Consider the following 57,671-nt stretch of genomic DNA (forward strand, 5'->3'; position numbering starts at 1 on the left):
TAATGTACAAGTTGCTGTAGAAGCATGTTTAGTTCGTCTGATCACAGATACGTTATAAAGTAGTTTGAGACTTTTTTTAAATCCGTCAATGCGTAAGTCCTATTATATAAGGCTCAATCGAATCTATTAATTTTCTTTAGAGAGACTGATTTAAAAAGTATGAAATAGAGGCAAAACTAACATAAATTCAATCCTGTTTGCCAGCTTAAAATTTAACGTCAGAAAATGAAGTCAATGTCGAGATGCAGGAAAATTCAACCTGTAAATCAGTCAAGCCAATCAAAGTTGAAGAAGAAATGTGGAATAATTGTACGATAAGGCAAGAGACACTCAATAAACTGATAAATATTGTTGGTTAGTCTTTACCCCTCGCTGTTTTTTTAAGACAATAGGCAGCAGTTTTGAAAGTCTTTTCATCATTTCCTATTTCTGAATATTTTGGACTCTGATTTATGACAACCCCGCTTAATGAACGTCGTATTGCAAACGCAATTCGTGTATTGGCAATGGATGCTGTGCAAAAAGCAAACTCAGGACATCCAGGTGCTCCAATGGGGATGGCAGATATCGCTGATGTGGTTTGGCGTGAATTCATGAACCATAACCCGACCAACCCGAATTGGGCAAACCGTGACCGTTTTGTATTATCAAATGGCCATGGCTCTATGCTTCAATATGCGCTTCTTCATTTAACGGGCTACGATCTTTCAATTGAAGATCTAAAAGCATTCCGTCAACTTCATTCTAAAACACCTGGTCACCCGGAATTGGGTTATGCGCCAGGGATTGAAACGACAACTGGTCCTTTAGGTCAAGGTATCGCGAATGCCGTGGGTTTTGCACTGGCTGAAAAAACTTTAGCTGCACAATTTAACAAAGATGACCTTCAGGTTGTAGATCACTTCACTTACTGCTTCCTGGGCGATGGCTGTTTAATGGAAGGTGTTTCTCACGAAGCATGTTCTTTGGCGGGTACATTGGGTCTAGGCAAGCTGATTGCTTACTACGATGACAATGGCATCTCGATTGATGGCGAAGTGGAAGGCTGGTTCTCTGACGATACAGAACAACGCTTCCTGGCATACGGCTGGCAAGTCATTAGAGTTGATGGTCACGATGCTGATGCTTTACGTGCTGCAACTTTAGCAGCCAAAGCTGAAACTGCCCGACCAACGATCATCATCTGTAAAACAGTAATTGGTTTGGGTTCACCAAATAAACAAGGTAAAGAAGACAGTCACGGTGCACCACTCGGTCATGACGAAATCGTCCTGACTCGTGAAGCTTTGGGCTGGACTGATGAAGCATTTGTGATTCCTGAAGATGTGTATGCAGCTTGGGATGCGAAAGCTAAAGGTGCAGAAGCAGAAGCAGCCTGGAACGAAACATTTGCTGCCTATGCTGCAAAATATCCAGCAGAAGCTGCTGAGCTTAAACGTCGTTTATCGGGTGAATTGCCGGCTGACTTCGCGGCAAAAGCGGATGCCTACATTGCAGAAGTGAATGCCAAAGCTGAAACAATTGCGACGCGTAAAGCTAGCCAAAATGCATTGCAAGCACTTGTTCCATTATTGCCAGAAGTTCTAGGTGGTTCTGCTGATCTTGCAGGTTCTAACCTGACCCTTTGGAAAGGTGCGCAAGGCGTGCAGGATAATCCTGCGGGTAACTATGTACACTACGGTGTACGTGAATTCGGTATGACTGCAATTGCCAACGGCGTGGCGCTACATGGCGGTTTTATCCCTTATGTCGCTACATTCCTGATGTTTATGGAGTATGCACGTAATGCAGTACGTATGTCTGCATTAATGAAACAGCGCGTGATTCATGTTTATACGCATGACTCAATTGGTCTGGGTGAAGATGGTCCAACGCATCAACCTGTTGAGCAGATCGCATCGCTTCGTACTACGCCAAACCTGAATACATGGCGTCCATGTGACACGGTTGAAGCAGCAATTTCCTGGAAATCTGCACTCATGCGTGCTGATGGTCCGACAGCATTAATCTTCTCTCGTCAGAACTTGCCATTCCAGACCCGTACTCAAGCACAAATCGAGAACGTGGCAAAAGGTGGTTATGTACTGGCTGAAGAAAAAGGCGAATTAAAAGCAATTATTATTGCAACTGGTTCAGAAGTATCTCTGGCAATGGACGCTTATGCACAGCTTGAAGGCGTGCGTGTGGTATCTATGCCATGTGCCGAAGAATTCATGAAGCAAGATGCAGCTTATCGTGAAGCGGTTCTTCCATCAAACATTCGTGCACGTGTTGCGGTTGAAGCTGCACATGTAGATTACTGGTGGAAATTTGTGGGTCTTGATGGTCGCGTCATCGGTATGACCACTTATGGCGAATCTGCACCTGCAAAAGATCTGTTCCAGTTCTTCGGTATTACTACTGAAGCAGTGGTAGCAGCTGTAAAAGAGATTACTGCATAATCAACTGATTAGGTGGTTTTTTTAAAAGGCGCTCCAGTTTTGGGGCGTCTTTTGTTTTTTTGCTTTTTAGCGTTGTTTTCATGTGGCAACCGTTAGAAAGTCCTCCCGTAGTCGAAATGAAAGAGTGAGATGAACATGAGCTTGTATGAACAAATTAACGATGAAATTACTTTAATGGATGCAGGCGAACTCAAGTGGATCGGACAGGAATTACCTCTTGATGCGATGGTTGCAGTTGATTTAATGCTGCAAGAATTAGCCGAAGAAAAGGTCATTAAAGTGCGTCGTAAAAATCATGAAAAGACGACTGGCCTAAAACAGGTTGATCGTATTCTGGTTGAAAAACTTTAAACATAAAGCGTGAAAAGTCCCTGATTGGGGCTTTTTTTTATACCGGATGATTTTCATCTGATGGGTTGCTTATGAACACGAGATGAGATAAAGCTAGGTTTAGGCCGCTATAATAATTCAGCGACCACTATCGAAACGACTTAAATGAAAGAAATAAGCCAAAGAAGCAGTTAAACATGAATATACAGCCCCAGATCCAGATCAAAGCTCTAGAGCAAATATCACAGCCGGAATGGCTATTTTTATGGCAAGACTATCAACGCTTTTATCAGGCGCAAATTTCGGATGAGGTGAGTGAAAATACCTGGGATAAATTAACCAATTATGAATTAGATTCAATGTACGGTTTTGCTGCAATGATGGATGGAAAGGTTGTGGGAATTGTACATGTCATTGAGCATAACAGTAGCTGGACAGTAAGACCATATGCCTATTTGCAGGATTTATTTGTCCATCCAGATTATCGTGGCCGGGGCGTGGCGCGCAAGTTGCTTGAGCATATCTATCAGGTAGCGCAGCAGCGTAATTGCGACCGGGTGTACTGGCTAACTCAGGAATCAAACCATCAGGCACAAGCGTTATATAACAAAGTCGCCAAGAAAACCGGATTCATCCAATACCGTATGGATTGACCATCAAAAGTTAAAAAAATAACTTACAAATTTATCGTTTCATAGCTGCAACAAAACGTTTTATCTTTAGGGCTGCAAACGTTGCCAGTTTCTATACACTTGATGACATCCAAAACGAGAGATAAAAACATGAATTTCAAAACATTAGCATTAGGCTTGGCGGTTGCGTCCGTGGCAACTGTTTCTATGGCTAAACCAGTGGCTTATACCATTGATCCAACCCATACAGCCACCGTATTTAGCTGGGATCATTTTGGTTTTTCTACACCATCAGGTAACTTCTCAAATATTCAGGGTACCATTAATGTTGATGAGCAAAAACCTGCGAACTCTTCTGTGAATGTGACAATTCCACTGTCGAGTATCAATACCAACGTGAAAGCTTTGGATGAGCATTTAGTGGCGGCAGACTGGTTTGATGCAGCGAAATACCCAAACATCACTTTTAAAAGTACCAAAGTTGAAACTCAGGACAAAAAGAAATTTAAAATTATTGGTGATTTGACCATTAAAGGCGTTACTAAGCCAGTTGTATTGGATGCCGTTTTGAACAAGAAAGGCCCACACCCAATGACCAAAGCAGAAACAGTCGGTTTTAATGCCACTACATCATTCAACCGTTCTGCATTTGGTATCGCAAACTATGTACCTAATGTAGGTGATAAAATTACCGTACAGATTACCACTGAAGCAAGCGTGCCAACAGCCAAAGCGAAATAAGCACGACTTGATTAAAAAAGCACCTAAATTCAGGTGCTTTTTTAATTGGGCCAACAAGTTTAATTCCGGTTAAAAATAAGTAAACAGCCAAAACTGATAAAAATTCCACCGGTGATCCCGTCAATCCATTTGGCAAATTTTTGATAATAGGTATTCATTTTGCGCATTGAAAAAATAACAGCAACAACTGCAAACCAGAGCAGGCTTTCTACAAATACCAAGAGTAACAGGGAGGATTGCTCTGATAAGCTTGCATTGGGACTGATGGCCAGAGAAAAGACACTGCTAAAGTAAATCAGGGCTTTAGGGTTGGCCATATTGGTCAAAAACCCCTGAAGCATTAATTTAAAATATGATGCTTGTGCTACCGGGATAGATTCATGTTTTGGTTCAATTAAGGATAGTGGTTTTTTTAAACTTGACTTTAACATCAGGTAGCCTAAATAAAGTAGATATATGCCACCCAAGATCATTAACACCTGCTGCAACCAGGCCACTTTCTGAAACAGGAAATGTAAACCACTGAGCGCACAGATTGACCAGAGCAGAATACTCAACGAAATCCCGAGAGCTGCAAAGAGCGCATGTTTTCTGGACTGCCGTATCGCACTTTGTGTTACAAAGAAAAAGTCTGGTCCCGGGCTGATCAGGGCGAAAAAATGAATAACAGCGATACCGAATAATGCGCTCATAAAATTTTTAATATCAAGAATTGGAGTCAAGTTTAAAATGCGCTGAATCAAGATGCCATATTTAATTGAGCCAGATATTGTTCCAAGACAGTTTTTGAAGTCATTTCCAGCAAAGGTGCAAATTGAAGATTGGCTGCGCGAAGTGTAGGTATAGCAATATTAGCCTGTCGTAATTCACCAGTATGGCCAATCAGCCATTTTTCCAGACTGTCACTGGCTATTTCGGGATGAAATTGCAGGGCCAGAATATGATTACCCACACGGAAAGCCTGATGCGGATAAAGTTTAGAGCTGGCCAGTAATTCAGCCTGTGCAGGTAAATCAAAAGTATCACCGTGCCAATGCAGGACTTGAATATCTTCCAGAGCTTGCAGCGGATTATTTTCAACAGAAGCAAGGTTGAGTTTAGACCAGCCGATTTCTTTGGTATGCCCGGAATAGACTTTGCCACCCAACGCAGCAGCAATTAATTGAGCCCCTAAACAGATACCTAAAGTCGGTAGATTTCTCTCTAAACGAACTTTAAGTAAGTTTATTTCCTCTTGCAGGAACGGGTAGTCTTGAGTTTCATAGACTGCAATAGGGCCTCCAAGAATGACTACTAAGCCAGGATGCTCAAAAGCTTTGTTAAGAACATCAATGCCGGCTTCAAAATAGCGGACGCGTAAGCCGAGCTGATAAAAAACATCTTCCCAAGCGCCTAAGTCTTCAAAAGCCAGATGTTGAATGGCATATATAGTATCGGGGAGGTGGGCTAAGTTCAGCATAGTTTTTTGATATCAAGAGAATGATTTAATTTAACGTGAATCAAAAGCAAAATAAAAGGCTTTATCTACCGATCCTGTGCAAAATAGAAAATAATGGGTATCGGTGTACTATCAGCAAGTAAGTAAAAATTTTCGTGTGATCGCTACATCAAGCATTTCATTTTTTCTTTTGTATAAGAAAGGGAGTAGAGTAAGGCTGCCGTACTGAATAAAAACAATAAGGTCATCAGGAACAAGGATATGCAAAATATACGTTTATATGTCGATAAAAATAGAATCAGCCCTTATGCTATGTCGGTCTATGTTGCCTTAAAAGAAAAGGGTTTAGATTTTCAGGAAATCGTGATTGATTTAGATCAGCAGCAACAGAAATCTGCGGCTTATCAAGCCATTTGTCCAAGTGCTAAAGTTCCGTGTTTAACGCTAGATCATTTTAGTCTGTTTGAATCATGGGCAATCACTGAATACTTGGAGGATGTCTTTTCAGCACCTAATTATCCAGCTTTATATCCTAAGGAAATTCAAGCCAGAGCCAAATGTCGCGCCCTACAAGCCTTGGTCAAAACCGATTTTATGCAAATCCGTCAGCAGATGCCTTCTGATTCGGTATTTCATCCAGCAAAAATATCTACACCTCTTACAGCTCCGATAACTGAAGAAATTCAGCGCTTGGTGAATGTGGCAGAACATATGCTGAAGGACATATGGTTGACTGAACACTGGTCAATTGCAGACTTCGATTTGGCCTTTATGTTGCATCGTTTGTTGAGCCATCAGGTGAATCTTCCTGTGAAAATAATAGGATATGTCGAGCGTAATTTTAAGCGTGTTTCGGTACAGGCGTGGCTGGCAGAACATGAAAAAGCCAAAACTTTAATTTAATGCCGACTGATAAAACAGTTCATAAAAAACCTACTTAAATAGATAAAATTCAAGCGTAATATGAATCAGAACAAGACTTGAATAATGCTGAGGATGCATGTCCTCGTTGAATAAGAAGGAAGGAGTAGCCGGTGGGGAATTCACATCATCATGAGCATAGTCATGTCAACGTGACTGCAGACAATGCCAGAAAATTATCGATAGCGCTGGGATTAACCACGACTTTTTTAATTGTGGAAGTAATTGCCGGTTTTCTGACCCAAAGTCTGGCTTTGCTCTCTGATGCTGCACATATGTTTACCGATGCTGCCGCACTGGCTATTGCACTGGTGGCTATCAAGATCGGACAAAAACCGGCAGACAATAAACGGACTTTTGGTTATCAACGTTTTGAAATTCTGGCTGCCCTGTTTAACGCCTTGATGCTGTTTGTGGTTGCGATTTATATCTTGTTTGAAGCTTATCAGCGTTTGAGTCATCCACCAGAAATTCAAAGCCTTGGCATGATGATTGTTGCTGTTTTGGGGCTGATCATTAACCTGATTTCCATGAAAATTCTGGTGTCCAGCAGTCAGGAAAGTCTCAATGTCAAAGGTGCATATCTGGAAGTGCTGAGTGATGCACTGGGATCTGTAGGCGTGATTATTGGAGCGCTAGTGATTTATTTCACCGGCTGGATGTGGATAGATACACTCATTGCAGTATTAATCGGATTTTGGGTATTGCCAAGAACCTGGATTTTACTGAAACAGAGCATCAATATTCTGCTTGAAGGTGTGCCGGAGGAAATTGATATTGAAAAATTACGTCACGATCTTTTGGCACTTGACGGGGTCCAGGATATTCATCAGCTTAAGGTCTGGGCGATTACGTCCAAAAAAGTCATGCTGACTGTGCATCTGGTTGCGCCGAATGTGGATTATCAGAAACTGCGTCATCAGGCCTTTGAGATGCTCCACCATGAGCATCATATTACTGAGATGACCTTGCAGATTGAAGCGGAAGATTGTCCGCCGGAACATCGGGGACAATCCTCACATCAGCACTCACATGCCGAAAGCCATCAGCATTGAAATTGAATAGTCTTAACAGCAGAAATATTTTTTATTTTTTTAAAAGTGAGCGAATCACATCCAGATAACTTGGCGGAGCATCGACATACTCACGCTCCCTTAACATCTGGTGCATTCTCGCCAGCTTTTGATGCGGAACAGAGGCCATTAAATGATGTTCAATATGATAGTTCACATGAATCGGGGCAACCAAAGCACGTGCCAACCAGCCTGCACGAGTAGTTCGGGTATTGCTAAGGGCAGAATGACTGGTTTCTAATCCGGCATGTTCAGCCATGGCGCGGATGCGGATGAACAAAGGAAATGGAGTGATATAGGCGAGAGGCCATAATAAATACAGTTTAGGATGGCCACTGACCCACAGTGCAGAAAAAATTGCTGCATTTGAGATGAGCATACCGGAACTATTCTTAAACAGATTCTTTGCTAACTCTAAATTGCTGCGATCACCACGCGGAATTGGCTTGGGGTCATTGGAAACACTCCATTCCAGTAATTCAAGATCCATTAATACTCGACCTGTAAGGAACTTAAGTCCAGATTGCCCATTCAGGTCACGAAAGAATTTCCTAAATAGTGAGCTTTGAGTAATGGGGAAATTTTTTACCAACCCCAAGTCAGGATCATCTGGCTGCGAGGTTTTAGCATGATGTTTCAGATGATAAGGACGATACTTGCTGACATCATTCCAGATCGGGCGTGCACAGAGCCAGTCGGTCAAATGAGTGTTCAACCATTTGGTTTTGAACAGGCTATGATGTGAGGCATCATGCATCAAAATAGCCATCGCAAGCTGGCGTCCCGCAAGAATGGCCAATGCCAGCGCGCACATCAGGACTTTCCCCCACGTAGGTAAATATTCCCAGCTATAGGCGACCGTGCCAAAGGTCATGACAATTACGGTCCATGTCGAACCTACTGCCCAGACACCGTGCAAGTCTGAGGTCGTGGTGAGTTCTTTAATTTCATCACGACTAAAAAGTTCTGTGACACTGACCTTGCTGTTCATTCTTCTGCCTATATTTAGTTCTTATTGCTATATTCAATATATTTGGATGAAATATTACAGTCAATTTATTTTTGTGTATAAAAAAGAAATAATTTAGAGCCCTTGGTCTTTAAAATAGTGTTGCCATAAAAGTTGTCCCTGTTTTTCTATTTTGCGGACTGCGAGCTCAAATTGTTGTCGAGCCTCGGTATCTATCCATTCTGCAGGAAGCAAAGGGTCAGCACGTAAACTAAATAGGGCAGACTTACCTAGATAAAAGGCACTTTTTGCAGCCTCTGCTAAAGTCAGATTTTGGTAATTCTCAAACCAGGCGTTGATATCATGCTGTACTACATGATAGGTCTGATGTAGCGCTTCGATATCCCATAAATCACGAACTTCAGTTTCACTTTCCAGCTGACTGACTTGGAAAAAACGTGCATCAGCATCTAATCCAAACCGGATTACAGCTGTTTTTAATGTGCTTAGACTCAGTGTTAAATTATCTGGACGAATAAAAACATTTTGTTCCAATTCCTGAAAACCATAATAATGCAGCGCTTTTTCCCTTCTAGATAATGACGTACGATCTACGCGCCCTAAAGTACCCGTATAGACCAGTACATATTTTCCATTCCATGTGGTCACAGTTTGTATATAGGGTTGTTTGTTTAAACTGATAAAAGAAGTATCGAACTTTTTTTCTAGCAACTGATACACACCGCGCTCTACAGATTGAATGACATTTTCCTGATTTAATCGGGCCACAGCGACGCGTATGCCATTCTCAGATATGCCTAATAATTCAGCAGCCGTTAATATCCGCCTAATAGAGAGGGCTGAGTCTTTCGAAGCGTAGAGAAGGTCTAAAACAAGATGACGTGCATTCAGTTTATAAGTCATGAAACGATATCGTAATTAAAAGAATTGAAAGTTTTGAAGTTTATTTACAATAGCACTTTGTTGTGAATTACCCAAAAAATGTCGGGGTGAAAGTAGCTAAGACGTGATTTTTAGAGATACTTTTTATCAATCAAAATTTTTAGAATTTAATAAAAAAACCCTTATCTTTCGATAAGGGTTTTTCGTATTCTGGAGCGGGAAAGGAGACTCGAACTCCCGACCCCAACCTTGGCAAGGTTATGCTCTACCAACTGAGCTATTCCCGCAATGAGGTGAATTATAGAGAATTCCACAGCAGTGTCAACTCTCTATAAATCTGTTTGATTAATTAATCAGCACGTCGCCAGACAGTACCTTGACGGGTATCCTCAAGAACAACACCTTGATCAAGTAAAGATTGACGAATCTCATCCGCACGGGCGAATTCTTTGGCTTTCTTGGCATCCTGACGCTGTTGAATCAAATCTTCAATTTGTTCAGGTGATAGTCCCAATGCTTCCTGACCAATGTCAGATTTGAGGAACTCATCTACATCTTGCTGTACCAGACCGAGAATATTGGTCAGGTGACGTAAAGTTGCATAATAAATCGCTGCTTGTTCCGCATTTTCTTCTTTTACAGCACGATTCAGTTCTTTATTGATTTCGAACAATACCGCAATCGCTTCAGGCGTATTGAAATCATCACGCATAGCGGCATTAAAACGTTCAACAAAAGCCTCATCCAGAGTTTCAACCAGATGATCACCATAAACCGCTTGATAGGTTTTAAACGAGTGATAGAAACGAGATAAGGTATTTTTTGCTTCTTTTAAGGCAACATCCGAGTAATTCACCGGGCTACGATAATGGGAAGAAACAATGAAATAACGTACCACTTCCGGATGGAATTTTTCAATCACGTCGCGAATGGTGAAGAAATTGCCTAAAGACTTCGACATTTTCTCGCCATCGACATTAATAAATCCGGCATGCATCCAGTAATTGACATACTGTTCGCCAGTAGAAGCTTCAGATTGTGCAATTTCATTTTCATGGTGCGGGAAGGTCAGATCAGCACCGCCGCCATGAATATCGAAATGATTACCCAGGCAGCAGGTCGACATTGCTGAACATTCGATGTGCCAGCCCGGACGGCCATTACCCCAAGGGGAAGCCCATGACGGTTCATTTTCCTTGGCATGTTTCCACAGTACAAAGTCAAATGGATGTTTCTTTTCGACTTCAACATCGACACGTTCAGACGCACCCGCTTGCATATCTTCCAGTTTACGGCCAGAAAGACGACCATATTTGGCAAACTTCTCGACCTCAAAGTAGACATCACCATTATTGGATGGATAAGCCGTACCATTGTCGACCAGGTTGCTGATCATATCCTGCATCTGATTGATGTAATCTGTTGCTTTAGGTGCTACATCAGGTGCAAGGCAACCCAGTTTGGCAAAATCTTCATTCATCGCATCAATAAAGCGACTGGTCAAATCCGAGATACTTTCACCATTTTCATTGGCACGTTTAATAATCTTGTCATCAATGTCGGTGATGTTGCGCACATATTTGACCTTCCAGCCTTGGCTGCGCAAGAAACGGATAATGTAGTCAAATGCAACCACTGTACGTGCGTGTCCTATATGACAATAATCATAGACCGTCATTCCACAGACATACAGGTCAATCTGACCTTCAACACGAGGTACGAATTCTACTTTTTTGCGTTGCTCTGAGTTATATAGAACAAATGGTTGCATAGCTGTTCAAAGGACTTCAAATAAAAGGATGATTCATCTTAACCTAAGCATAATTATTCATAAAGATAAAAGCGTAAAAAGCCTCAGTTATTTAGCCTAGTTAGGTAGTAACAATGATTGAGAAAGAAAAGATTTCTGGACTGAAATGACAATAATGAATTGGTCTTTTCAGGGGCAGTGTTTGCGAGGGGAATTAAGGAGTATTGGAATGAGGATGTTCTTTTATGAATATAATTCATTAAGACAAGCGTGAGGATATTCTGATAAAAAATAAAAACAAGCACAGTCTACAGTTTCAAAAATGGAGCAAATGTAGAGGTGGATATACCTGGCTTCGCAAGTCAAATACAATCGAAATATATTAAAAATACGTCGAATCTTATACATTTAGAAATCTTGCAATTGCATAGCTATGCTAAAATTGCGAAAATTATGCCCATCAAACCAGAGTTTTTCTCTGTCCTTAGCGTAGGTAAACAGGCTTTGAATCCACAAAAAACAGCGAATCAGCTAGATTTCCAAAAAGTCGCACTTGAAACACTGCGCATCGAAGAAAATGCGTTACAGATTTTAGCAACACAGATTGATGACCGTTTTAGCCGCGCATGTGAGATTATTCTGCAGTGTACCGGCCGTCTGGTGATTACCGGAATGGGCAAGTCGGGTCATATTGGCCGTAAAATGGCGGCGACCTTTGCTTCGACCGGAACGCCATCGTTCTTTATGCATCCTGGTGAAGCAGGTCATGGTGACTTAGGGATGCTGGTGTCAGGTGACGTGCTGATTGCAATTTCAAACTCGGGCAAGAGTGATGAGATCATGATGCTGATGCCCCTGATCAAGCATCTGCAAATTCCCCTGATTACCATCAGTGGTGATGACCAAGGTCCCATGCCACAAAATGCTGATGTAGCTTTGACGCTCGGTAATATTCAGGAAGCGTGTCCACTCGGTCTGGCGCCAACTTCAAGTACTACCGCCACACTGGCTTTGGGTGATGCTCTGGCAGTAGCTTTGCTGGATGCTCGCGGCTTTACTTCAGATGATTTTGCACGTTCACATCCTGCGGGTGCGTTGGGTAAGCGCCTGTTGTTGCATGTAAAACATCTGATGCGTACTGGAGCCGATTTGCCGAAAGTCTCGCCAGATACGCCGATGAACCAGGTTTTATACGAGATTTCAAATAAACGTCTAGGTTTGACCACAATTGTCGATCAAAATGACCTCCTGCTCGGTATTTTTACAGACGGGGACTTACGCCGCTTAATCGATAAACAGCAAGGCTTTGATGTCAATCTGGCAGTGCAAGACGTAATGATCAAGAATCCGTTGACTATTTCTCAGGAAGAACGTGCAGTGATCGCGCTGGAGCGTATGAATGAGCATAAAATTAATCAATTTGTAGTTGTTGATGATGCCAATAAAGTCATTGGCGTGATCAGTATGCATGACCTGATTCAGGCTGGGGTAAATTAATAGATGGCATCTTATGTATTGTTAGAGCAGGCACGTCATATCGCAGCAATGGTGCTTGATGTCGATGGTATTTTAAGTGACGGTTTTGTTACCTTGACTAATTCGGGTGACGAGATTAAATCCTTTGATATTCGTGATGGTCTGGGCATGAAACTGGTTCAGCAGGCGGGAATCAAGGTGATTATTATCACCGGTCGTCAAAGTCGTATTGTTGAAAAGCGTATGTCAGATCTGGGTGTTGATCTGGTCTATCAGGGCCGTGAAGATAAAGGCACAGCTCTTCGTGAAGCATGTGCACAGCTTAACATTGATCCTGAAGATTGCCTGTACATGGGTGATGACTGGCCTGATCTGTCTGCTTTTGCCATTGCGGGCATGAAAGTGACAGTGCCTAATGGTCATGTCGAAGTTCGCCGTCGGGCCGATCTGGTCACTCAAGCCTACGGTGGTCGCGGTGCGGTTCGTGAAATCTGCGACATGCTGTTAATGTCCAAAGGCATGTACCAAGAGTTACTTGAAAAATATATTCGTGCACCTTATTAATAAGTCCTATCTTTTGGATTAAGTACACCGCTTATGGATACTAAAGTTTTATACATTACGGCTGTGATTATTGCCGCAATAAGTGGTGGTTATTACTATTACAGCGGCAAAGGTAACAAGCTGCAGGCAGACTCTGCACGCAGCATGACCTATTCCGCTCAAAATATTAACTTAACCCAGACAGATGAATCAGGCCAGGTGTCGGTTCGTGCCCAAGTGGATCGACTTGAGCAGAATCTGCAGCTAGAAACCTCAAAGCTGGAAAATCTGCGAGCATCGACTTATGACAATGGTAAAATCGATGCCACTTTCTTTGCCAAAATGGCGCATGGTTATGATGACAATACAAAAGTTGTACTCTCTCAAGAAGTGCTCGCCACCAAAATCATGCAAAATGGGAAAATGCAGTTCCGTACTGAAGAACTGACCGCTTTTCCGAAAATACGCGAAATTGAAACAGACAAGACAGTGATTGTGGAATCTCCACAGGCTGAATTTGTCAGCCAGGGTCTTAAAGCCAATCTTAATGATGGTCAATACGAATTCTTTAATATTCGAGGAAAGTATGAACCAAACTCCTAAAGCCAAAATGATGCACACTTTCCTAAAGCGTATAACGCTAGCGACTGTGGTTGGACTCGGTTCAATCACTGCTTTTGCGCTGCCATCTGACCGTAATCAGCCAATTACCTTGCTGGCTGACCGCGCGACTTTTAATGAGCGGACGGGTGTGACGACTTATTCTGGTAATGTCATCATTGAACAGGGCACCATGAAGCTGCAAGCCAATTCGATTGTGGCTAATCTGAACAGTAAACGCCAGATCAGCCTCATTACGGCGACAGGCAGTCCGGCACAGTTTCAGCAAAAAGTAGATCCGGACAAAGGTCTGGCGAAAGGTCAGGCACAAAAAATTGTCTATAATGCCGAAACAGGCATTATTACCTTGTCCGGTAATGCTTTCCTGCAACAGGATGGTGCCAGTATTCGCGGTACAACTTTAAAGTACAGCATGAATAAAGGCGATATCGAAGCCACAGGAACTCCAAACAAGACTGGTTCTTCTTCAGGCCGTGTACAAATCGTGATTCCACCGTCTACTTCAAAATCCTTCCCGGGAGCGCGTGATTAATGGAGCAATCGCAGCAGGTTCAGACCTTAACCATTAAGCATCTGGCGAAAAATTATAATAAGCGCTGGGTCGTCAAAGATGTATCGTTCAGTATGCAAAGTGGCCAGATTGTGGGACTGCTGGGCCCAAACGGGGCTGGTAAAACCACCAGTTTTTATATGGTTGTTGGGCTGGTACGGATGGATAAGGGCGAAATTTATCTGGATGATCTGGATCTTTCCGACCTGGCCATGCATGAGCGGGCACGTAAAGGGATTGGCTATTTGCCGCAGGAAGCTTCAATCTTCCGGAAGCTGACGATTTCAGAAAATATCATGGCGATTCTGGAAACCCGTAAAGAGCTGACCAAGGCCCAACGTCAGCAACGTCTGGCAGAGCTACTGGCGGACTTTAAAATTACCCATATTAAAGATTCCTTGGGAATGAGTGTGTCCGGCGGTGAGCGACGTCGTGCCGAAATTGCACGTGCCTTGGCTGCTGATCCTAAATTTATGCTACTCGATGAGCCTTTTGCCGGTGTCGATCCGATTTCGGTTGGAGATATTAAGGATATTATTACCAACTTGAAAGATCGGGGTATTGGCGTGCTGATTACCGATCACAATGTCCGTGAAACACTGGCGATTTGTGAACATGCTTATATTGTCAGTGAAGGTGCAGTGATTGCTGAAGGTACACCGGAAGAAATTCTGGCGAATGAGACCGTGAGAAAAGTTTATCTGGGTGATGATTTCACTGTTTAAATGTCTCTTACTTTATAAAAAACCTGCATCAGATTTCAATTGTCAGATGCAGGTTTTTTAATTAGCGGCAAAGAACCATTGCATTCAATGTCCTTGCCGAAGAAGAAAAATGAGTAAAAAACAGGCAAGAATGCAAGTTTCCCGGATCTGATGATTTTTAAAGCCTTTCAAAACAATCGAGTAAAATCAAGACTCTCCTTGGAGAGGCTTTTTATTTGTCTGTACAAAGCGGGTATACTGCAACAGTAAGAGTTTAAAGCCTGAAGTTATGCCATTTACCATTGCCAGCCTAGTCAGTTTTGAGGAAGATATCAAAAAAAGCCGCTTTCAGGCCTTTGCTACCCCTGTTGAAAATGAGCAGGAGGTGAAAGATTTTCTGGAGGCTTATCGTGATCCAAGCACCACACATCAATGCTGGGCCTGGAAAATTGGTCATCAGGTACGCTTTAATGATGACGGTGAACCTTCAGGTACTGCAGGACGTCCGATACTGGCGACTATTGAGGGTAATGAACTGACCAATGTGCTGGTACTGGTCAATCGCTGGTATGGCGGAATCAAGCTGGGAACAGGAGGCTTGGTGCGAGCCTATGGGGGTTGCGCTGGACAATGCTTGCTATTAGCAGAAAAAATTGAACTGATTGAAAAGAAAAAGGTGCAATTTTCCTGTCAATTTAATGAGTGGGCCATATTCCAGTATGAATTGAATCAGCAGCAAATCGATTATCAGGAAGAATATACAGCCGAAGGTGTGCAGGTTAGCGCCTTATTTCAATTACATCAAATTCAACCCTTTGCCCTGAAAGTTCAGGATGTGACGCGTGGCCGGGAACAGTTAAAAATTATTGAAGAAGCGACAGATGACTGACGTAGATCCATTACTGAAATATCGTGAGCAGCATAAACATCGTCTGAACTATATGCCTTGGCTGTACTGGTCCTTAAAGCCCAAAAATCGCGGTTGGGCAGAAGCATGGCAAAAGGAATATCAGGCTTATCTGATGGAGATGGAAACCATCGAGATTGGTGAAAACTGTTTTATTTCACCACTGGCACATATCTTTGCCGAACCGGGGCGCAAAATCATCATCGGTGATAATACCTTTATTGCCGCAGATTGCACCTTGCATGGTCCACTGGACATTGGGAATGAAGTGGCGATTAATCATCACTGTATTCTGGATGGCGGTCGGGTAGGGATTAAACTGCATGATCAGGTACGTATCGCTGCTTATTGTCATCTTTATGCCTTTGATCACGGGATGGATCCCGAGCAGCCAATTTATCAGCAACCGGTGCGCTCACAAGGCATCGAGATCGGCCGGGATGTGTGGCTAGGTGCACACGTGGGTATCAAGGACGGAATTAAAATCGCAGATCAGGCTGTGGTGGGAATGAACAGTATGGTGACCAAGGATGTTGAAGCGCGTGCAATTGTCGCCGGAAATCCGGCTAGATTGATTCGTTATCGTGAATAAGTTTTTTGAAGTCAACGGTTTGAAATAAAAGTTGGAACGAGTAGAAAAATAGGTTTAGCGATCTATATTTATTCACATAAAAGTTAACATATTTCAATTCAAGCCTTACAGATTTTGCTGCACATTTTTGAATGCTTATGCTAAGTTAAAAATAACTAAGAAATTTTTATCATAACTAGAGAGGCTAAACATGAAACGTGTCATTGCCTGCATTGACTCATCCCCATGTATAAACGCGCTGGCAGACGCAGCTGCATGGATTGCCAAACAGACTGGCCGTGAACTGGTCTTGTTACAGGTTCTGGATTATTACCCTGCCAGTTATCATTTAGGGGAAATCAGTGGAGTGATTGGCTTTGAAAGTAACGCCATGTTACTGAAAGAGCTGGCTGAACTTGAACAAAAACAAAGTGAAATCGCGCTGGATTATAGCAATAATCTGCTGCAGCACATTTCTGAACGGATTCTGGCAGAACATGGTATTCACACCACACACATTCAGGAAAAGGGCGATTTTCTGGAACAAAGCTTCCAGATTCTGCAGCCTGATGATATTGCGGTGATAGGCTTGCTCGGCGAACGTTCAGCTGAAAAAAACAAACCAATTGGCACCAATGTCGAAAACTTTATTCGTGGGGCTAACTGTACCGTCATGACAGTCGGAGAACAGTTTAAGCCACCGACACGCTTTATTTTTGCCTATGAATATTCACCCACTTGCATCAAGATGATGAAACGGATTGCAGAAAGCGATTTGCTACGCTTATTGCAATGTCATCTGTTATATGTCGGTGATCATGCTGAAATTCTGAATGAACCTTTGCAATATTTAACTCAGGCTGGCTTAGAGGTGGTACCACAATATCGCTATGGTGATGTTGCAGAAAATATTTTGTCCTATCAGCAGGAACAGGGGATTCAACTGATTGTGCTTGGCGCATTCAGTCACAGTAAAATCCACCAGTTCTTCTTAGGAAGTATTGCAACCACAATTTTCCGTAATTCCAAAGTTCCTTTGCTGGTTGCCAAGTGAGAATTGCAAAAGATTGCCAGGTGCGGAGTCTAATCGTAAATTGTTACAGCTTGAGTTAAAAATGACCAGAGTTATCCTCATATATTGTGGATAACTCTGTGGTTAATTTTTATAAGTATATATTATTTATAAGAAATATCGTATTGGGTGATTTTTGCTCTTCTGCTTTTATTTAACAATCGCGAGTGCGAAACCATCATGTCCTTTGCTACCAACCGTCTGTAAAGCAGTACAGGACAATATACGTGGATGATTTTGCAGGGCTTTAAACATATCGCGAATGCCTTCAATACTTGGCTTTTTATTGTCCGGATTAATGATCTCGCCAGCACGAATCACATTGTCCAGAAAAATAAGCGTACCTGAATGCGACAGGTTTAAACTGAGTTCCAGATATTCCGGATAACTCTGTTTATCTGCATCAATGAAGATAAAATCAAAAGCTTCAGTGTCTTCAGGCAGGGCTTTAAGCACGTCTGCTGCACGGCCACATTTAAGTTCAACGGTCTGTTTGAGCTGGGCACGGTCAATATTTTCCTGACCCATTGCCGCATGGGTGTCACGTCCTTCAATGGTCAGGATATAACCGTCATCCGGCAAGGCACGCGCCAGCCACATGGTGCTATATGCTGCAAATGTGCCGAGTTCCAGTACACGTTTACACTGGTTCATCTGGATCAGCATCTGCAACAACATGCCTTGATTCGGTGCTACAGCCAGATGATCAGGAAAACCGTGCGCGGCAGTGTTTTCCAGAGTTTGATTCAGAATAGGGTCTTCAGGAATTAAATGTGAATCAATATAGTGATCAATGTCTGTCCACATTTGTTGCATAGTCTTGGCACCTTGATTGTGATGCCTGCATTTTAAACTTTTCGCGGCAGAGCGCAATTTATTGTTCTGTAGGTGGTGATTTTTTAAACTACACAAAACTCACGAGGGGTTTTGTGTAGCAGGTGTCATGACTTAGTAATTACACATTGAGGAATTCCGCCCCAAACTCGGCCCCCAGGTACGGTAACCTTGGGTATCGATATGGATCTGACCTGAAGCATACATGCCGAGTCCCATATTCAGACTTTGGCCATGCTGAGCCCAGAACTGACACAATTTGAACTTGGTATTTTCAATATAGGCATAGTCTTCTGCCTGCGGATATTCTGGTCCAATCCGGAAATCAATGGCAGAGTTATATAGATGACGTGAAGAATTGGCACCACCGGCACACTGGTTCAAAGGCAGATCGCGATAGACTGAAGTCACTTCAAAATCAGTCAACACATTGGCTGCAATCAGATATTTAAACACTTTTAAAGTCGGTATCTGATTGGCCCATAATTCCCGACTTGGGATCATGTATTGGGAACGGCCACACTTGGCCCAGTCACGTGCAGTACGCATCAACTCAAAACTTGGAATAATATTACCAACGCCATGACGTTCAAGAAAGACTTCATACTCACGTACGCGCGCCAGGTTATCCAGAGATGAAACCCACTGGGTATAAACATAAGGAATAGTTTTAGGGTAGGCTTTACGGTCAAACTGCACACGTTCTTGGGGAATATAAATCCGTTTTCCCGCGGGCTGTGCAGGGTGTTTTGTGGCAGTAGTACAGCCCACAAAAACAAGAGGGATTATACAAAGACTCAATAATCCCTTTGCAAAATTCATCATTTATACAATCAGATATTTATAAATAGCGCTATTTTAGACTAAATGTAAGGAGAAATTTGGAGAATATTGCAATGAAATGTGTGCAAAGCGTATAAAAAAGATCAGCATATGCTGATCTCTTAAATTTAAAATAATTACTTTTCAAGATATTGCAATTTATCTGGTTTGCCATTCCATTCTTCACGGTCGGCTGGTTGCTCACCAATTTGTGTAATGTTTGGCCACTTTTGCGACAGTTCAGCATTTAGTTCAATAAAGACTTCCTGACCTTCAGGTAATTCATCTTCAGAGAAAATTGCATTTGCCGGACATTCAGGTTCGCATAACGCACAGTCGATACACTCGTCCGGGTTAATTACGAGGAAGTTAGGACCTTCATAGAAACAGTCTACAGGGCAAACTTCTACACAGTCTTGATATTTACATTTAATACAATTTTCAGTGACAACGAAGGTCATGGCGACAGCTACCTAAACAATATGGTTCTAATTACGAATACTGTATTTTAGGCAAAAACAGGGGGAACTAACAATTCCTTTTATTGATATTTGTTATATATAGGGCTGTTAAATTTGAAAAAAGGGAGAATACCGATGAATTGTGTCTCTCATCGGTATTCTTAGCACATTCACCCCATGCCAGATGAGGTCTAGGGTCAAGAATTAACTTGGCTGTTTGAGCAGATCTTTGAGTGCATATAACTGCTGCAAAGCTTCACGCGGACTCAAGCTATCCACATCGATATCTTCAAGCAAGTCCAGTGCAGGCGACTCTTTCTCAATTTCGATGATATGTTCTACAGGCTCCATCATTTCAGGCATCGCAAACAGGTCATGCTGTGGACTCCGAGGTTTGACCTGATGCTGCTTTTCCAGAATCTTCAAGCGGTTTTGTGCTTCTTTAATCACTGTAGCCGGAATACCTGCCAGTTTGGCGACCTGCAAGCCATGACTCTGGCTGGCTGGTCCAGGCTGTACCTTATGCAGCAGAATCAGGTTACCATTCAACTCTTTGGCGGTGACATGGTAGTTATCAATTCCCGGTTCCTTGCCCAGTTCGGTCAGTTCGAAATAATGCGTTGCGAACAGACATAGACATTGAATGCGTTTGGTCAGATCCAGCACACAGGCCCAGGCCAGTGACAAACCATCATAGGTACTGGTTCCACGACCAACCTCATCCATCAGTACCAGAGACTGACTGGTAGCATGATGCAGGATTTGCGAAGTTTCGGTCATTTCCACCATAAAGGTGGATTTGCCTGTCGATAAATCATCGGCAGAACCAATCCGGGTGAAGACACGGTCAACCGGACCTAAAGTTGCAGCTTGCGCTGGAACATAGGCACCACAATAAGCCAGTAGTACGATTAATGCAGTTTGGCGCATAAATGTGGATTTACCCCCCATATTGGGACCGGTAATGATGGCCATCCGATGGGCAAAATCCAGTCGGGTATCGTTTGGGGTAAAGGCTGTTTTACTCAGGGACTCTACCACCGGATGTCGTCCGGCAGTGATACTTACACCAACTTCAGGACTGAATTTTGGACGCGACCAGTTGCGTAAACGTGCCTGATGGGCAAAATTCGCAATCAGATCAATCTGAGCAATGGCGCTGCTCATCATCTGTAGATTGCCAATATCCTGTCGTAACTCATCCAGCAGCATTTCAAACAGCATTTTTTCACGGGCCAAAGCACGTGATTCACTGGATAAGACTTTATCTTCAAAGGCTTTCAGTTCAGGCGTGATATAACGTTCTGCATTTTTCAGGGTTTGCCGGCGGATATAATGCTCGGGTGCTTGTGCAGCCTGCGCGCGGGTTAACTCAATATAATAGCCACTAACGCGGTTATAGCCGATTTTTAGGGTGGGAATGCCGCTCTGTTCACGTTCCTTGATTTCCAGATCAATCAGGAACTGACTGGCATGATCGCGAATCTGTCGCAATTCATCCAGTTCACTGTCAAAACCTTCTGCAATCACATTCCCGTCACGTAGCAGGACGGGTGGATTTTCGACAATGGCTGACATCAGGCGTTGATGCAGACCATGGAAGTCGCCTAGTTCTTCATTGAGCTGTACTAAAAGCTGGGACTGCTGCTGACTGACAATCGGTTGCAGGGCATGGCGTAAAAATGGAATTTGCGCACAGGCCTGACGCAGTTGCACCAGATCACGTGGACGGGCACTGCCAAGTGCAATACGGCTCAGCACACGTTCAATATCGCTAATCTCTTTAAGGACCAAACGTACAGGCACTTCATGGAAACCTTGAAGTAAGGCCTGGATAGCATCCAGGCGCTCATCCAGCAGGGCAGTATCGCGTAAAGGTTGCATCAGGGTGCGACTAAGCAGGCGTCCACCCATAGCAGTCTGGCAATCATTGATCAGTTGGAATAGCGAAGTACCATGTTCAAATAAAGGTTCAATCAGCTCCAGATTGCGGCGTGTCACTGGATCCAGCGCAATAAAATCTGAACTCTGTTCTAGCTGAATCGTGCGGATATGCGGTAATGCCGTTTTCTGGGTTTCTTTGGCATAATGTATTAAAGCTGCAGCGGCTGCTTTGGCCAAAGGTAAATGATCAATCCCGAAACCTGAAAGCGTGCTGACGGCAAACTGGTCGCATAAGGTTTTTTGCGCATTGTTCAGGTTGAAGTCGACATCGGGACGTTTGGTGACCGAGATATCCAGTTGTTGTTTGAGTTGTTCGGTCAATGTCGGATCAGCGATATTTTCATCCAGCAGAATTTCGCTTGGCATCAAACGCGCCAGTTCAATCATGAGCTGATTAATATCATAATCTTGCTGCTGGACTTTAAATAAGCCAGCGCTGAGATCGAGAAGTGCAATACCAATCTGATTCTGCTGAATACATAAAGCCACCAGATTCGAGCTCTGATGTGCACTGAGCATGGCATCATCAGTCAGAGTGCCAGGCGTAATAATCCGAACTACACCACGCTCAACCGGTCCTTTGCCAGTAACCTCGCCGATCTGCTCGCAGATCACCACGGTTTCGCCTTTTTTGACCAGACGTGCCAGATAGCCCTCGGCTGCATGATAAGGCACACCCGCCATAGGAATCGGCTGACCATTGGCTTTACCGCGATGGGTCAGGGTGATGCCTAAAATCTTGGCTGCCTTGTGTGCATCTTCAAAGAACAGTTCATAAAAATCACCCATACGATAGAACATCAATGAGTGCGGATGCTGCATTTTTACTGACATGTATTGCTGCATCATGGGCGTTAAGGTAGAAAGATCAGCCATAATTTCTGAACTGGTCATTAAAAATAAATCCTTTCAACAAGAGATAAATGCAAATACTGTGCAATAGGCTATGCAGGAAAATTTAAAGCAGATTTTCAGTCAGACCCGTCTCATATGGTGGAGTGCAAGAGACCGAAAATGTGAAATGAATCTGCTGATTCAATTCAGCTTCAAGTTATATTGTAGCAAGTCTATCAAATTTAATTTTTAGAAAGAAAGGAAATTCTAAGGGAATGTTGCAGTTAGCGCCCCCGATCTGTCGCGATGAGTTTTTATATATCCCATCTGTATTTTTTTAAAAAATTAACCACCGGATGCGAACATGCGGTGGTTAAGATAAATCAAGAGGATAATTTATTCTGGATCATAAAGACCGAGGTCTGAGAGATGTAATCTGAGAATCCGGCGCAATTCCAGCACGGCTTCAGGCGTTTCCTGAATCGAGTGGCCGCCCTTAATGACCTTGTTGGATACAGCACCATTTAGATAAGCACTCTCATATGAAACAATATCATCGCTCATGAGCTTGGTATCTTGCGTATCTACGGTATTGCCGATAATAGAATGAAATTTGATATTTTTAGAAGGCTGAATATCCTCAGTTAATGCAGTAAATTTTGAATTTTCACTGAGATCGCTCGGACCATTTTGAATCAGGTCATGCCCCAGTTCTTTAACAAACTCCTTTAACCCGATCTCACCTTGCAGGGTATCGGCAAAGGCACCCAAAAATGCACCCGGTATCCGGATAATTTTACGGGCCAGTTTGGTATGCCAGCGATCGGCATATTCCGTTCCACGATGTGGGGTTGCCAGGAAAATGGCCCGGTTAAAGTTCGGAATAGGCTGCATTTGCAGGCGGGCTTTAAATAACGGATTATCCTTAAACTGTGCAATGCGGGTATTTTGTACCAGCTTAAATGCATCTTGGGTAATATCGGCCTGACTGACCATTAAACGGGCAATCACACCTCCCATGCTATGTCCGACCAGTACCGCATCTTTTTTGGCTGGAGCATTGTTCGCGACCTGGGCAAAGCTTTGCTGAACCAGTGCATTAATTTGAAAACGGCTTTCCAGAATCGGCATATTGGTTGAATAAAATACCTGCCAGACCTGGAAATTTTCCCTTAATACCGGATCACCCATAATATCATTGGTCAGACGAATCCAGGCTTCAGGACTGCTGGCCAGGCCATGAATCAATACCAGCACTTTCTTGTTCGGATTATACGGTTCCAGCATGTACAGGTGTGGCATGCTCAGACTGTCTTCGCGATTAATCAGGGTCAGATAGGCTAAACGCCCCAGATTGTTTTCGGCTAGCCATAAACCGTAGGGCGCTGAAAAGTTGGCAGCCAGCGCATATTCTTTTGAAGCAACCTTTATCTTTTCATGTTTATAAGGATCATGTAGTTTCAGGTAAAATTCCGAGGTAGATAAAATCTGTTCAGTCGAATTTGCTGATTTGGGTACCGCAGTGATAGTCGTGGCCAGATATCGCGCTGAATGAATATTGGGATTTATGCCATTAGGGTATTTGTGCTTGAGCGGATCGGCAATATATTTTTTATCCTGCTCAGACTGCTGTTCTTCTGGTAAAACCACTAAAAATTCTGAACCAAAACCATCACGACGGGTAATGGAACGCAAGCCTGAAAAGTTCATGTTATAGGTAGACATGAGCTGTTCAATAGTCTGGTTTTTCAGCTGCGGAAAATTTTCCAGATCAAGGGTGTAGATACTGTCGCCGACTTGAATTCTTTGGCCGGAACGTTTGGTTTCATAACGTTCAGCATAGCGCTGAATCAGATGGGCAATTGCCAGGTTATAAAAATCACGGATCTGGACCTGGCGGTTATCAAAAATACGGTCTTGTGGTGCGCGCTCAGTTTTGAACAGATAGGCATAGCTATAACGAATGCTTTTATCCAGCATGGTTAGCTGCTGATCCAGACATTTCTGGATATTCTGTTTTTGCAGCTGCTGTTTTTCCTGTGACCGGGTTTTGCTCAGAACACTGGTATTACACTCGGCTGACTTGGCATTTTGCAAGGCATTCGCCAGATATAGTTCACTTGCTGTAGAAAGTAATTGTTCATCTAAAATCTGAGGAATATCTTTAAGGTCATTCACACATTCTTCAGGCTGTTCAACACAGATCTGTGCTTCACGTCCAGTCATGGACAATACATTCAGGCTGGCTTCGCTGAGCTTGTCACGGGTCAATATACTGTCACGTTCATTGTTGAGTGTGACATTAACGGCCTGTTCCTTAACACTGACCACCTGACAGCCGCTGAGTACGCTGGTGATGAGTAAAGTGCAAAGTATTAATCTTTTATTAATTTTCTGAGGCATAAAAACTTTTCACTAAATCAGGCTGTAAAGCGGAGTAATGTTTTGTATTTTACTAATTTTTTCTCATAAAAATAGACCGCCGTAGCAGTCTATTTGTAATCAGAAAACAGAAGTGTTGATTAAGGTGTAGCAGGGGCTGGTGTTGAACCAGGATTTGCCGGCGCTGCTGTGGAGGTCTGCATGACTTGCCATACATTCCAGCGGCCATTATTTTCAATTTCCTGAATCAAACGGTCGGCCACTTCAGCTTCTTGTGGATATTTGGTTTTATAGTTGCTTAAGGTCTGAATGGCATTTTTCTTATGCTCTAAGGCAATATAGTTATTGGTTGCAGAAAGATAGGCTTCCTGAACGCCTGCTTTCATGGCTTTATCCAGATATGGAATCGCTTCACGTTGACCGCCACCTTCAGACAGGCCAAATCCGAACCAGAAGTTGACTTCAGGATCATCTGGATTCACTCGCAGAATGCGTTGTGCGTAGGTCAGGGACTTGGTTGTATAAATTGAACCCAGATCCAGATTGCGTCCCATCACGCTGGCTTTAAAAGCACGCAACAAAACATCAAAAGAAGCATTTGGACGGGCAGCTAGAGTATCCAGCTGCTGGCTGACGTCACGCAGTTTGGCTTCAAAACCACGGCGTTCCTGACGATCACTGAAACGCGGTGGATAATGGCGTGCCTTGCCTTCGACCATTTGCAGGAAATCATCGATTTCAGTGATATCGATTTCATTGTCATTTGCCAGCGCAGCATAACGCATAGTCCGGGTATTGCTGTCCACCGTCGGAATAATCAGTTTATTGACATCTAGCGTCAACTGCTTGGATGGATCATTCGGGTCTGTCACCACCATCTTGGTTACAGGCTGGGCTGCAGCTTTTTGCAAATGCACTTCAAAGAGAGGCGGTTCATTATAATTAAAAGGATTTAACGCATAAAATGGAGGAGTAATAGCCGGTTCAACAAAAACAAATTCTTCCGATTGTTTTGATGCAGACTGTTTTTGGGGCATAGTTGAACACGCCGCAATGCTGAGTGTTAAGCAAGCAAGTGCCAAGGGCTTAAAGGTCATAATATTCGTCCATTCTGTTATTTTTTAAAAACAGCCAAGTACATAAATAGCATGACAGTCAGTCTATGAAAACTATAACGGTCATGCAAGTAAACCTGTGTTACAGAACTAAAGCTAGATTCAGGCTTTGGATTGGCTGGTCTGCGCTTCACATTCACGACGCGCTTCTTCCAGAATCTCCAACTCTTTTTTGCTCAAAGGCTGGTTATCTTGCTGCTGCTTGTTAAAGGTCGGATCTAACAAAGAAAGGCGATTGCACAAGTTGTTCATGCGCTTTTCATTTTGTTGAATACGATCCAGCAAAATTCGCATACCTTCCAGAATTGGGTCAGATTGGTCTTCAGTGGCTGCATAAGGCTGGAAACCAATACTTTCTGCATAGTCGCGGCGACGCGCTTCAGCATCATCTTTGGGTTTGTCTTTGATAATCAAACGTGCCGGGTTGCCTACAGCGGTAGCATTTTCAGGTACGGCTTTGGTAACTACTGCATTAGAACCAACCTTGGCATTTTTACCCACAGTAAATGGTCCGAGAATCTTGGCACCGGCACCGACCACCACGCCATCTTCTAAAGTCGGATGACGTTTGCCTTTATTCCAGGTGGTTCCACCCAAAGTCACGCCATGATACAGGGTGACGTCGTTGCCAATCTCTGCAGTTTCTCCAATCACGACACCCATGCCGTGATCAATAAAGAAACGACGGCCAATTTTTGCACCCGGGTGGATTTCAATACCCGTAGCAAAACGGCTGAACGAAGACAATGCACGTGCAGTTCCTTTATAGTCTTTATTCCATAGCTCATGTGCCATGCGATGCATGATCAGTGCATGTATGCCTGGGTAAGTCGTTAAGACTTCTAAAGTATTGCGTGCTGCAGGATCGCGCGCAAAGACAGCTTGTATATCTTCTTTGAGCTGTTTCAGCATTAGATTTGATCCTCGTCCTGTGATGATGTTTTTGAAGATTTTTTCCAGGTGCCGTTGTTCAAGGCCTGAACACGGCTGAAAATACCACGAAGTAAATGATATTCCATACGATCTAATTGTATACGTCCAAAGAGACGACGCAAGCGTAAAGGCAATAATCTTGGATTTTTTGGGTCCATAAATTCAATTTCTGCCAGCATTTTTTCCAGATGTGGATAAAACTGCTCCATCTCTTTATGGGTTACCAGCGGTTCATCCCATTCCATTTCAATGCCATCAATGACCTGCATGGTAGCTTTGGGATCACGCGGATGTTCCACCTGATCCAGTGCAGCCATGCGCAGTTCATAGCAGATCACCTGTATTGCCTGCGCAACATTCAATACGCCGTAGTCGGTATTCACCGGAATAGTGAGATGATAATTGGCCATCGCCAGCTCTTCATTGGTCAAACCACGGTCTTCACGGCCAAACAGAATTGCTATTTCCTGGTGCTCTTGAACCACAGCTGAAAGTGCTTTTTCAGCAGCAGGACGAACATCCAGAAGTGGCCAGGGAATCGTACGGCTACGTGCGCTGGTACCGAAAACGATCTGGCAATCATTGATCGCTTCTTCGAGTGTGTCGACAATTTCAATCTGTTCAATCAGATCAGTCGCACCCGCAGCCAGCGCATCAATATCCGGATGTGGATAGGTTTTTGGAGCGACCAGTACCAGTTTGCATAGGCCCATGGTTTTCATGGCACGTAAGGCACTGCCGATATTGGCAGGCAGGGTAGTATTAACCATGACAATACGCACATGGGAGAGATGTGCTGAAACAGCAGCATTGTCAATTTGACTCATGAGGATTCCAATTTTAAGGTTTTTTAAAGATCAGGATTTATGAATATTGGGGGTGAGACTCAGCTTCATATTGTGCCAGAGCATCGTCCATACTCATGCCAGTTGGTGGCGCAGGAACATTTATCGGCTTGGCCTGTTCATAAGACACGGCTTTGGCAGCTTTGGACTTGACCTGATATTCAATGTGCAATGCTTCTTTACCAAAATAGTCACGCAATTTGGCTAAGAGTTCATCCAGTGGCGCGACCTTCCAGCTTAACCCCAGATGCAGTTCAGTGCTTGCATAGTCATAATCCAGATATAAAATCACGGGAATATGAGCGCTCATATCCACATTGGTATAAGGCATCAGAATGTGTTGCAGGTCGCGGCTAAGCGTTTTGCTGTAATGTGCCACCTGCAGGGTAATCTTGATACTATTGGCACGTTTCTGGCGGATTTCGTTCAGGCTAAAAGCTTTGGTCAGACGTCCCATCGGACGGTCAAAGCCTTCACGCTCATAGATTTCACCTTCGATCACCACGACTTTATCGAGCTGGATAACTTCTTTAAAGCGGTTAAAGCGTTCGTGATTGGCTGAAATCTCAATCCGTGCCGTACCATCATCCAGGGTCATCATCATGCGGTTCGGGAAGTTGGCAATATCCACCACTAGTCCTGCAAACACGGTGGTGACACCACGACGGGTAGGTGTCAGTTCATTGATCTGACACGGGACAAAGGCTTTCAGCTCATTACGGTAAACGTCAATCGGGTGACCAGTCAGATACAGGCCCAAAGTATCTTTTTCACCTTTAAGACGAACTTCATCTGCCCACGGTTTAACTGGTTTGGAAGGTTTGCGCTGAACTTCCTCAACCTCACCAAACAGGTCCATGATACCAGTTTCACGGTTCTGGCGAGCCTGATCTGCAGCTTGAACTGCTTCAGGGAGCTGTGCCATTAGGTCTGCACGCTCGATACCCAAGCAATCCAAAGCACCGGCGCGAATCAAGGCTTCTAAAGTCCGTTTATTGATTTTTTTCAGGTCAATACGGTGACAGAAGTCAAACAGGTCTTTATATGGACCATCTTTTTGACGTGATTCAATCACTGACTGCATGGCCGCTTCACCGACGCCTTTAATCGCTCCTAGACCATAGACAATGGTTTTCTCATCGGGAGCATGGAACTGATAGATCGACATATTGACGGATGGTGGTAATACTTCCAGATTATTCTTGCGGCAGTCATCAATCAGGAATACCACGTTATCGGTATTCTGCATTTCCGAAGACATCACCGCTGCCAGGAACTCAGCGGGATAATGCGCTTTCAGCCATGCCGTCTGGTAAGCAACAAGTGCATAAGCTGCCGCATGCGATTTGTTAAAACCATAGCCGGCGAATTTTTCCATATAGTCGAAGATATGGTTAGCAGTAGCTTCATCAATATCTTTTTTCGCAGCACCTTCAATGAAGATCTTACGCTGCTTGACCATTTCCTCAGGCTTTTTCTTACCCATGGCACGACGCAGCAAGTCCGCGCCACCGAGGGTATAGCCGGCACAAAACTGTGCAGCCTGCATGACCTGTTCCTGATAGACCATAATCCCGTAAGTCGGCTCTAATACGCCTTCTAGCAGGGGATGCAGATATTCAAAATCACCGCCGTGCATACGGTGAATAAAGTCAGGAATCAGATCCATTGGACCCGGACGGTATAATGATACGAAAGCAATAATCTCTTCAAATTTACTTGGGCGTGCTTCTTTCAGCATCTTTTTCATGCCCACGGATTCAAACTGGAAGACCGCCGTAGTATTGGCTTCAGCAAAGACCAGATAAGCATCTTTGTCATCTAGCGGGATATAGGCAATATCCAGCGGTTTATCGCTCTGGATGCGTTTATTGATATTTTTAACCGCGTCTTCAATTACGGTCAGATTACGCAGACCCAGGAAGTCGAACTTCACCAAACCGGCAGCTTCGACATCGTCCTTATCGAACTGGGCAACACGTGCAGTACCATCGGCATCACACATTACGGCTGAGTAGTCAGTCAGTTTGGTTGGTGCAATTACTACACCACCGGCATGTTTACCGGTATTCCGGGTAATACCTTCAAGCTTCAGCGCCATTTCCCAGATTTCAGAAGCATCTTCATAATCCGGGTTGGATGGATTGGTAACCACATCTTTCAGTTGCGGTTCTGCTTCTAAGGATTCTTCCAGGCTTAAGCCCAAAGGCTTGGTCGGAATCATTTTGGAAATACGGTCGGCCAGACCGTAGGATTTACCCAGGACACGTGCAACGTCTCGAATCGCACCTTTCGCCGCCATGGTACCGAAGGTGGCAATCTGGGAAACTGCATCTCGGCCATAAGTACGGGCGACATAATCAATCACGCGGTCACGACCGGCGATACAGAAATCGACGTCGAAGTCGGGCATAGAAACACGTTCCGGGTTTAGGAAACGTTCGAATAGCAAGTCATAACGGAGTGGATCAAGGTCCGTAATTTTTAAACTATAAGCTACAAGAGAACCGGCACCTGAACCACGGCCAGGACCCACTGGTACACCATTACCCTTGGACCATTGAATGAAGTCCATTACAATCAGGAAGTAACCCGGGAATCCCATGTCCAGAATAATCTTGATTTCAAAGGCCAGACGTTCATCATAAGGTTGACGGATTTCCGGCCAGTCCTCACCACGTTGTTCAGGTGGATACAGAAAGTCTAGGCGTTCTTCCAGACCGACTTCACACAAATGGGTGAAATAACTGCCAATGGTATGACCTTCCGGAATCGGATAGTCTGGCAGGTCATTAAAGCCCAGTCGTAGGGCAACATTACAACGTCTTGCAATATGGAAGGTATTTTCAATTGCGGTTGGAATATCCGAGAAAAGCTCTACCATTTCTGTTGAGCTTTTAAAATATTGTTCAGGGCTATAGGTTTTAGGACGGCGATTGTCACCCAGCACATAACCATCTGCAATACAGACACGTGCTTCGTGCGCTTCATAATCTTCGCGTGCAATAAAGTGCACATCATTATGTGCGACTACACCGATATTATATTTTTTGGCGAGTTTGACCGCTTCTTCAATGAAAAGGTCTTCATTAGGACGACTTGTACGAGTAAGCGCTAAATATACGCGATTACCAAATTTTTCTACCCATTCCTGGAGTAAAGGTTCAGCTTTATCGGGGTTTGAGGTAATCAGCATTTTGCCGACATCAGATTGCATACCCAGCAATACAATCATGTCATCGTGTTGGTTTAATATCCAATCTTTCTGTACGCAAGGAATATCAAGCTGCTGGCCGCTAATATAACCTTCAGAGACCAGTTCAGTCAGGTTGCGCCAGCCTTTGTTGGTCATGGAAAGCAGGGTGACACGATGTTCGGCATCATTCAGGCGGATTTCAGAACCCAGAATCGGTTTAATGCCTTTATCCAGGCATTTTTTATAGAATTTGACTGCGGCATGCAGATTAGACAAATCGGTTAGCGCGAGTGCTGGCATCTCGTCATTAGCAGCAGCTTTGACCAGGTCTGGTATCCGTACGATGGATTCTGTAATCGAAAATTCTGTATGAATACCAAGATGAACAAAGTGCATAAATAAGTCCCTGCAAAAACCACTCGATAGTTTAGCACGGGATTTATTGTTTCAGTCTGAAATTGAGGGGAAATGGCTAACTTTTAGGTCGAGTTTAAATTTGATTTTTTAAGCTGATTATTTATTTAGTTGTTAGTAGATATTTTCTTTTACTTTTGACGGGTCAAAAGTAACAAAACCCCTTTATTGATCTGATGGTATATCTCTGTACCACAGATCAACAGGCGACTTCCTGTCGCTGTGGCACGTATCAAATGTGTATTCGAGTTTTTCTTTAAAATATAGAAACGAAGTGGGTAGCTATTCTGAAAACAATAAAACCCTCAAAAAGAGGGCTTTATTTACTCAGAGAATTAACTTAACGAAGTCGGGATAACCAGTCACCCACACTCTGTACAATCTGCACCAGGATCAATAATACAATGACAGTCATGATCACCACTGAGGTATCAAAACGCTGATAACCATAGGAGATTGCCAAGTCACCAATACCGCCAGCACCCACAGCACCTGCCATCGCCGTAGCTCCAATCAGGCTAATGGTGGCAGTGGTCAGGTTTAGAATCAGTGAACTATGCGCTTCCGGTAGAATAAATCTAAAAATAATCTGCATCGGTGTTGCACCCATGGCTTGTGCAGATTCGATAATACCTTCGTTGACTTCAAGCAGAGAGTTTTCTACCAGACGGCCAATATAAGGGCCGACATAAATAGTGAGTGGCACAATTGCAGCCCATGTGCCAATAGACGTTCCAACCAGAAATTTCGTCAATGGAATGACTGCAATCAGCAAAATAATGAACGGAAGGGAGCGCAGCGCATTCACAATCGGATTTAGACCATGATAAATCACACGGTTTGGTAGAATTCCATTCGGACGAGTAACTAACAGAGTAATCGCCTGAATAAAACCCCAGATACAGCCAAACAGCATCGCAAAGAACACCATGTGGAAGGTTTCTTGCAGTGCGGTCACGAACTGGTCCATCGACAGCGAGCTTTTCCAGAAAGGTGCAGTAATCGTGGTCAGCCACTGTACAATTAACTCTCTCATTCCTGTACTCCTGCCTGATCTACCTGTACGCCGTGATCTCTGAGATATTGCAATGCAGCATTAATTTCTGTGGAATTACCCAGAAGCTGAATAAACATCTGACCAATTACAGTGCCATTAATTTCAGTCATATTGGCAAACAGGATATTCAAACTGATATCAAACTGTTTGATGACGCCTTGAATCACGGTTTCCTGGGCTGAGCTGCCCAAGAACTTTAAACAGTAAATACTGTGATGATTCTGGTTTTCCAGATTATTGAGAATATTTACGGGCAGGTTTTGCTGGAGCACCGTCTGGATAAAGTTTTTCGTGGTTGGATGCTGCGGCTGACTGAAGATCTGCAGGGTAGAGCCTGTTTCAATCACGTCACCTTTTTCCATAACTGCGACATAATCACACACAGTTTCAATTACATCCATTTCATGGGTGACCATGACAATCGTAATGCCTTGTTCCTGACTAATGCGCTTGAGTAGTTGCAGTACAGACTTGGTGGTTTGCGGATCGAGTGCTGAGGTTGCTTCATCACATAATAGGATCTTTGGATGATTCGCTAAAGCACGGGCAATCCCGACACGCTGCTTCTGACCGCCAGACAGTTCATCTGGAAAAGCATTGCGTTTATGTTTCAGGTCAATGAATTCCAGTAGTTCCTCAAGACGCTTTTCCCGTTCAGATTTTTTCCACCCGAGCAGCTTCATTGGCATTTCAATATTGGCAGCAACCGTTTTGGTCTGCATCAGGTTAAAGTGCTGGAAAATCATGCCGATCTGGGTACGTTCCTGACGCAATGATTTGGCATCCAAAGCAGTAAAATCTGTACCATTAATCATCACCCGGCCTGAAGTTGGTCGTTCCAGCAGGTTAATCAGGCGAATCAGGGTGCTTTTACCGGCACCACTGTAGCCAATAATGCCAAAGATACTGCCAGTCGGAATCTGCAGGTTGACCCGGTTCAGGGCATGTAAGGTCTGGCCCTTCAGCTCATACTGTTTGGAGATGTCTTTAAATTCAATCATAGTGTCAAATACTGCATCACGTATAAAAAAACAGGCAAGTTATCCTTGCCTGTTTTGAGTATTGATTATTGTATTACTTCGCTTCGGTCAAATAAGTTACCGGTTTGTTTACCGCAACTTTTGTACCGCCAAAGTGTTCATCAACATAGGCTTTCACAGCAGGAGTATGATACAACTGGCCAACTTTTTGAAGTACAGGATCATTTTGACGATCGGCTGCAACGGCTAAAACGTTCACGTTCATTTTGGTGCTTTGATCAATGGCTTCATAGTAAATCGCATCTTTCAGTACGTTCAGACCACCTTCCATTGCCAGGGTATTACCCAGAACAATCGCATCGACTTCGTCTTTTACACGTACTGCTGTTGCCATTTGAATTGGCTTGATGACGATCTGTTTCGCGTTTTCAGTAATATCAGCAGGCGTACCTTTAACCAGATCAAAGTTTGGTTTAAGTTTTACCAGACCTGCAGACTGTAAGAGTAACAGTGCGCGTGATTCATTTGCGCCGTCATTAGGAATGGCAATTGTAGCGCCAGTTTTAAAGTCTTCTACTTTTTTCACTTTACTTGAGTAAATCCCCATTGGCTCAAGATAGGTTGTAGAGAGGGGCGCGATCTTTTGTGTATTGGCATCGTTATAAGCCACCAGATAGGCATAAGACTGGAATGCGTTGACATCAATTTCTTTATTGGCGACAGCATTGTTCATTGCAACATAGTCAGTGAAGTTTTTCACATCCAGCTTGATGCCAGCTTGCTTGGTTTCAGGGAGGGTCGCGATATAACGCCATACGTCAGCGTCTGAACCAGTCGATGCCATGGTCACGGTTTGCAGTTCACCTGAGTCTTTGTTTTGTGCTGCATCCGTTGCAGGGGCTTCTTGTTTTCCGCATGCAGTTAAAGTCAATACAGATGCACTGAGTAAAACGCCAAGTAGCTTTTTCATAAGGATGTCCTAACTTTCATATTGCCTAAAGTATATGCAGTGCAATGTGATAATAAAGTGGAGATTTATTAATCACTGTATGAATGATGAGGCACGACGAAGTTGTTATTATTCGTAGCATCAGCATTTGCATCACTTGTAAATTCAGTGCAAGTTATGGTCTTTAAAGCTTGAACTATTGAGGAGAGAAAATAGAAAACCAAGCTTAAAGTCTGCATTGACTTGTCCTGAGCATGTCAGCATCTTAGCAATAAATATTTATGCAATATAGTGCATAAAGTTAGGCTGCTTATATGGAATTTGGGATAGTAATTTGAGTGTTTTATAAAAATATCAATAAATACAATATATTATTAAATTTTAATTTGTTATCTACTTGATATATGTATAAAAAACCGCCTTTATAATATTTTATCTAATATAAATCACATATTTGGATATAAATAGTAAATAAAAGGTGAATGTGTGATTTTAAACATGAATAATACAATAATTGCGATGTCTTACTCATGTTTACCATAATTTTAGTTTGCCGCTAAAAATTGGAAGGGTTGAGTCACTTGGAAATTTGCGTTGGCTTTACCTGAGTAAGTCGTGGACTGATCAGGCCCTAAGCTTAACTTTTTGCTTTGACCATCATTAAAGTTAATCTCTTTGAGATCGACCCAAAAGACATTGGGTGACACGGCAGATTCAAAGAAATATAAACTGCGTTTATGGTCGACCACAGTACGCCAACGAGTTGATGAAATATTTGGTTCTTCTGCGGTATTTAAGCCAAAAGGTACAGAAGCATTACGAATAACACTAAAAACACTGGCCAGTGCATGTTTGCCATCGGCTTTTTTAGGGATTGCATTGATATAAAATGAAGCACGTGCAAAACGGTCTGCCGCTCGATTGGTCCCTGGGAGCATCACCGTTCCGCCAATTTGTTTCCAATATTGGTTTAATGCCAGTTGTTGATCAAAGGTCGGAGAGTTGGTCATCACTTGGTACTGGCGACTGTGATGAATGACTTGTTTGCCTTTAATGTACTCAATAATGGCACTGTCTCCAGTGGCATCTGAAATAGACAAATGAAGTGTCGCTAAGCGATTTTCGCCGGGAACTTGATCAGTAACTACTGTAAAAGGTTCTTTTTCTAAAAATCTAACCGCTTCTTCAACTGTGGCAAAGTTATCTAAAACATATTGTGCCCAAAGTGAAATACTTAAAGTAGCTTGATTCTTCTTCGTTGACTTTGGATATTCAGATTCGACTAACCATAATAAATTGGCAGATAACCCTTTTTCATTGACACCATCTGTTGTGGCAATGTCATAGCCTGTAGTCACAACGCTGCCATATTTGGCTGTCCACTTAATAGAACGAGGTCCTGCAAGACCGTTGCGTTTGACATTATTGGGCAGTATCCAAATATTTGATGCGACATCGACTTTCCAGTCCATTGAACGTGCTGTCATGATCTGTTGTTCATCACCTAAATACACAACGCGGGTACATGCCATAGCAACCTCGGACATTAGGAATAAACTAGTGAGAAAGAAAGTTTTTTTCATCATATTTTTCATATAGCTGCCTTGTATTTATTGTTGCTAAGATAGTATATCGACTTCATACAACGCTGTTCAGTGTGAGTATTGTTGCAGTAGTACAGCTAAACGTTTATTGATGTCTTAGGGTTTAACAAAATGGAATATGCAAATAATCTGAGCGCATTTTTTCATACAGTACATGTTTAGACAATGGATGATCTTTTGGTACGAATGGATGCTCAAATTCACGAACCATTTCCATACCAATTTTTTGCATGACATGTTCTGAAGGTGTATTGATGCTTGCGGTAAATGAAATGACTTTCTCGAGTCGCAGGTTTCTAAAAGCATATTTCAGTACGGCTTTTGCACCTTCGGTGGCATAACCTTGTTGCCAATATTGTGGCAGTAAACGCCAACCAATTTTAGGGGCATCGGCTATTTCAAATTCAGGTGGATGTACGTGTAGTCCAATAAAGCCAATAAATTCGCCTGTGCTTTTGAGTTCTACGGCAAATAAGCCCCAACCGCGTTTTTTAATATCTGCTTTGATACGTTCTAGAAAGGCAGTGGCTTCTGTGGCATCGAGTTTTTTCAGGAAGTGGCGCATGACGTGATCGTCTGCACACATTTGTATAAATGGGGCTGTGTCGGAGTCTTGCCATTGGCGGAGGATAAGGCGAGGGGTTGATATATTGATCATATTTCTTTCAAAATTGTGGTTACACTATTTAAATAATTAATTTTAAATTTATTTAATTCAAATTATAACAAGTGTAATAGTGAAGACTAAAATCATAAAAGACTTAACCGTAGGTTATCTAGTTATTATTATTATCATGTCAATTATAACCTACTTTTTAATCTATCCATTAGCAATCGATAAGGGTGCAGCCATAGCAACGATGTTTGGTTGGTCAGCAGGTCTTTTTGCGCCATTATCTGCTTTTGTTTTACTAAACGCTTGGAAAGAGCAAAATAATTTTATGGTTAAACGGGATCTAATGATTGATGCATTGGAATATTTGGATGAGGCGACTAGAGCAATAGGACAAATATATTGGTTGATTTATATAAATGAAACTAAAAATTATTTTTATCCTTACAATGAAAAAAATATACCTTTAGACCTACATAAATTTATTATGGATGAACACACAATTTTTGTAAAAAATTTAGGTAAATTTCAAAAAGTTGCATTGAGGATTTTAGATAATGCCAAGTCCAAGGAGTTTGATGATCTATATGAAATCTTGAATAAACTACATGATGAAATTATCTATGCTTTAGATATGAAAAATAAAAAAATTAAAGTCGATATTCAGACCTATGATGATAAATTTCCATATTTATATGATTACTATCATGATCTTCTTAAAAAGAAAGAAAATTATGAAAAACTAGCTAAAGATTATCTTATTGCAAAATAAGAAAAACCCCGAACGAATCGGGGTTTTTCTTAATCAAAATTAAGATTAAGTATTTTCACGAGCAATGGCACGGTAACCAATATCTTTACGGTATTGAACACCGTCAAACGTCACTTTTTCGCAAAGTTCTAACGCTTTTGCTTGTGCTTCACCAATCGTATTACCGAGTGCTGTCACACAAAGCACACGACCGCCAGCAGTCACAATGTCACCATTCTCAAGTGCTTTCGTACCTGCATGGAAAACTTTCGCATCAGTCATTTCAGTGTCTAAGCCTGAAATTACATCACCATTGCTTGAAGTTTCTGGGTAGCCCTTAGACGCAAGTACGATACCTACAGTTTTGCGTTCATCCCATTCAGCTTCAGCAGGAAGTTTACCTTCGATACCCGCTTGAACCAAATCAACCAAAGATGATTTAAGACGCATCATGATCGGTTGGGTTTCAGGGTCGCCAAAACGACAGTTAAACTCGATCACTTTCGGTTGACCTTTGTCGTCAATCATCAAGCCAGCATATAAGAAACCAGTATAAACGTGACCGTCTTTTTTCATACCTTCAACGGTAGGACGCATCACTTCATTCATGGTTTTTTCAAAGACTTCAGCTGTTACGACAGGCGCAGGTGAGTAAGCACCCATACCACCAGTGTTAGGACCTTGGTCGCCTTCAAAAATACGCTTATGGTCTTGCGAAGTCGCCATTGGCAAGATGTTGTCGCCATCGATCATACAAATGAAAGATGCTTCTTCACCTGCAAGGAATTCTTCGATCACAACACGAGAACCTGCATCACCAAACTTGTTGCCTGCAAGCATGTCATCAATGGCATCGAATGCTTCTTGATTGGTCATTGCAACGATTACACCTTTACCCGCAGCAAGACCATCAGCCTTGATCACAATTGGCGCACCATTTTTCTCAACAAATGCTTTCGCTGCGTCTACTTCAGTAAATACGTCATAGAAAGCTGTTGGAATGTTGTGGCGTTTAAGGAAGTGCTTGGCAAAAGCCTTAGAGCCTTCAAGCTGTGCAGCAAACTGCGTTGGACCCCAAATTTTTACATCCGCTTCACGGCAAGCATCAACCACACCATTTACGAGTGGTGCTTCAGGGCCGACAATAATCAGTTCAACTGCATTGTTTTTGGCAAAATCAATAATCGCAGGGTTGTCGAGAATGTCTAAAGCGACATTTTCACATTTATTTTCAGTTGCAGTACCTGCATTACCTGGCGCTACAAAAACTTTTGTAACTTGATCGTCTTGTGCGATTTTCCACGCCAATGCATGCTCACGACCGCCACTACCCAAAACTAAAATGTTCATCTTTAGAATAATCCTCGAAAATGAAATTCCCAAAGCCTAATTCGGCTTAAAAATCATTAACATCTTAACGCAAGATGCAAATCAATACAGACATAATAAACCCCCCTTATAGAAAGGAGGGCTTATTTTAAAATTTTACAACTTAGTGGCGGAAATGACGCATGCCAGTGAACACCATTGCAATACCAGCCTCGTCAGCTGCAGCAATTGTTTCTTCGTCACGCATAGAACCACCTGGTTGGATAATGCACTTGATACCTGCTTTTGCAGCGTTATCAATACCATCACGGAATGGGAAGAATGCATCAGATGCCATTACTGCACCTTCAACCACTAAGCCTGCATGCTCAGCTTTGATCGCAGCAATACGAGCAGAGTTAACACGGCTCATTTGACCTGCGCCCACACCAATCGTTTGGCGGTTTTTCGCATAAACAATCGCATTAGATTTCACGTATTTCGCCACTTTCCAAGCGAAGATCATGTCGTCAATTTCTTGCTCAGTTGGTGCGCGTTTTGTCACAACTTTAAGGTCATCTTTCGTGATCATACCCAAGTCTTGATCTTGAACTAACAAACCGCCGTTTACGCGCTTGTAGTCAAGTTGTGTAGCACGTTCATCAATCTTCGGAAGTTCACCACATACCAGGACACGAACGTTTTTCTTCGCGCCAGTGACTTCAAGAACGCCTTCAGCAATGCTTGGCGCAATGATCACTTCAACGAATTGACGGTCAACAATCGCTTGTGCAGTTTCAACGTCTAATTCACGGTTGAATGCAATGATGCCGCCGAATGCAGATTCTGGATCAGTTGCATAAGCAAGATCGTAAGCTGCTTTGATACCGTCTAGAGACACCGCAACGCCACATGGGTTAGCGTGCTTAACGATCACACAAGCAGGTTTCGCGAATGATTTAACACACTCAAGGGCAGCATCAGTGTCCGCAATGTTGTTATAAGATAATTCTTTACCTTGTAACTGTTTTGCAGTTGATACAGATGCTTCAGTTGCGGCTGGATCTACATAGAAAGCAGCAGATTGATGCGGGTTTTCACCGTAACGTAAATCTTGAGCTTTATTTAACTGTGTGTTGAAGGTACGCGGGAATTTATCCGCTTGACCTTCTTCTTTACCTACGCGAGCGCCTAAGTAAGATGCAATCATGCCGTCATATTGTGCAGTATGTTCAAATGCTTTCACTGCCAGGTCAAAACGGGTTGCATAAGATAAAGCACCTTCCGCTTTAAGCTCAGCGACAACTGTTGCATAGTCAGATGCATTTACCACGATACCTACAGAAGCATGGTTTTTCGCAGCTGCACGAACCATTGTTGGACCACCGATGTCGATGTTTTCAATCGCATCAGCAAGTGAACAGTTTGGTTTTGCTACCGTTGCAGCAAATGGATAGAGGTTAACAACAACAAGATCGATCGCATCGATATTGTGTTCAGCCATCACAGCTTCGTCTAGACCACGACGAGCCAGGATGCCACCATGAATTTTCGGATGTAGCGTTTTAACACGGCCGTCCATCATCTCTGGGAAACCAGTGTGCTCCGAAACTTCAACTACAGCGACATTATTGTCTTTCAACAATTTGTAGGTACCACCTGTAGATAAAATTTCTACCCCTAGAGCAGCAAGTTCTTGTGCAAATTCAACAATACCAGTCTTGTCAGACACAGAGATTAAAGCGCGTTTAATAGTCATGATCTTCGTCACAGTTTTCAAGGAACAGATTAAATCTAAATAGCTAATTTACAGTCAAAAAAAATGCCTGCGGAAGCCGCAAGCATTTTATCATTTATTCACTCATTAAACCGTGAGCTTTTAACTTTTTACGTAAAGTACCACGGTTGAGTCCGAGAATCTCGGCAGCACGTGTTTGGTTACCACGTGTATATTCTAGAACTACAGATAGAAGAGGTTTCTCCATTTCTGCCAGCACCATGTCGTATACCTGAGATGGTTGCTCGCCTTGTAGTTGCGCAAAATAATGGCGAACTGCGCGATCTACGTGGATACGTAAAGCAACATCAGATTGTGCAGTAAAAATAGGAGATTTGCTATTCATGCGAATTAATCCGAAAAACAAATATCACTTGGGTAAAGTGATATAAAAAGTGGTCTAGAAATTGAAATGAACTCCGCTTTAGATCCTAAAACCGGAGTTCTAAAACTTAATCATTGCATTGAGCCAATAGCTTGACACATCTCAACGTTTTGGTCGAAAAATAAGCGTAACAATAGTTAAAGTTTTGTTACAGACCAAAATCAAAACAAAAAAATCTGCACGATACGCAATAAATTTTATAGCGCATTAGGCAAGACTGTATTTGTTGTGAAAAAGTCGCGAGGAGTTGCAGCACATAGCTTTCGTGGCGCGTATCATACCATTGTCTAAGCAAAAGTGAGCAAGAAAACTGCATTTTTTTTAATTTTTTTTAACTTTTTAATACTTTCTCGGCAGATTAAGGGCGAATTATTTCCAAAGTATAACGATCAAAGCTTTTGCGATCGACTGGAAGCTGAAATTTGAATTTAAACGGGCTATTTTTCGGGATGCGTTTGATATTAACCAGACTTTCAACCAGATATTCTTCTGAAGATAAATTGTAAGTTGCAATAACTTCACCGCGGCGTTCCAGATTAATTCTTAAAATCGGTAAGGCCAGGCTACGGTCATGGAAATTGATCAGCTCACCGCTCAGTTCAGTTTGATTTTTAGCAGTGGCTTTAAGTTTGACTTTATTGGTCTGAATCAGCGTGTAGTATTCTTCCAGATTGGAACAATTAAACACGTCACATGTACTATTAAAAACCAGACTCATAACATGGCTGTTTTTAATATATTGCGGATTGAACCAGAAAAATTGAAACAGTAGCAGGCTAAACAGTAAAAGATTGATCAAGCTCCAACTTATATAGTACAGAGGCCCGTGCTTGGTTTGTTTGTTTGGCTGATCTTCCCAGATCATGCTTGGCAGTGCCGAAATCGGCTCGGTACTAAAATAATTCAGGTTATTTAAATAAGTTTGCAGATCAATATTAGAATGTTCAACTTTCTGATCAAAGATCTGTAGCAAACTATGACGATTATGCTGCTGTTCAGGATAGTAATCACCTGAGCTGTTTTCAATGTCAGTTTTGCCAGCTTCGTTCGAGTTTGGTTGAGATTGAGCAGTTGGGGTAGTGACCGAATTTCGGGCTTCGGTCACCAAATGCGATAAGGCATTAAAGGAAGTTGTACATTTTGGACAGCAAACCATACCCTGCGCAACGGTAAGTTGAGCAACTGTGACCTTGTAAATAGTGGAACAGGTAGGGCAATAGGTTCTTTTGTCACTCATGGATTATTTATAGGCTCATTCATTCTTATGGCGTTTACCCGAGATGCGGCACCAGTGCTCGTCTCGTTTTTCTACCTCTAATATATCAAAATAATTTGAGTAAATGCTAGTAACATCAGCCACTTGCTCTTCAATCACTCCTGCAAGTGCGAACTGCCCCTCAGATTTGATTAAAGTTGCGAACTCAGGAGCCAACATCATTAGCGGTGCTGCCAGAATATTGGCAACAAATACGTCAGCTTTGGTAGTACCGAGTTCTTCTCGAAATTCTTCTGGCAAGCCGACATAAAGTTTATCCAGAACGCCATTCAGCTCAGCATTTTGCTGGGTGGCCAGTACCGCTTGTGGGTCGATATCAGTGGCATATGCTTTTTTTGCACCTAATAGCAGTGCAGCTACCGCGAGAATACCTGAGCCACAACCGTAATCGATGACGATTTTATCTTTTACATCAATTTTGCCTAACCATTGTAAGCATAAAAAAGTTGACGCATGGTTACCTGTTCCGAAAGCCAGACCCGGATCAAGCTTGATGTTTACCGCATCCGCTTCAGGTGCCTCCATCCACTCTGGCACGATCCAGTATTTTTCAGCAATCTGAATGGGTTCATAAGCATCCATCCAGGTGCGTTCCCATGCCTGGTCTTCAATTAACTCATGATGGATCGGCGCATCTGGCAATTGTGTACGGATAAAAGTTTCCAGTGCAGCAACATCAATTTCTTCGCCGTCTTCCTGTGCATAAATACCGGTTACAATCACTTTATTCCAAAGTGGTGTTTCACCTGGAAGGGGTTCCAGCAAATCCTGGTTTTCAGCATCATCCAATGTTACACTCACTGCACCCAGGGAGCTGAGTAATGTCTCAGTAAAATCAACCTGAGCCTGTTCAACCGTAATATGAATTTGTAACCACTTCACAGAAATAACCTTTATACATTTTTTAAAAAAGCTATTGTAGCGGAAGTTCGGAATCAACGCTGCTATCTTCTTGCTCCTGACCTAAAATAAAAAAGGATGCCTGACGCATCCTTTTAAAGGTTCCAGACCTGCTTTAATCCAGTGTGGTAACTGGTTTTTGTGCAGGAAGTGGGGTAAGCCGATTTAACAAGCTGCCAAAAATTGCAGCGAAGATATACATAAAAATAGAATAAACTGCAGCCGGCATTGCCACAGCGGCACTGCCAATCACTGTCAGGGCAATCGTCATTGCAAGGGTGCTGTTATGGATACCAATTTCAAATGCACTGGCACGGGCTTGTGCACTGTTAATATTGAGCAGTCGCGGGATGAGATAACCAATTCCAAGGCTCAGTATGCAGAACAACGCAGTTGCCAAGCCAACCTGGGTCAGGTATTCACCAATATTGCTGCGCTCTTTGATGAGTGTGGCAATAATAATCAAGACCAAAAAGCCAATGGAAAATATGCGCAGTGGGCGATTCAGTTTTGCGGTCACGCCTGGGGCATAATGTCGAATCAGCATGCCAATTCCCACCGGAATCAGGATGATCGCAAAGACTTGCAGAATCTTGCCGAATTGCAGGCCAACCTGCTGACTATCCTGCAGGAAATGCATGATCGAAAAATTAATAATTAGAGGCAGGGTAATGGCTGCAATGACCGAATTGATAGCAGTCAGAGTAATATTAAGAGCTAAGTCACCTTTAAACAGGTAACTAAACAGGTTAGCGGTCGCACCTCCAGGAGAAGCTGCCAATAGCATGAGTCCAACCGAAAGCAGTGGCGGTAAAGCGAACAGCTTGCAGAGCAAAAATGCAATTCCTACCAGAACGACCAGTTGGCAGAAAAGAGCGATAAATACCGCTTTGGGATGACGCGTTACACGACTAAAGTCCCGAGGCGTCAGTTCAAGGCCAAGCCCCATCATGATGATTGCAAGTGCCAGCGGTAGTAATATAGTTATAAGGCCAGAATCCATCTGTATGCTCCTTGTCGATTTTTTTAATATTGTTGATTTTCTTTGGAAAAGAATACCGTGCTAATTAAACATTAATCAATAAGCTTATAAATCTGATAAACGAGTTTTTTTGTTGTAAACCACTTGTTGGCGGCTCAACAGCACACCGAAAATAGCTGCGAAACTATACATGAAAATCGTATAGATCCCTGCCGGAATGGCCATAGTGACATTATTCAGCACCGAAATCGCAATTGTCAGGGCAATCGCTGTATTATGAATGCCGATTTCAAAGGTACAGGCGCGCGCCATTTTCTCTGGAATGCCCATTAATAAAGGAATGCAATACCCTATAAACAGGCTGGAAAAACATAGAATTGCAGCTGCCGCCCCAATACTGGCAAAGTATTCCACCAAATTAAAACGTTCTCTGAAAATGGCGAAGATTACCAGTATCGCTAAAAAACTGATGGAGACTAGGCGCATGCGCTTGCTGACGGTAATGGATAAATTTGGAAATTTGTCTCGGAGTAGCATTCCGATAATTACCGGAATTAAGGTAATTAAAAAAACCAGAACAATCTTTTCGACTGGAAAAGCCACATTGGAATCATGACTCAAGAAATAATGTAAAGACAGGTTGATAATGAAAGGTAAAGTAAAAATAGAAATGAGGGTATTAATAGCTGTAAGGGTAATATTAAGTGCAACATCACCTTTATATAGATAGCTGAACAAGTTCGCTGTCGGACCACCCGGTGAGGCAGCCAGAATCATCAGGCCTACCGCAAGTAAAGGTGATAAATCCAGAATCAGACAAATAAAAAAAGTAAGGCTGGGTAATAGTATTAACTGCGCAAATAAAGTAATAAAAATAACTTTAGGATAGCGGCTTAATCGCAAAAAATCTTTGAGGGTTAGCTCTAGTCCTAGTCCCATCATCATGATTGCCAATGTAATTGGCAAAAAAATGCTAAAAAACCCCGAATCCATGTATTTGCCTTTTTATTATACATTTATAGATATATTTCGAGTTTAGCTTAGATGAATAAATAAGCAATAAAAACGAGCAAAATGCAGTCACTTTGCCCGTCATAACTTTTTCTTGTAATGCAGCCAGTTTATGGATAGGACTGCTTACATATTACATGCCGGGCTGTGTTTGAGAACCCTGTTGCATTGGTTGAGTATTGTTTTGTTGTTGCATACGCTGATTTTGCATTTGTGACTGATTCTGCATCATTTGTGATACAGGAGGGTGCGGTGGAGTAAAGCCTAAAGCACACTTACCGCTCATTTGTGTACCATTAATGGTCGCTGTGGCTGTGCCACTTGTGCTTGTACATGCAGTATAAAGTTCAGGCTCGTCACCTATGATAGAACTAGGATTACCGGCAGGGAAGAAACGTGGTTCACAGGTGCCATTAAAGAGAACCCCGCGTGTACTGTAACTGACCTGAGCACCTTGGGTTTTGCCTTTACAAACCTGTTGGTACTTTTGAGCATTATAACTGGTCGCAATTTTATCATTTGCGATAGCAGCAAATGGAGCAAGACATAAGCCACATAAAACAGTTGAGAGCAAAATATTCTTATTCATCTTCTATACCTTTGTTTGTAATGTCATCAATGTATAGATTAAAAAATATGCGAAATTAAACAATGTAAATCGAGTAAATTTCTTGGCTTATATGTTTAATTTATATAGTTACTCTGCAAAGTTAAATTACATTGCATTATTCAATTGCTATATAAAGGTTGTTATATCAAGATAAAATCGATTGAATTCGTCTACTTTAGAATGAAATTTGCTATAATGCCCAGCTATTCTTTTTATCTCTCAATTTACCACTATGCATTATCCTAAAGTATACGATGTTATTGTTATCGGTGGCGGTCACGCCGGTACGGAAGCGGCCTTAGCTGCGGCGCGTATGGGCCGACAGACTTTACTCTTAACTCACAACATTGAGACTTTAGGGCAGATGAGCTGTAACCCGGCCATCGGGGGTATTGGTAAATCGCATTTAGTACGTGAAATTGATGCCTTGGGCGGCGCTATGGCGCTGGCTGCCGATAAAGGCGGTATTCAATTCCGTATTTTAAATTCACGTAAAGGTGCAGCGGTTCGTGCCACTCGCGCGCAGGCTGACCGTGTGCGATATAAAGCCGCTATTCGCGAAACATTAGAAAACCAAGCGAACTTAGATATTTTCCAGCAAGCAGCAGATGACCTGATTCTTGAAGGCGATACTGTTAAAGGTGTTGTAACCCAAATGGGTATTCGCTTTGATGCGAAAACCGTTGTGCTCACCGCAGGGACCTTTTTGGGCGGCGTAATTCACGTGGGGTTGGAAAAATCCAGTGGTGGTCGTGCCGGTGATCCACCGTCTATTTCACTTGCCCATCGTTTACGTGAGCTGCAACTGCCGGTAGGTCGTTTAAAAACAGGTACACCACCACGGATTGATGCGCGTTCGGTTGATTTCTCTGTGATGACGCCACAGCCGGGTGATTTCCCGTCTCCGACCATGTCATTCATGGGGGATGCATCAATGCACCCTGAGCAGGTAAATTGCTATATTACGCATACCAATGAGCGCACGCATGAAATCATTCGTGGCGGTTTAGACCGTTCACCGATGTATACCGGGGTGATTGAAGGGGTGGGGCCACGTTACTGTCCGTCGATTGAAGATAAGATTCACCGTTTCGCCGATAAAGACTCGCATCAGGTTTTCCTAGAGCCTGAAGGTCTGGATACACACGAGCTTTATCCGAACGGTATTTCAACATCATTACCATTTGACGTTCAGTTTGAACTGGTACGTTCTATCCGTGGTATGGAGAATGCGCATATTCTTCGTCCGGGTTATGCGATTGAGTACGATTATTTCAACCCGCAAGCGTTGAAGTTCACGCTTGAAACCAAAGCGATCAATAACCTGTATTTTGCTGGCCAAATCAACGGTACCACCGGTTATGAAGAGGCAGGTGCGCAAGGTTTGCTGGCAGGCTTGAACGCTGCACGCCGTGCGTGGGATCAGGAGCAATGGACACCAAAACGTGATGAAGCGTACATGGGCGTTTTGGTCGATGACCTGATCACATTAGGTACTAAAGAACCGTACCGTATGTTTACCTCACGTGCGGAATACCGTTTAATGCTTCGTGAAGACAACGCAGACCAACGTTTAACACCAATCGGCCGTGAAATGGGTCTTGTGGATGACGAGCGTTGGGCTGCATACTGCGAGAAAATGGAAGCAGTAGAAAAAGAAACAGGTCGTTTGCAGCATCTGTGGGCGGCGCCAAACAATCCAATGGGTAAAAAATTCGTTGAGATGACCGGTGCAGACCTGTCTAAAGAATGTTCGGCAATTGATTTGTTGAAACGTCCTAATATTTCATTTGCTCAAATTGCAGAATTGACCAATTCTGAAGTCTCACCATTTGTCGGTGAGCAAATTGAAATTGCAGTGAAATATGCGGGTTATATTAACCGTCAGCATGAAGACGTTGCGCAAATGAAACGTCTTGAAGAAACCCGTATTCCTGCGGATTTTAACTATGACATCGTGTCGGGTCTGTCTCGTGAAATTACTCTGAAGCTGAAAGATGTTCGTCCTGAAACTTTGGCGCAAGCAAGCCGTATTCCAGGTGTAACACCAGCAGCAGTACAACTGGTGATGATCACGATTCGTAAGAATGCACAAGCGAAAAAATCTGCTTAAGATTTTAAAGTTAAAAAGCCCGCATCTCGCGGGTTTTTTATTGGCTGGTGGTTTTGTATAAGTTTTGGCTATCGTGAGATTAGAAATACCTACTATGAATTCAAGTTATTGAAAAATATATTCAATTGAAATTATTAAGATGTAATAAGTCTGGATACTTAATCTTTCAGGTCTAATTTTGACACTATTTATTGCCGATGAGAGTACTTAAACCCGACTATTGTCGTGCTATTTCTCAATCAGCATTAGGTTGAGAATAGGGCAACGGATCGCCAGGTGATGAAGCGATTTGTAGATTATTGATGGAGATCAATCATGGCACAGCCATACAGCGGAAAAACCCAAAAAATCTTAACCATATTCTTATGTTTTTGGGTCGCATTTTTTGAAGGTTTTGACCTTCAAGCTCCCGGGGTTGCAGCGAAAGGAATTGCAGCAAGCTTTGGTTTAGGTCAGGTTCAAATGGGTTATGTGTTTAGCCTAGGGGTCTTTGGAATGCTGTTCGGCGCATTCTTTGGTGGACGTATCGCAGATTATTTAGGGCAAAAGAAAGTCCTGATGCTCTCTGTGACTATTTTTGGTCTGTTTATGTCGCTGACTGCGATTGCGCCAAGCATCGAAGTTCTATATGCAGCGCGTTTCTTTACCGGTCTGGGTTTAGGTGCCGCAATGCCGACCATGATTTCAGTCGTCGGTGATGAGGCAACGGAAGCCAACCGTGGCAAGTTAAATAGTTTGATGTATTGTGGTTTGCCGGTAGGTGCGATCTTTGTTGCCGGTCTGGCCATGCTGCTTCCGGATATTCAATGGCAAACCTTATTCCTGATTGGGGGATTAACGCCTTTGGTATTAATTCCATTGATGGCGTTTATTCTTAAAGATAAGCCTAAAGTGAATGCGGAAGTGCCGGTTTCTGGCGAAGCTGTACCGGGAATGGCTGAAGTTTTGTTCAAGCAGCGACAGTATAGAAATACATTACCCCTTTGGGTTGGTTTCTTTTTTACCCTCATGATTAATTATATTTTGATCAGCTGGTTGCCTAATTTACTTATGGAACAAGGTTTGCAGAAGCAGCAGGCATTTTTGGTAATGTTAATGTTCCAGGTAGGGGCAGTGATTGGAACCTTGAGCCTAGGTTATTTACTGGACCGTTTAAAGCTTTGGCAAATGGCAGTCATTATTTATAGTGGTTTGTTTGTGGCGCTGGTATTACTTTTTACCACCACTTCTATTCCACTTTTGATTTTTGCGGGAATTATGGGAGGTATTTTCTCTACAGGTGGCCAATCTATTCTCTATGGGATCTCACCGATTTTTTATTCGGACTTGGGTAAGGTGACCGGTGTGGGGAGTGCAATCTCGCTAGGACGTTTAGGGGCGATGACCGGGCCGTTATTAACCGGAAAAATTCTGGCATTGGGTTTGGGAACTACAGGTATTCTTATGGCAAGTTTACCGGCAGTGGTGGTCTCGGCAGTCGCAGTCACAGCATTATCACGTTATAAGGCTGCGCATACCTAATTGGGCCTTGAGAGCAGAGCTATCAATATTAAAAAAGGGAGTCTGAAGATTCCCTTTTTTATCAACTGGATTTTTAATTGAGTAAAGACAAGCCATAAAATTTGCTAAAATAGACAAATAGCAAACAGATTGACTTTCATATGGCATATCAAATTATTCCGCTTTCGATTCAGGCCACCGATAATATTGCCTGCCCACATTGCCACCAAGACATCATTAACTGGCAGGAAGAGCAATATATCCAACCTTGTGAACATACCTTGTTTATTGCCATGGATATTGGCTTTGAATATATCACTGATGAATTCGAGCAAACCATGCAAAAAACAGTGGATGAATTGCATGCCAATGACGACGTGGTAAATATGTTTGAGGAAATTAGCCTAAGTACATATCCAAACTATTTAATATTAAAATCTGATTTGGGCGCAGCAGGCTATTCACGTTATATTGGTTTAACTGTCTAACTTTTTACTGGTCGTAATAAAAAAGCACCCGCGGGTGCTTTTTTATTTTCAGGCCTGGCTTTCGATTTCTTCTACTTCGTCATCATCAGCACTGTCCATGCCCAGTTCTTTAAGTTTGCGGGTCAAGGTGTTACGCCCCCAGCCCAGAAGTTCAGCAGCATGACGCTTACGGCCGCGTGTTTGTTGCAGGGCTGCATTAATTAGAGTGCGCTCAAACATGGGTGTCGCTGCATCCAGTAATTTCATCTCGCCATTTTTCAGCTTCTGGATTGCCCATTGACCTAGTAATTCATCCCAGTGATGCGGTGCAATCTGGTTCAGGTTTGGGATCGGAGCACCAGGATCCTGTTGCTGGATCGGAATCTGTTTCAGTTCAGGTGGCAGGTCTTCAGGATAAACTTCACGACCTGTAATCATTACGGTTAGCCAGCGACAGGTATTTTCCAGCTGACGAACATTACCTTGCCAAGGCAGCTTTTGCATGTATTCCTGAGTTTCAGGACGCAATATCTTGGGATTTACACCGAGTTCCTTCCCGGCACGTGCAAGGAAGTGCTGTGCCAGCATCGGAATATCTTCACTGCGATGTGCCAATTTGGGGATATGAATCCGGATCACATTCAGGCGGTGATACAAGTCCTCCCGGAAACGGCCATCATGGACCAGTTTTTCCAGATCCTGATGTGTCGCTGCCACGATACGCACATCGACCTTAACCGGAATATGACCGCCAACACGGTAGAACTCACCATCTGCGAGTACACGCAATAAACGTGTTTGGGTTTCAAATGGCATGTCACCAATTTCATCTAAGAACAATGTACCGCCGTTGGCCTGTTCAAAACGGCCTTGACGTTGGGTATTGGCACCGGTAAAAGCACCTTTCTCATGACCGAACAGTTCGGTTTCGATCAGGTCTTTTGGAATGGCTGCCATATTGAGCGCAATAAAAGGTTTTGAACTGCGTGGTGAATGACGATGCAGGGCATGCGCCACCAGCTCTTTACCTGTACCCGACTCACCATTAATCAATACGGTAATGTGCGATTGAGACAAACGGCCAATGGCTCGGAATACTTCCTGCATGGCAGGTGACTCACCAATAATCTCTGTAGATTGAATTGGCGGGGCAGTCTTTGCTGACTCTTGCTGCTGCAGCTTGGTAATATGTAAAATTGCACGATTTACCAGCGCCAGCGCTTCATCAATATCAAAAGGCTTAGGTAAATATTCAAATGCACCGGTTTGATAACTTGATACAGCAGATTCCAGGTCTGAATGTGCTGTCATAATAATGACAGGCAGGTCCGGATAACTGTGTTTAACCTTGCCCAGGAAGGTGAGTCCATCAATACCCGGCATGCGGATATCGGTCAGAATTACATCGGGTGCTTCAATACTCAATTGATCCAGAGCAGATTGTGCTTCTTCAAAACTGGTCACATCCAGACCTTCTTCTTTAAAGGTCTTTTCCAGTACCCAGCGCATGGCGCGATCATCATCAATCACCCATATTTTATTTCGCGACATGATTTGACTCCCAAGGTAAATATAAGCTAAAGACAGTTTTTCCAGCCACGGACTGACACTCGATCATGCCGTTGTGCTGATGAATAATATTTTGAGCAATACTGAGGCCCAGACCGGTTCCTTTGGCCCGACTGGTGACCAGTGGATAAAACACCGATTCGATAATATCTTCCGGAACTCCCGGGCCATTGTCTTCAATATCAATCCGTACCACAGAACGGTGAATCACCCCGTTAATGGTAAAGAGACGCTGAATCCGGGTTCTTAAAATCAGTTCCGGTTGATGTTGGATAAAGAATTCCTTGTTTTCGGTCATGGCCTGTACAGCATTGGCACAAATATTCAAAATGACTTGAATCAGTTGGTCTCGGTCTGCCAGAACTTCAGGTAATGACAGGTCGTAATCCCGGGTAATTTTGATTTTCTTTTTGGTCTGGTTGGCAATCAGGGAGCGTACCCGTTCCAGTGGTTCATGTATATTGACCAGTTCATAGCTCGGAAGCTGGCGTGAGCCGAGCATGGTGTCGGCCAGATTTCTAAGTCGATCCACTTCGCTAATGATAATGTCGGTAAATTCTTTATATTGTGGATCATTCAGGCTGCGTGCCAGTAATTGGGTCGCCCCGCGAATGCCACCGAGTGGATTCTTGATTTCATGCGCGACACCGCGAATCAGCTGGCGCGCCACCTGGTGTTGTTGTACCAGATTTTCCTCACGCGAGATTTTGAGCATGCGATCGCGAGGATTGAGTTCGATGAGTAACAGCGGATGATAAGGTTTGCCAAGGTTTAGCTGAGAAACAGTGTAATCGACATGAATGTCTTTGAAGTTGACCAGAATAGTGGCTTCACGACGCGTATAGGGCTGTCCCGTACTTAAGGTATTATTCAGGGCTTCTTCGGTATTAAACTCATCTGTGGGGTTTTGCAAAATATTCAGCACAGATGTGCCACTCGCCCGAAATAAGCTCACATCAAATAGGGCTTCGCAGGCAGAGTTCAGATAATAAATATTTAGATCGCGGTCTATCAATAAGATACATGTGGTCATATTGTCCACTAAAACACGATAGTCGATCGGAATAAGTTGATCCATTCGCGGGTTTGTTCCTGTATTAAAATGGCGCAATGGCATCTTCATAAAGCAATTTAATCAATTTTAAGTTCTGATTTGATGCAAGATGCACGCCAACTTTTATGAATAGAGTTTATTTTTTGCTGGAAAACGCAGAAATGTGGCAGAGCAACATGGTTCATCTTAGATATAACGGATTAATTTGAGGCTGTAAATCTAAAATGATTCATTTTGGTGCATTGTTGGGTATCTTGAATATTTTATGGCTATATTTTAGTGCGTGATGCAAAGAGTCGGGTTTTCAACTATTTTTATGATGCGAAAAGACATACAATACGCGCATTCTAGTAGAGCGAAAATTCATGAAGTCCCCCAAAGTCGGTTTTGTATCTTTAGGTTGTCCTAAGGCATTGGTAGATTCTGAACGTATTTTAACCCAGTTAAAGACTGAAGGTTATGACGTCGCTTCGGATTATGACGGTGCTGATTTAGTTGTAGTAAATACCTGTGGTTTCATTGAATCTGCAGTGCAAGAATCGCTAGATGCGATTGGTGAGGCGATGAGCGCGAATGGTCGCGTGATCGTAACAGGTTGTCTAGGTAAAGACGAAGACAAGATTCGCCAGATGCATCCGAATGTCCTGAAAGTGACAGGTGCAGCGGCATATAAAGAAGTTATGGATGCGGTTCATCAATACGTGCCTGAGCCGCCAAAACACAATCCATTTATTGATCTGGTTCCAGAGCAAGGCATCCGCCTGACCCCAAAACACTATGCTTATCTGAAAATATCTGAAGGCTGTAACCACCGTTGTACCTTCTGTATTATTCCAAGCATGCGTGGCGATTTAGTCTCACGTCCAGTCGGTTCTGTGCTTGAAGAAGCTGCAGCGCTGAAACGTGCCGGTGTAAAAGAAGTACTTGTCATCTCCCAGGATACTTCTGCTTATGGCCTGGACACGAAATACAAGCTGGATTTCTGGAATGGCCAGCCGGTTAAAACCAAATTCTATGATATGTGTGAAGCATTGGGGCAGTTGGGAATCTGGGTGCGTTTGCACTATGTTTACCCGTACCCGCATGTGGATGCTGTAATTGACCTGATGGCACAAGGCAAAATCCTGCCTTATCTGGATATCCCATTCCAGCATGCAAGTCCAAAAATTCTCAAACTGATGAAACGGCCTGCGCACAGTGAAAATACCCTGGAGCGTTTGAAAATCTGGCGTGAGAAATGTCCTGATCTGGTGCTCCGTTCAACATTTGTGGTTGGCTTTCCGGGGGAAACCGAAGAAGACTTCCAGATGTTACTGGACTGGCTGAAAGAAGCTCAGTTGGATCGTGTGGGATGTTTCACCTATTCGCCAGTTGAAGGTGCGACAGCAAATGATTTGCCAGATCACGTTCCTGAAGAAATTAAACAAGAACGCTATGAGCGTTTCATGCAGGTTCAGCAGGAAATCTCGGCAGCCAAACTCCAACAGCGTATCGGTCAGATCATGACTGTGCTGGTAGATGACCTGGAAGATGAATTCCCGGTAGCGGTTGCACGTTCGTATGCAGATGCACCTGAAATTGATGGTAATGTTTTTGTTGAAGATATCGATAAAAGTGTCATTAAGGCAGGGGATTTGCTTGAAGTTGAGATTACTGATGCAGATGAATACGATCTGTATGCAAAACTCATTTCAGTCAAGTCTGCTTAATATTTTGAATTAAAAAAATTTAAATTGAATACTTTGGAGTTTGATGATGTTGGATTCTAAAAAGCCACGCTTTGGTCGCATCCTGTTAAAGCTTTCTGGTGAAGCGCTGGCAGGCAATAAAGACATGGGAATCGATGCACAAGTGCTCGATCAGATGTCACTTTCTATTGCGCACCTTGTGGGTTTAGGCGTACAAGTAGGTATTGTTGTTGGTGGTGGTAACCTCTATCGCGGCAGTCAACTACAAAAAGATGGCCTGGTGGGTCGTGTAACTGGCGACCAGATGGGTATGCTGGCTACAGTCATGAACGGTTTGGCACTTCGCGACGCTTTGGTGCGCCGTAATATTAAAACCCGTTTAATGTCTGCTTTGCCAATTGGTGCTGTGGTTGAGTCTTACTCAAGCCGTGATGCAATCCGTCACCTGACTCAGGGTGAAGTATGTGTATTTGTGGCAGGTACAGGTAATCCGTTCTTTACGACAGACACTGCTGCCTGTTTACGCGGTATCGAAATAGAATCAGATTTGATCTTGAAAGCGACCAAGGTAGATGGCGTATATAACAAAGATCCAAGCAAGTACGAAGATGCAGTGAAATATGACACTTTGACTTTTGATCAGGTTCTGGACGAAAAGCTGGGTGTGATGGATTTAACAGCGATCTGCTTGTGTCGCGACCACAATGTACCACTACAAGTATTTGATATGAATAAATCTGGTGCATTGCTTTCCGTCGTTATGGGCGAAAAAGAAGGAACTCACGTTACCAATTAATGACGTGAGCACCAAAGCACTTTATACTACACGCTAATTTAGTAATAACCTCTTTTAAAGAATTAAGTAAGGAAGATCATATGATTAACGATCTTAAAAAAGACGCAGAAGAGCGTATGAACAAGTCACTTGAATCGTTGGAACACGGTTTTGCTAAAGTTCGTACCGGACGTGCGCATCCCTCGATTCTAAACGGTGTCATGGTTCCTTACTATGGCTCTGATGTGCCATTGAACCAGGTTGCAAACGTAGGTGTTGAAGATTCACGTACTTTGCTGGTTCAGCCATTTGAACGTTCAATGGTGGCGGCAATTGACAAGGCGATCCGTGAATCTGATCTGGGTCTGAACCCGATTACTGCGGACGCGATCCGTGTGCCAATGGCAGCTCTGACTGAAGAAACCCGTCGTGACATGCAGAAAGTTGCACGAAACGAGGCTGAAAATGCCAAAGTTGCCATCCGTAACATCCGTCGTGATGTATTAGGCGATATCAAAGCATTGTTGAAAGAAAAAGAAATTTCTGAAGATGATGAACGCCGTGCTTCTGACGACATTCAGAAAATTACAGACAAATTTGTTGCTGAAGTAGACAAACGCTTGGCTGCGAAAGAAGCTGAATTGATGAAGGTCTAATTCATCGATGACCGCTGCTGAAGAAAATTCCTGTCTTCCAAAACATGTTGCCATCATTATGGATGGCAACAATCGTTTTGCCAAAAAAAATCAGATGCAAAAAGGTGACGGGCACCGTGAAGGAAAAACGGTTCTGGATCCTATCGTCGAACATTGCAGAAAAAGAAATATCCAGGCTTTAACTGTCTTTGCATTTTCCAGTGAAAACTGGAACCGTCCCCAATATGAAGTAGACCTGCTCATGAAGCTGTTGGAAGACACCATTCATGAACAGTTGCCACGTATGGAAAAATTTAACATTTCCTTGCGATTTATTGGTGATCGGTCGCGTTTATCTCCTGAACTGCGGGCGCTGATGTTGCAAGCAGAACAAAGGACTGCTAATTTCGATAGTATGACGCTCACCATTGCAATCAGCTATGGTGGAATGTGGGACATGGCACAAGCTGCGAAGCAGATTGCTGCGGATGTTTTAACAAATAAATTAGATCTTGAAGCAATTGATACTGATATGTTTGGTCAATATGTCAGTCTGAGTGACTTGCCGCCTGTTGATCTGCTGATTCGTACTGGTGGAGATTTCCGCTTGTCCAATTTCCTGCTCTGGCAGGCAGCATATGCAGAGTTGTATTTTACTGAGACCTTATGGCCAGAATTTACCATAGAAGAGTTTGACGATGCACTTGCTGTGTTTGGTGGTCGCGAACGTCGTTTTGGTAAAACATCAGAGCAGATTCATCAAGAAAGACTTGAGAATTAATAAATGTTTGAGCGGATTATAACCGCATTGGTACTGGTAGCAGTTGTACTTAGTTGCATGTTTGCTACCGAATCACATTATCCAATGTTCGCATTGATGGTTGTGGCTGCCGGGGTGGCAGGCTATGAGTGGTTTAAACTCATGCCTCGAAAATTTAAACATGTCGTCAAGCCTGTTGCTTGGGGATATGGAGTGCTCACTGCAGCACTCTCCGCTTTGGCATTGTATTTTGCCGAGGTCGCCTTATTGTTATGGGTAGCTTCTATTGTTACCTGGTTACTGAGTATTTACTGGGTAAAAACCTACCCTGAATATGATGGCTGGTACAATAACAGTCTGCATGGCATCGGGGTGGTATTAATTTCCGCTGCGGTTACTGCAATTTTCTCGGTCTGGCAAAGTTCACCTTGGTGGCTGATGTACCTGTTTTTACTGGTATGGGGCGCAGACAGCGGTGCGTATTTTGTAGGTCGTAAATTCGGCAAGAAAAAACTGGCGCCAGATGTCAGTCCTAACAAGTCTATAGAAGGACTTTATGGCGGTATTGTTACTTCAATGCTGATCGTGACTGCAGTTGCTTTGCTTTATCTGGATATGACTTGGCCAGAACTGATTTTATTCCTTATTTTGTCAGTGGTTACAGTATTTAGTTCGGTGCTGGGAGACCTGTTTGAATCCATGATCAAACGTCGTGCCGGTATTAAGGATTCAGGTCGAATTTTGCCAGGGCATGGCGGAGTACTGGATCGTATTGATTCTTTACTTGCTGCAGCTCCAATCTTTGCAGCAGGTATGGCTGTTTTAAAACTTATTGGTGTAGATTTATAAATGTCACAAGCAGTTTGTATACTGGGTGCTACAGGTTCCATCGGTCAAAGTACTTTAAAAATCTTGCAGCGACATCCTGAAGCATACTCGGTTTTTGCTGTGACCGCGCAAAGTCGTATTAATGAGCTGGTCGAAATTTGCCGTCAATACCATCCTAAAGTGGTGGTGGTGCCAGCTGATAAAGTAGACGAACTCTCAAAACGACTCCAGCAACACCATTTATCCGATATTGAAATTCTGCATGATGAAGCCGGTTTAATTGCAGTGGCTGAACATACTGATGTCGATATTGTGATGGCAGCCATTGTTGGTGCAGCAGGCTTGTTACCAACCTTGGCTGCGGTGAAAGCAGGTAAGCGCGTACTGCTGGCCAATAAAGAAGCCTTGGTCATGTCGGGTGACATCATGATGCAGGCGGTGCGCGATCATGGTGCCTTATTGCTTCCTGTTGATTCTGAACACAATGCAATTTTTCAGTGTCTGCCCCAGCATTATTTTGAAGCAGAGCGTCACGGTAAACCAAAACTGGGTGTATCTCAGATTTTGCTGACCGCATCAGGTGGTCCATTTCTAAACCACAGCATGCAGCAACTTGAGGTAGTTACACCTGCCCAAGCCTGCAAGCATCCCAACTGGTCTATGGGTCAAAAAATTTC

53 protein-coding genes and 1 tRNA gene (1 of these 54 running past the window's edge) are annotated in these 57,671 nt (G+C 43.1%); 24 read left to right on the forward strand and 30 right to left on the reverse strand.

Annotation, left to right across the window (positions count from 1 at the left end; translation table 11 throughout):
* Positions 1-452 precede the first annotated feature (452 nt).
* The 4 genes from tkt (at position 453) to VXQ92_RS07945 (ending at position 4,144) form a co-directional block, all read left to right on the forward strand.
* Positions 453-2,441, forward strand: coding sequence for a transketolase (tkt, locus tag VXQ92_RS07930; RefSeq protein ID WP_416681045.1), 1,989 nt, complete (start codon positions 453-455; stop codon positions 2,439-2,441).
* Between the two features lie 135 nt (positions 2,442-2,576).
* Positions 2,577-2,792 (forward strand): hypothetical protein, encoded by a 216-nt coding sequence (locus VXQ92_RS07935; RefSeq protein WP_064095957.1) that lies wholly within the window; start codon positions 2,577-2,579, stop codon positions 2,790-2,792.
* 176 nt (positions 2,793-2,968) lie between these two features.
* Complete coding sequence (locus VXQ92_RS07940; protein ID WP_191730627.1) at positions 2,969-3,424, forward strand: GNAT family N-acetyltransferase; 456 nt, start codon at positions 2,969-2,971, stop codon at positions 3,422-3,424.
* 129 nt (positions 3,425-3,553) lie between these two features.
* On the forward strand, positions 3,554-4,144 hold the full coding sequence (locus tag VXQ92_RS07945) for a YceI family protein (RefSeq protein ID WP_416681046.1): 591 nt from the start codon (positions 3,554-3,556) through the stop codon (positions 4,142-4,144).
* A 59-nt stretch (positions 4,145-4,203) separates the two neighbouring features.
* Here the strand turns inward: VXQ92_RS07945 and VXQ92_RS07950 are convergent, their stop codons facing one another.
* Together VXQ92_RS07950 and VXQ92_RS07955 are read right to left on the reverse strand one after the other, a co-directional pair.
* Entirely contained in the window at positions 4,204-4,836 is a 633-nt protein-coding gene (locus VXQ92_RS07950) for a LysE family transporter (RefSeq protein WP_416681047.1), read from the reverse strand.
* Between the two features lie 47 nt (positions 4,837-4,883).
* Complete coding sequence (locus VXQ92_RS07955; protein ID WP_416681048.1) at positions 4,884-5,603, reverse strand: glutamine amidotransferase; 720 nt, start codon at positions 5,601-5,603, stop codon at positions 4,884-4,886.
* A 240-nt stretch (positions 5,604-5,843) separates the two neighbouring features.
* On the opposite strand from VXQ92_RS07955, the gene yfcF reads away from it, so the two are divergent.
* Together yfcF and VXQ92_RS07965 are read left to right on the forward strand one after the other, a co-directional pair.
* Positions 5,844-6,485, forward strand: coding sequence for a glutathione transferase (gene yfcF, locus VXQ92_RS07960; RefSeq protein ID WP_416681049.1), 642 nt, complete (start codon positions 5,844-5,846; stop codon positions 6,483-6,485).
* Positions 6,486-6,616: 131 nt separating this feature from the next.
* Positions 6,617-7,558, forward strand: coding sequence for a cation diffusion facilitator family transporter (locus VXQ92_RS07965; protein WP_416681050.1), 942 nt, complete (start codon positions 6,617-6,619; stop codon positions 7,556-7,558).
* Between the two features lie 31 nt (positions 7,559-7,589).
* Here the strand turns inward: VXQ92_RS07965 and VXQ92_RS07970 are convergent, their stop codons facing one another.
* The 4 genes from VXQ92_RS07970 to cysS all read right to left on the reverse strand — a co-directional run bounded on the left by VXQ92_RS07970 (position 7,590) and on the right by cysS (position 11,199).
* The gene (locus VXQ92_RS07970; RefSeq protein ID WP_416681051.1) at positions 7,590-8,567 is read right to left on the reverse strand and encodes a fatty acid desaturase family protein; all 978 of its coding nucleotides are present in this window, start codon (positions 8,565-8,567) and stop codon (positions 7,590-7,592) included.
* Between the two features lie 93 nt (positions 8,568-8,660).
* Positions 8,661-9,449, reverse strand: coding sequence for a hypothetical protein (locus tag VXQ92_RS07975; protein ID WP_416681052.1), 789 nt, complete (start codon positions 9,447-9,449; stop codon positions 8,661-8,663).
* A 190-nt stretch (positions 9,450-9,639) separates the two neighbouring features.
* A tRNA-Gly gene (locus VXQ92_RS07980) sits at positions 9,640-9,715 on the reverse strand.
* Positions 9,716-9,777: 62 nt separating this feature from the next.
* The gene (cysS, locus tag VXQ92_RS07985; protein WP_416681053.1) at positions 9,778-11,199 is read right to left on the reverse strand and encodes a cysteine--tRNA ligase; all 1,422 of its coding nucleotides are present in this window, start codon (positions 11,197-11,199) and stop codon (positions 9,778-9,780) included.
* Positions 11,200-11,631: 432 nt separating this feature from the next.
* Here cysS and VXQ92_RS07990 point away from each other — a divergent pair, with 432 nt between their 5' ends.
* The 8 genes from VXQ92_RS07990 to VXQ92_RS08025 all read left to right on the forward strand — a co-directional run bounded on the left by VXQ92_RS07990 (position 11,632) and on the right by VXQ92_RS08025 (position 17,604).
* Positions 11,632-12,675 (forward strand): KpsF/GutQ family sugar-phosphate isomerase, encoded by a 1,044-nt coding sequence (locus VXQ92_RS07990; RefSeq protein ID WP_225215729.1) that lies wholly within the window; start codon positions 11,632-11,634, stop codon positions 12,673-12,675.
* A gap of 3 nt (positions 12,676-12,678) precedes the next feature.
* Positions 12,679-13,218, forward strand: a complete 540-nt coding sequence (locus VXQ92_RS07995; RefSeq protein WP_064102017.1) for a KdsC family phosphatase — start codon at positions 12,679-12,681, stop codon at positions 13,216-13,218.
* A gap of 33 nt (positions 13,219-13,251) precedes the next feature.
* Positions 13,252-13,800 (forward strand): LPS export ABC transporter periplasmic protein LptC, encoded by a 549-nt coding sequence (lptC, locus tag VXQ92_RS08000; protein WP_416681054.1) that lies wholly within the window; start codon positions 13,252-13,254, stop codon positions 13,798-13,800.
* The gene (gene lptA / locus VXQ92_RS08005) at positions 13,784-14,350 is read left to right on the forward strand and encodes a lipopolysaccharide transport periplasmic protein LptA (RefSeq protein ID WP_064095968.1); all 567 of its coding nucleotides are present in this window, start codon (positions 13,784-13,786) and stop codon (positions 14,348-14,350) included. The genes lptC and lptA overlap by 17 nt, the downstream gene beginning before the upstream one ends.
* Complete coding sequence (lptB, locus tag VXQ92_RS08010; RefSeq protein WP_064095969.1) at positions 14,350-15,093, forward strand: LPS export ABC transporter ATP-binding protein; 744 nt, start codon at positions 14,350-14,352, stop codon at positions 15,091-15,093. The genes lptA and lptB overlap by 1 nt, the downstream gene beginning before the upstream one ends.
* Positions 15,094-15,361: 268 nt before the next feature.
* Positions 15,362-15,961, forward strand: coding sequence for an IMPACT family protein (locus tag VXQ92_RS08015; protein WP_064102019.1), 600 nt, complete (start codon positions 15,362-15,364; stop codon positions 15,959-15,961).
* Positions 15,954-16,571 carry an acyltransferase gene (locus VXQ92_RS08020; RefSeq protein WP_064095971.1) on the forward strand — a complete coding sequence of 206 codons (618 nt, stop codon included), beginning with the start codon at positions 15,954-15,956 and terminating at the stop codon, positions 16,569-16,571. The genes VXQ92_RS08015 and VXQ92_RS08020 overlap by 8 nt, the downstream gene beginning before the upstream one ends.
* A gap of 190 nt (positions 16,572-16,761) precedes the next feature.
* A complete protein-coding gene (locus tag VXQ92_RS08025) occupies positions 16,762-17,604 on the forward strand; it encodes a universal stress protein (protein WP_064095972.1) in 843 nt (280 codons plus the stop codon).
* A gap of 168 nt (positions 17,605-17,772) precedes the next feature.
* Here the strand turns inward: VXQ92_RS08025 and VXQ92_RS08030 are convergent, their stop codons facing one another.
* The 14 genes from VXQ92_RS08030 to VXQ92_RS08095 form a co-directional block, all read right to left on the reverse strand.
* Positions 17,773-18,438, reverse strand: a complete 666-nt coding sequence (locus VXQ92_RS08030) for an O-methyltransferase (protein ID WP_064095973.1) — start codon at positions 18,436-18,438, stop codon at positions 17,773-17,775.
* A 132-nt stretch (positions 18,439-18,570) separates the two neighbouring features.
* Positions 18,571-19,281 (reverse strand): D-Ala-D-Ala carboxypeptidase family metallohydrolase, encoded by a 711-nt coding sequence (locus VXQ92_RS08035; RefSeq protein ID WP_064095974.1) that lies wholly within the window; start codon positions 19,279-19,281, stop codon positions 18,571-18,573.
* A 134-nt stretch (positions 19,282-19,415) separates the two neighbouring features.
* Complete coding sequence (fdxA, locus tag VXQ92_RS08040; RefSeq protein ID WP_000144889.1) at positions 19,416-19,739, reverse strand: ferredoxin FdxA; 324 nt, start codon at positions 19,737-19,739, stop codon at positions 19,416-19,418.
* Positions 19,740-19,943: 204 nt separating this feature from the next.
* The gene (gene mutS, locus VXQ92_RS08045) at positions 19,944-22,577 is read right to left on the reverse strand and encodes a DNA mismatch repair protein MutS (protein ID WP_416681056.1); all 2,634 of its coding nucleotides are present in this window, start codon (positions 22,575-22,577) and stop codon (positions 19,944-19,946) included.
* 336 nt (positions 22,578-22,913) lie between these two features.
* Positions 22,914-24,920 carry an esterase/lipase family protein gene (locus VXQ92_RS08050; RefSeq protein ID WP_416681057.1) on the reverse strand — a complete coding sequence of 669 codons (2,007 nt, stop codon included), beginning with the start codon at positions 24,918-24,920 and terminating at the stop codon, positions 22,914-22,916.
* Between the two features lie 119 nt (positions 24,921-25,039).
* Positions 25,040-25,996 carry an ABUW_2363 family tetratricopeptide repeat lipoprotein gene (locus VXQ92_RS08055; protein ID WP_064102024.1) on the reverse strand — a complete coding sequence of 319 codons (957 nt, stop codon included), beginning with the start codon at positions 25,994-25,996 and terminating at the stop codon, positions 25,040-25,042.
* A 120-nt stretch (positions 25,997-26,116) separates the two neighbouring features.
* The gene (gene cysE, locus VXQ92_RS08060) at positions 26,117-26,950 is read right to left on the reverse strand and encodes a serine O-acetyltransferase (protein ID WP_416681105.1); all 834 of its coding nucleotides are present in this window, start codon (positions 26,948-26,950) and stop codon (positions 26,117-26,119) included.
* Positions 26,926-27,774 (reverse strand): RNA methyltransferase, encoded by an 849-nt coding sequence (locus tag VXQ92_RS08065; protein WP_144723939.1) that lies wholly within the window; start codon positions 27,772-27,774, stop codon positions 26,926-26,928. Before VXQ92_RS08065 ends, cysE begins: the two co-directional genes overlap by 25 nt.
* A gap of 37 nt (positions 27,775-27,811) precedes the next feature.
* A complete protein-coding gene (gene dnaE / locus VXQ92_RS08070) occupies positions 27,812-31,384 on the reverse strand; it encodes a DNA polymerase III subunit alpha (protein ID WP_416681058.1) in 3,573 nt (1,190 codons plus the stop codon).
* Positions 31,385-31,742: 358 nt separating this feature from the next.
* Positions 31,743-32,438, reverse strand: a complete 696-nt coding sequence (locus VXQ92_RS08075; protein WP_416681059.1) for a methionine ABC transporter permease — start codon at positions 32,436-32,438, stop codon at positions 31,743-31,745.
* The gene (locus VXQ92_RS08080) at positions 32,435-33,460 is read right to left on the reverse strand and encodes a methionine ABC transporter ATP-binding protein (protein WP_416681060.1); all 1,026 of its coding nucleotides are present in this window, start codon (positions 33,458-33,460) and stop codon (positions 32,435-32,437) included. Before VXQ92_RS08080 ends, VXQ92_RS08075 begins: the two co-directional genes overlap by 4 nt.
* A gap of 73 nt (positions 33,461-33,533) precedes the next feature.
* Positions 33,534-34,409, reverse strand: coding sequence for a MetQ/NlpA family ABC transporter substrate-binding protein (locus VXQ92_RS08085; RefSeq protein ID WP_064095983.1), 876 nt, complete (start codon positions 34,407-34,409; stop codon positions 33,534-33,536).
* 524 nt (positions 34,410-34,933) lie between these two features.
* Entirely contained in the window at positions 34,934-35,983 is a 1,050-nt protein-coding gene (locus VXQ92_RS08090) for a linear amide C-N hydrolase (RefSeq protein ID WP_416681062.1), read from the reverse strand.
* Between the two features lie 112 nt (positions 35,984-36,095).
* Entirely contained in the window at positions 36,096-36,650 is a 555-nt protein-coding gene (locus tag VXQ92_RS08095) for a GNAT family N-acetyltransferase (RefSeq protein WP_416681063.1), read from the reverse strand.
* A gap of 79 nt (positions 36,651-36,729) precedes the next feature.
* On the opposite strand from VXQ92_RS08095, the gene VXQ92_RS08100 reads away from it, so the two are divergent.
* Positions 36,730-37,377: a hypothetical protein gene (locus VXQ92_RS08100; protein WP_416681064.1), complete on the forward strand. Its 648-nt coding sequence runs from the start codon at positions 36,730-36,732 to the stop codon at positions 37,375-37,377.
* A 45-nt stretch (positions 37,378-37,422) separates the two neighbouring features.
* Here the strand turns inward: VXQ92_RS08100 and purD are convergent, their stop codons facing one another.
* The 8 genes from purD to VXQ92_RS08140 form a co-directional block, all read right to left on the reverse strand.
* Positions 37,423-38,706 carry a phosphoribosylamine--glycine ligase gene (purD, locus tag VXQ92_RS08105; RefSeq protein WP_416681065.1) on the reverse strand — a complete coding sequence of 428 codons (1,284 nt, stop codon included), beginning with the start codon at positions 38,704-38,706 and terminating at the stop codon, positions 37,423-37,425.
* A gap of 142 nt (positions 38,707-38,848) precedes the next feature.
* Positions 38,849-40,423, reverse strand: coding sequence for a bifunctional phosphoribosylaminoimidazolecarboxamide formyltransferase/IMP cyclohydrolase (purH, locus tag VXQ92_RS08110; protein ID WP_191731349.1), 1,575 nt, complete (start codon positions 40,421-40,423; stop codon positions 38,849-38,851).
* Positions 40,424-40,517: 94 nt separating this feature from the next.
* Entirely contained in the window at positions 40,518-40,787 is a 270-nt protein-coding gene (gene fis / locus VXQ92_RS08115; RefSeq protein WP_001086304.1) for a DNA-binding transcriptional regulator Fis, read from the reverse strand.
* A gap of 397 nt (positions 40,788-41,184) precedes the next feature.
* Positions 41,185-42,063, reverse strand: a complete 879-nt coding sequence (locus VXQ92_RS08120) for a DUF3426 domain-containing protein (protein WP_064095988.1) — start codon at positions 42,061-42,063, stop codon at positions 41,185-41,187.
* Positions 42,064-42,078: 15 nt separating this feature from the next.
* On the reverse strand, positions 42,079-42,984 hold the full coding sequence (gene prmA / locus VXQ92_RS08125; protein ID WP_416681066.1) for a 50S ribosomal protein L11 methyltransferase: 906 nt from the start codon (positions 42,982-42,984) through the stop codon (positions 42,079-42,081).
* Positions 42,985-43,117: 133 nt separating this feature from the next.
* On the reverse strand, positions 43,118-44,005 hold the full coding sequence (locus VXQ92_RS08130) for a bile acid:sodium symporter family protein (protein ID WP_416681067.1): 888 nt from the start codon (positions 44,003-44,005) through the stop codon (positions 43,118-43,120).
* A gap of 84 nt (positions 44,006-44,089) precedes the next feature.
* A complete protein-coding gene (locus VXQ92_RS08135; protein WP_416681068.1) occupies positions 44,090-44,977 on the reverse strand; it encodes a bile acid:sodium symporter family protein in 888 nt (295 codons plus the stop codon).
* A gap of 151 nt (positions 44,978-45,128) precedes the next feature.
* Entirely contained in the window at positions 45,129-45,584 is a 456-nt protein-coding gene (locus VXQ92_RS08140) for a hypothetical protein (RefSeq protein ID WP_064102037.1), read from the reverse strand.
* 253 nt (positions 45,585-45,837) lie between these two features.
* Between VXQ92_RS08140 and mnmG the strand changes: the two genes are divergently transcribed.
* The 3 genes from mnmG (at position 45,838) to VXQ92_RS08155 (ending at position 49,706) form a co-directional block, all read left to right on the forward strand.
* Positions 45,838-47,718, forward strand: coding sequence for a tRNA uridine-5-carboxymethylaminomethyl(34) synthesis enzyme MnmG (gene mnmG / locus VXQ92_RS08145; RefSeq protein ID WP_416681070.1), 1,881 nt, complete (start codon positions 45,838-45,840; stop codon positions 47,716-47,718).
* 315 nt (positions 47,719-48,033) lie between these two features.
* Positions 48,034-49,239, forward strand: a complete 1,206-nt coding sequence (gene mhpT / locus VXQ92_RS08150; protein ID WP_416681071.1) for a 3-(3-hydroxy-phenyl)propionate transporter MhpT — start codon at positions 48,034-48,036, stop codon at positions 49,237-49,239.
* A gap of 140 nt (positions 49,240-49,379) precedes the next feature.
* On the forward strand, positions 49,380-49,706 hold the full coding sequence (locus VXQ92_RS08155; protein WP_064095995.1) for a hypothetical protein: 327 nt from the start codon (positions 49,380-49,382) through the stop codon (positions 49,704-49,706).
* Positions 49,707-49,754: 48 nt separating this feature from the next.
* Here the strand turns inward: VXQ92_RS08155 and glnG are convergent, their stop codons facing one another.
* Both glnG and glnL read right to left on the reverse strand, forming a co-directional pair.
* The gene (gene glnG, locus VXQ92_RS08160; RefSeq protein WP_064095996.1) at positions 49,755-51,236 is read right to left on the reverse strand and encodes a nitrogen regulation protein NR(I); all 1,482 of its coding nucleotides are present in this window, start codon (positions 51,234-51,236) and stop codon (positions 49,755-49,757) included.
* Entirely contained in the window at positions 51,223-52,332 is a 1,110-nt protein-coding gene (glnL, locus tag VXQ92_RS08165) for a nitrogen regulation protein NR(II) (protein WP_064102040.1), read from the reverse strand. The genes glnG and glnL overlap by 14 nt, the downstream gene beginning before the upstream one ends.
* 341 nt (positions 52,333-52,673) lie before the next feature.
* Between glnL and rimO the strand changes: the two genes are divergently transcribed.
* The 6 genes from rimO to ispC all read left to right on the forward strand — a co-directional run.
* The gene (rimO, locus tag VXQ92_RS08170; protein WP_064095998.1) at positions 52,674-54,017 is read left to right on the forward strand and encodes a 30S ribosomal protein S12 methylthiotransferase RimO; all 1,344 of its coding nucleotides are present in this window, start codon (positions 52,674-52,676) and stop codon (positions 54,015-54,017) included.
* Between the two features lie 46 nt (positions 54,018-54,063).
* Complete coding sequence (pyrH, locus tag VXQ92_RS08175) at positions 54,064-54,792, forward strand: UMP kinase (protein ID WP_004786170.1); 729 nt, start codon at positions 54,064-54,066, stop codon at positions 54,790-54,792.
* 80 nt (positions 54,793-54,872) lie between these two features.
* Entirely contained in the window at positions 54,873-55,427 is a 555-nt protein-coding gene (gene frr, locus VXQ92_RS08180; protein WP_064102041.1) for a ribosome recycling factor, read from the forward strand.
* 7 nt (positions 55,428-55,434) lie between these two features.
* Positions 55,435-56,187 carry a polyprenyl diphosphate synthase gene (gene uppS, locus VXQ92_RS08185; protein ID WP_064096000.1) on the forward strand — a complete coding sequence of 251 codons (753 nt, stop codon included), beginning with the start codon at positions 55,435-55,437 and terminating at the stop codon, positions 56,185-56,187.
* Between the two features lie 3 nt (positions 56,188-56,190).
* Positions 56,191-57,015: a phosphatidate cytidylyltransferase gene (locus VXQ92_RS08190; RefSeq protein ID WP_064096001.1), complete on the forward strand. Its 825-nt coding sequence runs from the start codon at positions 56,191-56,193 to the stop codon at positions 57,013-57,015.
* Positions 57,016-57,671 carry the 5' portion of a 1-deoxy-D-xylulose-5-phosphate reductoisomerase gene (ispC, locus tag VXQ92_RS08195; RefSeq protein WP_416681072.1) on the forward strand. Its footprint extends 541 nt past the window's final position, so only the first 656 of its 1,197 coding nucleotides appear in the window; it begins with the start codon at positions 57,016-57,018; its stop codon lies beyond the right edge, outside the window. It begins immediately after the preceding gene.

The organism is Acinetobacter sp. 228 (genome assembly GCF_048147885.1).

What these genes read in the sequence shown, in the direction of transcription:
- VXQ92_RS08095 (WP_416681063.1), bottom strand. Translation starts at nt 36,650, where the DNA reads ATGATCAATATATCAACCCCTCGCCTTATCCTCCGCCAATGGCAAGAC.
- VXQ92_RS08155 (WP_064095995.1), top strand. Translation starts at nt 49,380, where the DNA reads ATGGCATATCAAATTATTCCGCTTTCGATTCAGGCCACCGATAATATT.
- frr (WP_064102041.1), top strand. Translation starts at nt 54,873, where the DNA reads ATGATTAACGATCTTAAAAAAGACGCAGAAGAGCGTATGAACAAGTCA.
- yfcF (WP_416681049.1), top strand. Translation starts at nt 5,844, where the DNA reads ATGCAAAATATACGTTTATATGTCGATAAAAATAGAATCAGCCCTTAT.
- VXQ92_RS07940 (WP_191730627.1), top strand. Translation starts at nt 2,969, where the DNA reads ATGAATATACAGCCCCAGATCCAGATCAAAGCTCTAGAGCAAATATCA.
- pyrH (WP_004786170.1), top strand. Translation starts at nt 54,064, where the DNA reads ATGTTGGATTCTAAAAAGCCACGCTTTGGTCGCATCCTGTTAAAGCTT.
- VXQ92_RS08140 (WP_064102037.1), bottom strand. Translation starts at nt 45,584, where the DNA reads ATGAATAAGAATATTTTGCTCTCAACTGTTTTATGTGGCTTATGTCTT.
- tkt (WP_416681045.1), top strand. Translation starts at nt 453, where the DNA reads ATGACAACCCCGCTTAATGAACGTCGTATTGCAAACGCAATTCGTGTA.
- VXQ92_RS08130 (WP_416681067.1), bottom strand. Translation starts at nt 44,005, where the DNA reads ATGGATTCTGGCCTTATAACTATATTACTACCGCTGGCACTTGCAATC.
- lptB (WP_064095969.1), top strand. Translation starts at nt 14,350, where the DNA reads ATGGAGCAATCGCAGCAGGTTCAGACCTTAACCATTAAGCATCTGGCG.
- purD (WP_416681065.1), bottom strand. Translation starts at nt 38,706, where the DNA reads ATGAACATTTTAGTTTTGGGTAGTGGCGGTCGTGAGCATGCATTGGCG.
- VXQ92_RS08055 (WP_064102024.1), bottom strand. Translation starts at nt 25,996, where the DNA reads ATGACCTTTAAGCCCTTGGCACTTGCTTGCTTAACACTCAGCATTGCG.
- VXQ92_RS08075 (WP_416681059.1), bottom strand. Translation starts at nt 32,438, where the DNA reads ATGAGAGAGTTAATTGTACAGTGGCTGACCACGATTACTGCACCTTTC.
- VXQ92_RS08050 (WP_416681057.1), bottom strand. Translation starts at nt 24,920, where the DNA reads ATGCCTCAGAAAATTAATAAAAGATTAATACTTTGCACTTTACTCATC.
- cysS (WP_416681053.1), bottom strand. Translation starts at nt 11,199, where the DNA reads ATGCAACCATTTGTTCTATATAACTCAGAGCAACGCAAAAAAGTAGAA.
- VXQ92_RS08080 (WP_416681060.1), bottom strand. Translation starts at nt 33,460, where the DNA reads ATGATTGAATTTAAAGACATCTCCAAACAGTATGAGCTGAAGGGCCAG.
- lptC (WP_416681054.1), top strand. Translation starts at nt 13,252, where the DNA reads ATGGATACTAAAGTTTTATACATTACGGCTGTGATTATTGCCGCAATA.
- mnmG (WP_416681070.1), top strand. Translation starts at nt 45,838, where the DNA reads ATGCATTATCCTAAAGTATACGATGTTATTGTTATCGGTGGCGGTCAC.
- VXQ92_RS08085 (WP_064095983.1), bottom strand. Translation starts at nt 34,409, where the DNA reads ATGAAAAAGCTACTTGGCGTTTTACTCAGTGCATCTGTATTGACTTTA.
- VXQ92_RS07945 (WP_416681046.1), top strand. Translation starts at nt 3,554, where the DNA reads ATGAATTTCAAAACATTAGCATTAGGCTTGGCGGTTGCGTCCGTGGCA.
- fdxA (WP_000144889.1), bottom strand. Translation starts at nt 19,739, where the DNA reads ATGACCTTCGTTGTCACTGAAAATTGTATTAAATGTAAATATCAAGAC.
- mutS (WP_416681056.1), bottom strand. Translation starts at nt 22,577, where the DNA reads ATGACCAGTTCAGAAATTATGGCTGATCTTTCTACCTTAACGCCCATG.
- purH (WP_191731349.1), bottom strand. Translation starts at nt 40,423, where the DNA reads ATGACTATTAAACGCGCTTTAATCTCTGTGTCTGACAAGACTGGTATT.
- VXQ92_RS07975 (WP_416681052.1), bottom strand. Translation starts at nt 9,449, where the DNA reads ATGACTTATAAACTGAATGCACGTCATCTTGTTTTAGACCTTCTCTAC.
- VXQ92_RS07970 (WP_416681051.1), bottom strand. Translation starts at nt 8,567, where the DNA reads ATGAACAGCAAGGTCAGTGTCACAGAACTTTTTAGTCGTGATGAAATT.
- fis (WP_001086304.1), bottom strand. Translation starts at nt 40,787, where the DNA reads ATGAATAGCAAATCTCCTATTTTTACTGCACAATCTGATGTTGCTTTA.
- glnL (WP_064102040.1), bottom strand. Translation starts at nt 52,332, where the DNA reads ATGGATCAACTTATTCCGATCGACTATCGTGTTTTAGTGGACAATATG.
- VXQ92_RS08120 (WP_064095988.1), bottom strand. Translation starts at nt 42,063, where the DNA reads ATGAGTGACAAAAGAACCTATTGCCCTACCTGTTCCACTATTTACAAG.
- VXQ92_RS08190 (WP_064096001.1), top strand. Translation starts at nt 56,191, where the DNA reads ATGTTTGAGCGGATTATAACCGCATTGGTACTGGTAGCAGTTGTACTT.
- VXQ92_RS08025 (WP_064095972.1), top strand. Translation starts at nt 16,762, where the DNA reads ATGAAACGTGTCATTGCCTGCATTGACTCATCCCCATGTATAAACGCG.
- mhpT (WP_416681071.1), top strand. Translation starts at nt 48,034, where the DNA reads ATGGCACAGCCATACAGCGGAAAAACCCAAAAAATCTTAACCATATTC.
- lptA (WP_064095968.1), top strand. Translation starts at nt 13,784, where the DNA reads ATGAACCAAACTCCTAAAGCCAAAATGATGCACACTTTCCTAAAGCGT.
- VXQ92_RS08035 (WP_064095974.1), bottom strand. Translation starts at nt 19,281, where the DNA reads ATGATGAATTTTGCAAAGGGATTATTGAGTCTTTGTATAATCCCTCTT.
- VXQ92_RS08015 (WP_064102019.1), top strand. Translation starts at nt 15,362, where the DNA reads ATGCCATTTACCATTGCCAGCCTAGTCAGTTTTGAGGAAGATATCAAA.
- VXQ92_RS07995 (WP_064102017.1), top strand. Translation starts at nt 12,679, where the DNA reads ATGGCATCTTATGTATTGTTAGAGCAGGCACGTCATATCGCAGCAATG.
- VXQ92_RS07935 (WP_064095957.1), top strand. Translation starts at nt 2,577, where the DNA reads ATGAGCTTGTATGAACAAATTAACGATGAAATTACTTTAATGGATGCA.
- VXQ92_RS07990 (WP_225215729.1), top strand. Translation starts at nt 11,632, where the DNA reads ATGCCCATCAAACCAGAGTTTTTCTCTGTCCTTAGCGTAGGTAAACAG.
- VXQ92_RS08090 (WP_416681062.1), bottom strand. Translation starts at nt 35,983, where the DNA reads ATGAAAAATATGATGAAAAAAACTTTCTTTCTCACTAGTTTATTCCTA.
- VXQ92_RS08030 (WP_064095973.1), bottom strand. Translation starts at nt 18,438, where the DNA reads ATGCAACAAATGTGGACAGACATTGATCACTATATTGATTCACATTTA.
- rimO (WP_064095998.1), top strand. Translation starts at nt 52,674, where the DNA reads ATGAAGTCCCCCAAAGTCGGTTTTGTATCTTTAGGTTGTCCTAAGGCA.
- uppS (WP_064096000.1), top strand. Translation starts at nt 55,435, where the DNA reads ATGACCGCTGCTGAAGAAAATTCCTGTCTTCCAAAACATGTTGCCATC.
- VXQ92_RS08020 (WP_064095971.1), top strand. Translation starts at nt 15,954, where the DNA reads ATGACTGACGTAGATCCATTACTGAAATATCGTGAGCAGCATAAACAT.
- VXQ92_RS08135 (WP_416681068.1), bottom strand. Translation starts at nt 44,977, where the DNA reads ATGGATTCGGGGTTTTTTAGCATTTTTTTGCCAATTACATTGGCAATC.
- VXQ92_RS07950 (WP_416681047.1), bottom strand. Translation starts at nt 4,836, where the DNA reads ATGAGCGCATTATTCGGTATCGCTGTTATTCATTTTTTCGCCCTGATC.
- VXQ92_RS07955 (WP_416681048.1), bottom strand. Translation starts at nt 5,603, where the DNA reads ATGCTGAACTTAGCCCACCTCCCCGATACTATATATGCCATTCAACAT.
- dnaE (WP_416681058.1), bottom strand. Translation starts at nt 31,384, where the DNA reads ATGCACTTTGTTCATCTTGGTATTCATACAGAATTTTCGATTACAGAA.
- VXQ92_RS08065 (WP_144723939.1), bottom strand. Translation starts at nt 27,774, where the DNA reads ATGAGTCAAATTGACAATGCTGCTGTTTCAGCACATCTCTCCCATGTG.
- glnG (WP_064095996.1), bottom strand. Translation starts at nt 51,236, where the DNA reads ATGTCGCGAAATAAAATATGGGTGATTGATGATGATCGCGCCATGCGC.